44 protein-coding genes and 1 tRNA gene (1 of these 45 only partly in view) are annotated in these 49,500 nt (G+C 42.2%); 15 read left to right on the top strand and 30 right to left on the bottom strand.

Translation table 11 applies throughout. The features are described 5' to 3' along the window. The 4 genes from Q4549_RS02500 to Q4549_RS02515 form a co-directional block, all read right to left on the bottom strand. Positions 1-463: the 5' portion of an amino acid ABC transporter ATP-binding protein gene (locus Q4549_RS02500; protein ID WP_303509029.1), read on the bottom strand. 296 nt of this gene lie to the left of the window's left edge; only the first 463 of its 759 coding nucleotides appear in the window; the start codon lies at positions 461-463; its stop codon lies off the left edge, out of view. A 14-nt stretch (positions 464-477) separates the two neighbouring features. Continuing rightward, the gene (locus Q4549_RS02505; RefSeq protein WP_303552767.1) at positions 478-1,569 is read right to left on the bottom strand and encodes an amino acid ABC transporter permease; all 1,092 of its coding nucleotides are present in this window, start codon (positions 1,567-1,569) and stop codon (positions 478-480) included. A 1-nt stretch (position 1,570) separates the two neighbouring features. Then, positions 1,571-2,767 carry an amino acid ABC transporter permease gene (locus Q4549_RS02510; protein ID WP_303552766.1) on the bottom strand — a complete coding sequence of 399 codons (1,197 nt, stop codon included), beginning with the start codon at positions 2,765-2,767 and terminating at the stop codon, positions 1,571-1,573. 72 nt (positions 2,768-2,839) lie between these two features. Next, positions 2,840-3,865: an amino acid ABC transporter substrate-binding protein gene (locus tag Q4549_RS02515; RefSeq protein WP_137673207.1), complete on the bottom strand. Its 1,026-nt coding sequence runs from the start codon at positions 3,863-3,865 to the stop codon at positions 2,840-2,842. Positions 3,866-4,376: 511 nt separating this feature from the next. Here Q4549_RS02515 and cobB point away from each other — a divergent pair. Both cobB and Q4549_RS02525 read left to right on the top strand, forming a co-directional pair. Further along, entirely contained in the window at positions 4,377-5,102 is a 726-nt protein-coding gene (gene cobB, locus Q4549_RS02520; protein ID WP_303509039.1) for a Sir2 family NAD+-dependent deacetylase, read from the top strand. Further along, a complete protein-coding gene (locus tag Q4549_RS02525; protein WP_303552765.1) occupies positions 5,099-5,860 on the top strand; it encodes a glucosaminidase domain-containing protein in 762 nt (253 codons plus the stop codon). The genes cobB and Q4549_RS02525 overlap by 4 nt, the downstream gene beginning before the upstream one ends. 3 nt (positions 5,861-5,863) lie before the next feature. Here Q4549_RS02525 and ttcA read toward each other — a convergent pair whose 3' ends face one another. The 11 genes from ttcA to ccoN all read right to left on the bottom strand — a co-directional run bounded on the left by ttcA (position 5,864) and on the right by ccoN (position 15,686). After that, on the bottom strand, positions 5,864-6,760 hold the full coding sequence (ttcA, locus tag Q4549_RS02530) for a tRNA 2-thiocytidine(32) synthetase TtcA (protein ID WP_303552764.1): 897 nt from the start codon (positions 6,758-6,760) through the stop codon (positions 5,864-5,866). 80 nt (positions 6,761-6,840) lie between these two features. After that, positions 6,841-7,773 (bottom strand): universal stress protein UspE, encoded by a 933-nt coding sequence (uspE, locus tag Q4549_RS02535; protein ID WP_303552763.1) that lies wholly within the window; start codon positions 7,771-7,773, stop codon positions 6,841-6,843. Positions 7,774-7,908: 135 nt separating this feature from the next. Beyond that, positions 7,909-8,655 carry an FNR family transcription factor gene (locus tag Q4549_RS02540; protein WP_137673202.1) on the bottom strand — a complete coding sequence of 249 codons (747 nt, stop codon included), beginning with the start codon at positions 8,653-8,655 and terminating at the stop codon, positions 7,909-7,911. Between the two features lie 68 nt (positions 8,656-8,723). Beyond that, complete coding sequence (locus Q4549_RS02545) at positions 8,724-9,389, bottom strand: sulfite exporter TauE/SafE family protein (RefSeq protein WP_303552762.1); 666 nt, start codon at positions 9,387-9,389, stop codon at positions 8,724-8,726. Beyond that, positions 9,373-9,552, bottom strand: coding sequence for a cbb3-type cytochrome oxidase assembly protein CcoS (gene ccoS / locus Q4549_RS02550; RefSeq protein WP_303509054.1), 180 nt, complete (start codon positions 9,550-9,552; stop codon positions 9,373-9,375). Before ccoS ends, Q4549_RS02545 begins: the two co-directional genes overlap by 17 nt. Then, positions 9,549-11,936, bottom strand: coding sequence for a heavy metal translocating P-type ATPase (locus Q4549_RS02555; RefSeq protein WP_303552761.1), 2,388 nt, complete (start codon positions 11,934-11,936; stop codon positions 9,549-9,551). The genes ccoS and Q4549_RS02555 overlap by 4 nt, the downstream gene beginning before the upstream one ends. Continuing rightward, positions 11,926-12,408: a FixH family protein gene (locus Q4549_RS02560; RefSeq protein WP_303509058.1), complete on the bottom strand. Its 483-nt coding sequence runs from the start codon at positions 12,406-12,408 to the stop codon at positions 11,926-11,928. Before Q4549_RS02560 ends, Q4549_RS02555 begins: the two co-directional genes overlap by 11 nt. Before the next feature lie 82 nt (positions 12,409-12,490). Beyond that, positions 12,491-13,459, bottom strand: a complete 969-nt coding sequence (ccoP, locus tag Q4549_RS02565) for a cytochrome-c oxidase, cbb3-type subunit III (RefSeq protein WP_303552760.1) — start codon at positions 13,457-13,459, stop codon at positions 12,491-12,493. Beyond that, positions 13,456-13,638, bottom strand: coding sequence for a cbb3-type cytochrome c oxidase subunit 3 (locus Q4549_RS02570; RefSeq protein WP_137673196.1), 183 nt, complete (start codon positions 13,636-13,638; stop codon positions 13,456-13,458). Before Q4549_RS02570 ends, ccoP begins: the two co-directional genes overlap by 4 nt. Positions 13,639-13,648: 10 nt before the next feature. Continuing rightward, on the bottom strand, positions 13,649-14,251 hold the full coding sequence (ccoO, locus tag Q4549_RS02575) for a cytochrome-c oxidase, cbb3-type subunit II (protein WP_137673195.1): 603 nt from the start codon (positions 14,249-14,251) through the stop codon (positions 13,649-13,651). Position 14,252: 1 nt separating this feature from the next. Further along, positions 14,253-15,686 (bottom strand): cytochrome-c oxidase, cbb3-type subunit I, encoded by a 1,434-nt coding sequence (ccoN, locus tag Q4549_RS02580; protein WP_303552759.1) that lies wholly within the window; start codon positions 15,684-15,686, stop codon positions 14,253-14,255. A 494-nt stretch (positions 15,687-16,180) separates the two neighbouring features. On the opposite strand from ccoN, the gene Q4549_RS02585 reads away from it, so the two are divergent. From Q4549_RS02585 to Q4549_RS02600, 4 genes are read left to right on the top strand one after another with little or no spacing between them, the layout of a single operon-like run. Next, positions 16,181-17,212, top strand: coding sequence for an HD-GYP domain-containing protein (locus Q4549_RS02585; RefSeq protein ID WP_303552758.1), 1,032 nt, complete (start codon positions 16,181-16,183; stop codon positions 17,210-17,212). 46 nt (positions 17,213-17,258) lie between these two features. Next, positions 17,259-18,848, top strand: a complete 1,590-nt coding sequence (locus tag Q4549_RS02590; RefSeq protein ID WP_303552757.1) for a response regulator — start codon at positions 17,259-17,261, stop codon at positions 18,846-18,848. Positions 18,849-18,875: 27 nt separating this feature from the next. Then, positions 18,876-19,427, top strand: a complete 552-nt coding sequence (locus Q4549_RS02595; RefSeq protein WP_303509069.1) for a YSC84-related protein — start codon at positions 18,876-18,878, stop codon at positions 19,425-19,427. Positions 19,428-19,486: 59 nt separating this feature from the next. After that, positions 19,487-21,091, top strand: coding sequence for a VCBS repeat-containing protein (locus tag Q4549_RS02600; RefSeq protein WP_303552756.1), 1,605 nt, complete (start codon positions 19,487-19,489; stop codon positions 21,089-21,091). Between the two features lie 44 nt (positions 21,092-21,135). On the opposite strand, the gene Q4549_RS02605 is transcribed toward Q4549_RS02600, so the two are convergent. Further along, positions 21,136-21,492 (bottom strand): YibL family ribosome-associated protein, encoded by a 357-nt coding sequence (locus Q4549_RS02605; protein ID WP_303509075.1) that lies wholly within the window; start codon positions 21,490-21,492, stop codon positions 21,136-21,138. 212 nt (positions 21,493-21,704) lie between these two features. Between Q4549_RS02605 and Q4549_RS02610 the strand changes: the two genes are divergently transcribed. Beyond that, complete coding sequence (locus tag Q4549_RS02610) at positions 21,705-22,994, top strand: site-specific integrase (protein WP_303552755.1); 1,290 nt, start codon at positions 21,705-21,707, stop codon at positions 22,992-22,994. A gap of 187 nt (positions 22,995-23,181) precedes the next feature. Here Q4549_RS02610 and Q4549_RS02615 read toward each other — a convergent pair whose 3' ends face one another. From Q4549_RS02615 to Q4549_RS02645, 7 genes are all read right to left on the bottom strand, one after another. Next, complete coding sequence (locus Q4549_RS02615) at positions 23,182-23,688, bottom strand: hypothetical protein (protein WP_303552754.1); 507 nt, start codon at positions 23,686-23,688, stop codon at positions 23,182-23,184. 808 nt (positions 23,689-24,496) lie between these two features. After that, positions 24,497-25,291, bottom strand: a complete 795-nt coding sequence (locus Q4549_RS02620) for a PEP-CTERM sorting domain-containing protein (RefSeq protein ID WP_303552753.1) — start codon at positions 25,289-25,291, stop codon at positions 24,497-24,499. Positions 25,292-25,835: 544 nt separating this feature from the next. Then, complete coding sequence (locus Q4549_RS02625) at positions 25,836-26,894, bottom strand: DUF4062 domain-containing protein (protein WP_303552752.1); 1,059 nt, start codon at positions 26,892-26,894, stop codon at positions 25,836-25,838. A 458-nt stretch (positions 26,895-27,352) separates the two neighbouring features. Next, positions 27,353-28,516, bottom strand: a complete 1,164-nt coding sequence (locus Q4549_RS02630) for an alpha-D-ribose 1-methylphosphonate 5-triphosphate diphosphatase (protein ID WP_303552751.1) — start codon at positions 28,514-28,516, stop codon at positions 27,353-27,355. A 75-nt stretch (positions 28,517-28,591) separates the two neighbouring features. Then, positions 28,592-29,440, bottom strand: a complete 849-nt coding sequence (gene phnE / locus Q4549_RS02635; protein WP_303552750.1) for a phosphonate ABC transporter, permease protein PhnE — start codon at positions 29,438-29,440, stop codon at positions 28,592-28,594. Next, entirely contained in the window at positions 29,433-30,230 is a 798-nt protein-coding gene (locus Q4549_RS02640; protein WP_303552749.1) for a phosphonate ABC transporter ATP-binding protein, read from the bottom strand. The genes phnE and Q4549_RS02640 overlap by 8 nt, the downstream gene beginning before the upstream one ends. Positions 30,231-30,235: 5 nt before the next feature. Beyond that, positions 30,236-31,123, bottom strand: coding sequence for a PhnD/SsuA/transferrin family substrate-binding protein (locus tag Q4549_RS02645; protein WP_303552748.1), 888 nt, complete (start codon positions 31,121-31,123; stop codon positions 30,236-30,238). Positions 31,124-31,623: 500 nt separating this feature from the next. On the opposite strand from Q4549_RS02645, the gene Q4549_RS02650 reads away from it, so the two are divergent. Then, positions 31,624-32,457: a hypothetical protein gene (locus Q4549_RS02650; RefSeq protein ID WP_303552747.1), complete on the top strand. Its 834-nt coding sequence runs from the start codon at positions 31,624-31,626 to the stop codon at positions 32,455-32,457. Between the two features lie 65 nt (positions 32,458-32,522). Here the strand turns inward: Q4549_RS02650 and Q4549_RS02655 are convergent, their stop codons facing one another. Next, positions 32,523-35,219, bottom strand: a complete 2,697-nt coding sequence (locus Q4549_RS02655) for a hypothetical protein (RefSeq protein ID WP_303552746.1) — start codon at positions 35,217-35,219, stop codon at positions 32,523-32,525. Positions 35,220-35,422: 203 nt separating this feature from the next. Next, positions 35,423-36,454: an AraC family transcriptional regulator gene (locus Q4549_RS02660; protein ID WP_303552745.1), complete on the bottom strand. Its 1,032-nt coding sequence runs from the start codon at positions 36,452-36,454 to the stop codon at positions 35,423-35,425. Between the two features lie 185 nt (positions 36,455-36,639). Here Q4549_RS02660 and Q4549_RS02665 point away from each other — a divergent pair, with 185 nt between their 5' ends. Both Q4549_RS02665 and Q4549_RS02670 read left to right on the top strand, forming a co-directional pair. After that, positions 36,640-36,975, top strand: a complete 336-nt coding sequence (locus Q4549_RS02665; protein ID WP_303552744.1) for a DUF805 domain-containing protein — start codon at positions 36,640-36,642, stop codon at positions 36,973-36,975. Continuing rightward, the gene (locus Q4549_RS02670; RefSeq protein ID WP_303552743.1) at positions 36,975-37,457 is read left to right on the top strand and encodes a hypothetical protein; all 483 of its coding nucleotides are present in this window, start codon (positions 36,975-36,977) and stop codon (positions 37,455-37,457) included. Before Q4549_RS02665 ends, Q4549_RS02670 begins: the two co-directional genes overlap by 1 nt. Positions 37,458-37,781: 324 nt before the next feature. On the opposite strand, the gene Q4549_RS02675 is transcribed toward Q4549_RS02670, so the two are convergent. Further along, positions 37,782-39,428: a methyl-accepting chemotaxis protein gene (locus Q4549_RS02675; RefSeq protein ID WP_303552742.1), complete on the bottom strand. Its 1,647-nt coding sequence runs from the start codon at positions 39,426-39,428 to the stop codon at positions 37,782-37,784. A gap of 250 nt (positions 39,429-39,678) precedes the next feature. Here Q4549_RS02675 and Q4549_RS02680 point away from each other — a divergent pair, with 250 nt between their 5' ends. Further along, on the top strand, positions 39,679-40,014 hold the full coding sequence (locus tag Q4549_RS02680) for a PBPRA1643 family SWIM/SEC-C metal-binding motif protein (protein WP_201798728.1): 336 nt from the start codon (positions 39,679-39,681) through the stop codon (positions 40,012-40,014). 31 nt (positions 40,015-40,045) lie between these two features. Here Q4549_RS02680 and Q4549_RS02685 read toward each other — a convergent pair whose 3' ends face one another. Both Q4549_RS02685 and Q4549_RS02690 read right to left on the bottom strand, forming a co-directional pair. Continuing rightward, a complete protein-coding gene (locus Q4549_RS02685; RefSeq protein ID WP_303509142.1) occupies positions 40,046-40,576 on the bottom strand; it encodes a YaeQ family protein in 531 nt (176 codons plus the stop codon). Positions 40,577-40,693: 117 nt separating this feature from the next. Next, on the bottom strand, positions 40,694-42,232 hold the full coding sequence (locus Q4549_RS02690) for a DUF3369 domain-containing protein (RefSeq protein ID WP_303552741.1): 1,539 nt from the start codon (positions 42,230-42,232) through the stop codon (positions 40,694-40,696). A 242-nt stretch (positions 42,233-42,474) separates the two neighbouring features. On the opposite strand from Q4549_RS02690, the gene Q4549_RS02695 reads away from it, so the two are divergent. Then, positions 42,475-43,629 (top strand): diguanylate cyclase, encoded by a 1,155-nt coding sequence (locus tag Q4549_RS02695; protein WP_303552740.1) that lies wholly within the window; start codon positions 42,475-42,477, stop codon positions 43,627-43,629. A 38-nt stretch (positions 43,630-43,667) separates the two neighbouring features. On the opposite strand, the gene Q4549_RS02700 is transcribed toward Q4549_RS02695, so the two are convergent. Further along, positions 43,668-44,858, bottom strand: coding sequence for an amino acid aminotransferase (locus Q4549_RS02700; RefSeq protein WP_303509116.1), 1,191 nt, complete (start codon positions 44,856-44,858; stop codon positions 43,668-43,670). 215 nt (positions 44,859-45,073) lie between these two features. Between Q4549_RS02700 and Q4549_RS02705 the strand changes: the two genes are divergently transcribed. Together Q4549_RS02705 and tpiA are read left to right on the top strand one after the other, a co-directional pair. Beyond that, positions 45,074-45,850, top strand: coding sequence for a YdcF family protein (locus tag Q4549_RS02705; RefSeq protein WP_137673147.1), 777 nt, complete (start codon positions 45,074-45,076; stop codon positions 45,848-45,850). Between the two features lie 115 nt (positions 45,851-45,965). Then, positions 45,966-46,718 carry a triose-phosphate isomerase gene (gene tpiA, locus Q4549_RS02710; protein WP_137673146.1) on the top strand — a complete coding sequence of 251 codons (753 nt, stop codon included), beginning with the start codon at positions 45,966-45,968 and terminating at the stop codon, positions 46,716-46,718. Between the two features lie 58 nt (positions 46,719-46,776). Here tpiA and uvrB read toward each other — a convergent pair whose 3' ends face one another. Beyond that, positions 46,777-48,768 (bottom strand): excinuclease ABC subunit UvrB, encoded by a 1,992-nt coding sequence (uvrB, locus tag Q4549_RS02715; RefSeq protein ID WP_137673145.1) that lies wholly within the window; start codon positions 48,766-48,768, stop codon positions 46,777-46,779. Positions 48,769-49,425: 657 nt separating this feature from the next. Between uvrB and Q4549_RS02720 the strand changes: the two genes are divergently transcribed. Beyond that, a tRNA-Asn gene (locus Q4549_RS02720) sits at positions 49,426-49,498 on the top strand. Positions 49,499-49,500 lie beyond the last annotated feature (2 nt).

Consider the following 49,500-nt stretch of genomic DNA (forward strand, 5'->3'; position numbering starts at 1 on the left):
CACGCTGCTGTTGACCACCAGAGAGTTGACCGGGGTACTTGTCAGCTTGCTCTGGAATTTTAACTCGCTCCAAGTATTTCATGGCAGTTGCTTCGGCCTCTGCTTTGGGGATTTTTTTAACCCAAATTGGCGCTAAACAACAGTTTTGCAATACCGTGAGATGTGGAAATAAGTTGAAGTGTTGAAAACACATACCTACGTCGCTACGCACTAACTCGATACTTTTTAAATCACTTTGTAATTCAGTACCGTTTACAATTATGTCGCCTTTTTGATGTTCTTCCAGGCGGTTAATACAACGTATCATTGTTGACTTGCCAGAGCCCGATGGGCCACAAATGACAATCTTTTCGCCTTTGGCTACCGTTAAGTCTAAGTCTTTAAGTACGTGAAACTCGCCGTACCATTTGTTCATTCCCTTAAGTTGAATTACCACCTCAGGGCTTGCTTGATTAGAAGTCATTTAAAATTTCCTTATTAATGTCCTGTGTGTAGTTTCTTCTCGAGATGGATCGAATAGCGAGACATGCTGAAACAGAACACCCAAAAAACAAAAGCGATAAATACATACATTTCGGTAGAAAACCCAAGCCAAGCCGGGTCAGCTAGAGCTGATTGACCGATAGCCAATAAATCGAATAACCCAATTACCAGTACTAAACTAGTATCCTTAAACAAGGCTATAAAGGTATTAACGATAGACGGAATAGTAATTTTTAATGCTTGTGGCAGAATAATTAAACCCATAGATTGCCAGTAACTCAAGCTAAGCGCTTCACCTGCCTCGTACTGGCCTTTAGGAATTGCTTGTAAACCACCACGAATTACCTCTGCCATATAAGCTGATTGGAACATAATAATGCCAATCATCGCTCGAGCTAGTTTGTTGAAATCGACTTCTGCGCCAACAAACAGCGGCAACATAACCGATGCCATAAACAATACGGTAATAAGAGGCACTGCACGCCAAAACTCAATGTAGATAGTACAAAAGCTTCGTACTATTGGCATATGAGAACGTCGACCCAAAGCCAATAAAATACCGATTGGAAGAGCTGCAACAATACCCACGATAGCCAATACTAGCGTTAGCATTAAGCCACCCCATTGATGTGTTTCTACCTTAGGTAAACCGAAGGAGTCACCTAACAATAAGAAAAACACAATAATTGGGTATATAAACAAGCTGAATAATGCAATTTTAGGTTTGTGAGGGGTTTTCTCGTAAACCAAGGCTGCAATTAGAATCAAGAAGGTAACAAATACCAAATCAACTCTCCAGCGCTCAGCAGAAGGATAGAATCCGTAGATTAACTGAGAAAAGCGGTCTGCGACAAATACCCAACATGCACCGTCGCTGGTACAAGCTTCGCGACTATCACCAATCCAGTCAGCTTGTAAAAACGCCCATTGAATAGCCGAGGCTAAAGGTGGAATTATCAAATATAAGATAAAAAGAGTGAACAAACTGTTTAGCCAAGAAGAAAATAAATTCTTCTTCAGCCAACCTACAAAGCCAACGCTTAGGTTAGGTGGTGCTAAATCAGGTCTAAATTGATGTACTGACATATTAACGCTCCACCAAAGCCATTTTCTTGTTGTAGATATTCATCAAGATTGAAGTAGCAATACTAATGGTGAGATAAACCGCCATGGTTAGCGCAATAACTTCAATCGCTTGACCTGTTTGATTTAAGGTTGTTCCCATAAATACTGATACTAAATCCGGATAACCAATTGCTGTAGCTAACGATGAGTTTTTAGTTAAGTTTAGATATTGGCTGGTGAGCGGAGGAATAATTACCCGCATTGCCTGAGGAATGATCACCAGCTTTAAGGCTTGCGTTCTGGTTAAGCCTAAAGACTCAGCTGCCTCACTCTGACCTTTACTTACAGCCAAAATACCAGAGCGAACAATCTCTGCTATAAATGCAGCGGTGTAAAAAGTAAGCGCGACTAATAAAGCGGCTAACTCTGGAATAATTACCATGCCGCCACGGAAGTTAAAGCCCTTTAATGCTGGGTACTCTAAGCCAATTGGCGAGCCCATTAAAAAGAATACAACCGTAGGCACCAGGATAATCATTGCTGCAGAAACAGAAAAAATAGGGAAGGGTTGACCAGTAAGCATTTGACGCTTTTTAGCCCACTTGGCTAAAACAAAAGAGCCAATAATTGCCAAAATAAAACTAATGACAACGATATTAGCGCCAGACTCCATAATGGGCCCTGGCATGTAAAGGCCACGCACATTCAAAAACACCGCTTCACCAATGCTAAGACTTTGCTTAGGACTAGGCAGTGCTCTAAGTACCGCAAAGTACCAAAAGAATATTTGTAGAAGTAAAGGAATGTTACGCAAAGTTTCAATGTAAACGGTGGCAACTTTAGAAACCAACCAGTTTTGTGACAGGCGTGCTATGCCCATAATGAAACCAAGAATAGTGGCAAATATAATACCCAATACAGATATTAGAATTGTGTTTAACAAGCCAACTAAAAAAGTGCGCCCAAACGTGTGACTTTCGTCATATTCGACCAATGACTGAATAATACCGAAACCTGCAGTTTGGTTCATAAAACCAAAGCCGGTCGTAATACCACGTTGTTCTAAGTTATAAAGAGCGTTACTGATGATGTAGAAAAAGAAACCGATAACACCAATAACAACGAGAATTTGGAAAACTAGCGCTCTTACGTTGGGATCAAACCAGATCTTACGAAGACTATTTGCTGAGTTATCCTTTGAGGAAGGATGGGCAGCCATATATTGTAACCTAGTAGTGTAGGATAAAAACGGAAGAGAGCAGGGCAAGCCCTGCTCTTTTAAGAGTAGAAATTAGCGAATAGGCGGAGCGTATTGGAAGCCACCGTCTTTCCATAGTGCGTTAACACCACGAGCGATACCAAGCGGAGAGCTAGTACCTACGTTTTTCTCGAACGACTCGCCGTAGCTACCAACTTGCTTAACAATGTTGTAGCCCCATTTGTCGTCTAAGCCTAAACCTTTACCTTTAGGGCCTTCTAAACCTAAGATACGGCGTACGTTAGGGTTAGTAGATTTAAGCATGTCGTCTGCGTTTGCAGAGCTTAAGCCATATTCTTCAGCATTGATCATGGCGAATAGAGACCACTTAACAATGTTTAGCCATTGGTCATCGCCTTGACGAACAACTGGACCTAAAGGCTCTTTAGAAATAATTTCAGGCAATACCATTGCGCTGTCTGGCTTAGCCAGTTTGATACGTAGTGCATAAAGCTGCGATTGGTCTGAGGTTAAAACATCACAACGACCAGCTTCGAAACCTTTCACTGTTTGGTCTGAGGTATCAAATACTACAGGCGTGTATTTCATACCATGCTCACGGAAGTAATCCGCTAAGTTTAGCTCGGTAGTAGTACCAGATTGGATACATACTGCAGCGCCATCTAATTCTTTAGCTGAAGACACACCTAGCTCTTTGCTTACCATAAAGCCTTGGCCGTCATAATAGTTAACACCAGCAAAATTCAAACCTAGTGAACTGTCGCGGGTTAGCGTCCAAGTAGTGTTACGAGAAAGAATATCGATTTCACCAGACTGAAGTGCAGTGAAACGCTCTTTTGCAGTAAGGGGAGTATATTTAACTTTAGAAGCATCGCCAAGAACGGCGGCGGCTACTGCACGACAAACGTCTACATCTAGACCTTGCCAATTTCCGTCAGCATCTGGGTTTGAGAAACCAGGTAAGCCGGTACTAACGCCACATTGTAAGAAACCTTTACTTTTAACGTTGTCTAACGTGCCATCAGCAGCGCTAGCATTTGCTGCGAAAGCTAAGGCTACAGCAGCTACCGCAGCTTTAATATGCGTGTTTTTTAACATGTTTTCTTCCCTGTACAGTTTGTCTTTATATTGTGGGTTGAACGGCTCTATATTCAATCACGAGCCAAAACCAGAGCCAATAACAACATAAACATTCAAATATTGGGTGTCAACATTATTGTAACACCGCAATCACAACAGAATGCCGAATAACTGACCACTGGCGCAAAACTATTCAATATAATTGAATATAGTATCAAGCAGCAGTATCCGTAGGCTTTTTATCGTTTTCTTGCGCTAGATCAAGATTAGCACAGCTACAGATAATTCCCTGATTTAGTTAGCTTAAAAGTAGCAAAAGCGAGATATGTCGCAAAAGTTTAATTTAGATTAACTATGCGGTCAGACAAACTAGATATTTGTGGCTCTGTCGAGAATCATTCTAGATAAAATGTTAACAGTTAGTAACTTTTAAGCCATGTTTGTCACATTACAACTTAAGTAGAATGGGGACTTATGCTGACTTAATATATATTTATAGAGCTTTCTATTCGATTTTGAACAAAAGAAGATGAATATGAAAAAAAATGTGATTGTTTTGACCGGAGCAGGGGTTTCTGCTGAATCAGGAATTCAAACTTTCCGTGATTCAGATGGTTTGTGGGAAAAGCATCGCGTAGAAGATGTCGCTACTCCTGAGGCTTATCAACGAGCTCCTGATTTTGTCGACCAATTCTATAATCTGCGTCGCCAACAGCTTCAAAGTAGTAAGGTACAGCCAAACGCAGCCCACTTCGCGCTTGCCGAGCTAGAGCAGCAAGATGATATAGAGCTACTAGTTATCACCCAAAATATTGATGACTTGCACGAACGTGCTGGCAGTAAGAATGTGTTGCATATGCATGGTGAGCTATTAAAGGCACGCTGCCCAATGTCTAATCAAACCACCAATTGGAAAGGCGACTTAGGTGCTGAGGTATTGTGTACATGTTGTCAGTTTCCTACTCGACTAAGACCGCATGTTGTGTGGTTTGGCGAAATGCCTATTGGCCTAGACAAGATTTACCATCGACTTAATCACTGTGATATATTTATTGCCATTGGTACCTCGGGACATGTGTTTCCGGCGGGCGGTTTTGTTCATGAAGCTGCAAGCCATGATGCAAGAACCATTGAACTCAATCTTGAGCCCTCTGAAATGCAAAGCGAATTCGCAGAGCGTCATTACGGCCCAGCGAGTGAGTTAGTTCCTAACTTCTTGCAAGAATTAACCACAGAAATAAGAGCAACTACTTGAATAAATTTTTACTTATAGGCTTGTTATCAAGCCTTATCATCGCTTGCGATCACACACCAAAAAAGACTTCACCCATCATTAGTTACGCACCGCTACCTGCTTTTGAAGAATTTACCGACGTTAATCAAAAGAAGCAGCAATTTACTCAATACATTTTGCCACTGATAAAAGCAAGTAATCAGCAAATACTTGAGCAACGTAATCAACTGGTTTCCTTCAATAGCAAGATAGCGAATAGCAAATTAAGCAAGAAACAACACAAGATTTTAGTTGAGTTAGCTGAAGATTACCGGGTCGATACCACCCTTAGTGATAAGCAAATCATCACTGAGCTACTAACCAAAATAGACGTTGTGCCTCCTGCCTTAGTGTTAGCTCAAGCTGCTAACGAGTCAGCATGGGGAACGTCAAGGTTTGCCAAAGAAGGAAATAATTTGTTTGGTCAATGGTGTTACCAGAAAGGTTGTGGCTTAGTACCATTAAGCCGTGTTGACGGTGCCAACCATGAGGTACGTAAATTTGATAGTGTGTATCAGTCGGTAAATGCCTATATGAACAACCTCAACAGTCATCCTGCCTACCAAGCGTTAAGAGAACATCGCCAAATCGCTAGAACACGCGGCGAGATAGACGCAATCGAGCTAGCAAGTTTTCTTACTAGCTATTCTGAACGGGGTGAAGCCTACGTACACGAGCTCCAACAGATGATGAGAAGCAATAGGTCTTTGTGGCCTTCTCAATTATCAGTGAGTTCTTAAGAACTAAAGCTCTACTATTTGAACTACCCCAGTCGTCTCTTTCATTGTCTGCTGGGGTTCTAGCTCAGGTGCATCGAAACCAATATCACCGCCGTCAATTATGCCGCTATCTCTGTTAATAGATTTAAAGTCAAACTGTTGGTGATCGAGTAAATGAGATGGCACGACGTTTTGCACCGATCTAAACATTGATTCTACTCTTCCTGGAAAACGCTTTTCCCAATCATTCAACATTTGTTTAATTGCCTGACGCTGCAGGTTTTCTTGAGAGCCGCAGAGGTTACACGGAATAATTGGGAACTCTTTCACTTCAGCGTATTTTTCCATATCGGCTTCTTTACAGTAGGCCATTGGGCGAATCACGACATGTTTCCCATCGTCACTGACTAACTTAGGTGGCATGGTTTTTAGCTTGCCGCCATGAAACATGTTTAAGAACAAGGTTTCTAATATATCGTCTCTATGATGGCCTAGTGCAATTTTGGTGGCACCTAGTTCGGTAGCGGTACGATACAAAATGCCGCGGCGTAAACGAGAACATAAAGAACAGGTTGTTTTACCTTCAGGGATTTTGTCTTTTACAATTGAATAAGTATCTTCTTGCACAATTTTGTATTCAATACCTAAGTTATCTAGGTATTCAGGCAAAATATGCTCTGGGAAGCCAGGTTGTTTTTGGTCAAGGTTAACGGCAATAACGTCAAAGCTTATTGGTGCATGCGCTTTTAGATGCAGCAAAATATCTAACATTGCGTAACTGTCTTTACCGCCAGACAAACACACCATTACTTTATCGCCTTCTTCAATCATATTGTAGTCAGCTATCGCTTGGCCTACATGTCGACGAATTCGCTTATGAAGTTTGTTTTGGTTGTATTGTTGTTTAGCTGTAACTGACATTTTGAGTTCCCAATAAAAAAGCGGGGCTATTATATAACCCCGCCTTGCTTAAGCAATCTTTTCCCTTAGCTTAAACGGATCTATTTTTGGAAAGGACTAACAAAGTTTTGTGGTTTCAATGCCAGTAAATCGCAGTCTAATTGGTCAATAACGTGCTCAGCGGTATTACCTATTAATGCTGCGCTAAAACCGCTTCGACCAGACGTACCCAAAATAACTATATCTGCACCAATCTCATTGGCCACTTCGGGAATCACATCATCGGGTAAGCCTTCTTCGAGGTGGCTAGTGACTTCTTGCTCGAACTGTTCAGCAACAAATTTATTCAGGGCCTCTTTATGGTATTCCATAACATTTTTGTTGTACTTGAGAGGGTCGAAATCAGGCAGCTCTATGGCAATGTTTACCGGGGCAGCGGGATAGGCTGTAACAATATCGGGAGTGGCAGATAGCAACCGGCATAAATCCTTAGCTTCTTGAGCAATTCGCACATTGAGTTTGTGGTGCTCTTCGTCCTCTGCACCTGCGTGAATCGCTGCAACAATCTTACCAGCTGTTGGCCAATCATGGTCTTTAACCATTAGCACTGGTGTTGGACATTTACGTAAAATATGCCAATCGTTGGGGGTAAAGATTATTGATTGCAGTGTAGGGTGAGGGTGGGTGGCTTTAACCACGAGATCGTGACCAAAATCGAGAACTTCCTCTATAACACTTTCATAGAGTCGGTTATTCCACACTACCTTGGTTTCTATCTCTAGGCCTGCGGTATCTGTTGCCGCGATAACTTCGTTCAACCAGACTTTACGTTCGTCTATTACGCCAGAGCGCATGGCTTCTCGCTCTTCGCCAGATAACATTGACGTCATCTCGTAAGAGAAGTCATAAATGGTGAGTAGAGCTTTGATTTTTGCTTGGTCTTCTTTCTGTGCTAAAAACACAGCCCGAGACAAAGCCGCCTGAGTGTCGTGCAGGGGGTCAATGACCACTAAAATATTGCGATACTTAATCATAAAGCAGCTCCTAGAATGATCTGGAATAGCTACTTAACTTTAGCTCAATTTGGAAGGAATAAATCTGACTTAGTTAACACTGACCCAAGTTTTTTATCATAGCTTGATGTAAATCAGGTCAGTGTTATTAATCACTTAGGTAGCTTTGGCGCCTGCTAATTGACGAAGGGATTCGCGGTCGGTAATTGAAATATATTTACCTTTAACCGCAATCATATCGGCTTTTTGGAAACGGCCTAACAAACGTGAAATAGTTTCCACTGTTAAACCTAAGTAATTACCGATATCACCACGAGTCATGGTAAGGCGAAACTCTCTAGGAGAGAAACCACGCTCAGAGAAGCGCTGCGATAAACCATAAATAAATGCGGCTAAACGCTCTTCAGCATTTTTCTTACTGAGTAACAAAATCATCTCTTGATCAGCGACAATCTCGTTGCTCATTAAACGCATCATTTGGCGACGAAGTTTAGGCATACTTGCCGACAAGTCATCCATCGTATCAAAAGGGATTTCACATACCATCGACGTTTCAAGGGCTTGTGCAAAACTAGGGTGTACCTGGTTATTGATAGCGTCGAAGCCCACTAAATCGCCAGCTAAATGAAAGCCAGTGATTTGCTCATCACCTTGCTCGGTAATGGTGTATGACTTAATGGTGCCTGAACGTATCGCGTATAAGCTTTTAAGTTTATCGCCAGCAGCAAAAATTTCTTCGCCTTTTTGAATAGGCTTTTTACGCTCAATAATACTGTCTAAACGATCTAGCTCAGTTTCATTTAAGGAAAATGGGATACACAATTGTGCAATGCTGCAATCTTGACAATGGATTTCACATCCACCAGTTTGGATTCTTTGACTAGCTTTTGGGTTAATGCTCATACTCAAACTATGCTATAGGAGTTCGAGGCAATTCTACTCTTTATAGAGGTATTTTTCTAGCGCTATTGCTACAACAATGTAACAACCTGATAGATCCCTAGAGCAAAAACACTAAGTCCAGAAACAATCTGTAGCTTACGGTTGTTTAACAAGTGGCTAAGTTTTTGACCAAGCATCACCGAGAGCAACATAACGCTAAAAGTTCCCAGTCCAAAGCTAAACATCACCGCGGCACCGCTTTGCCAGCTAGCTTGGCTAGCACTTAAGGTTAAAGTGGAGTACACCAACCCGCAGGGTAACCACCCCCATAACAAACCTAAAGGAACGCAAGCCAAGGGATGGTTTACGCTGAGAAATTTACTCGCGGAGGGTTGAATTCTGTTCCATAACACTTTGCCAGCAGCCTCTAACGGGGTGAGTACAGACCACCACCGGGTGAGGTGAATACCTAACAAAATTAACATTAACGCAGCAAGCCACTGGAGGCCAACCAACAAATGTAGTGATTGGTGTATTTGCCCAATAGCCTGTATTGAACCAGACACTATCGCACCCGCGATCGCGTAACTCACTATTCGCCCAAGATTGAAGCCAACGCTGACCAAAAATTTTGAGGACGAATTTTCAACTCTGCTACCAAGAACACAGGCAATACCGCCGCACATAGCAATACAATGCGTGGCACCTAATAAACCGGTAATAAAAGCGGCAGCGTAATCAGTTTGGAGTATCATCTTTAGCCGATTTAGTGTCTTGGCCTTTTTCGTCAAACAAAATGTTTACGCCTTGGCGATCTAGGTCTTCAAACTGTTCACTTTTGACCGCCCAGAAAAAAATACCAATTCCAATACACACAAAAACAAGGGCAATAGGAATTAACACAAAAATTATGCTCATCGCTTATTCAACCTTAGTGAGTTAGTTAACACCGCTAGCGAAGACAAAGACATGCCAATTGCTGCCATATAAGGTGTCACAATACCCGACACCGCCAAGGGCAATATCAGGGCATTATAACCTAAAGCCCATGCCAAGTTCTGAGCGATAATTTTTTTGGTCTTTTTAGCCAAATCTATAGCATTTAACAAAGTACTTAGCTTACTGCCGAGAAGGACTGCATCGGCACTAGATTTTGCAATGTCGGTACCTAAACCCATAGCGATAGATAAAGGTGCAGACGCGAGCACAGGCCCGTCATTTACGCCGTCGCCAAGCATTAGCAAATGTGGAGTGCTGGTGACTTTATGTTTTACCACTTCGAGTTTTTGCTGAGGTAACGCGCCACTAGAAACGTCGGTGATACTCAGTTGATTGGCAACAAATTCCACTTGTGCAGACTCATCACCAGTAAGCATCGACAAACTAATGTCTCTTTGTTTTAAGCCTTTAGCGAATTCTATCGCATCACTTTTTAATAAGTCTGACAGATAAATCCTAGCCACTAACTGTGCGTTTACCAGTAACACTAATTCAAGCATACCTATGCGAGGTTGAGCAATTTGTTGGCAAAACTTAGCCTTTCCTAAAGTGAGCGAATGATTGTCTACCAAACCACTTAAGCCTAAACCGGTATGGTGCTCAATATTTGTTGCTTGTAACTTCTGAAAAGATTTAAACGCTAATGCTATGGGGTGAGAACTTTGACGCTCTAAGGCACCAACATATTCAAGAACTGTCTCCTTATCGTAGCCCTTGTAACACTCTAGTTCTTGGATCTGCAATCGACCTTCGGTGAGCGTACCGGTTTTGTCTGACACAACGGCTTGTAACTTAGCCAAGCTTTCTAGCACGTGGCCACGTTTTACTAATAGGCCGTTTTTAGACAAATTATGAGTAGCAGCCGTTAGTGCTGCCGGGGTTGCCAACGATAGTGCGCAAGGGCAAGTAGCAACCAAAACCGCTAAGGTAATCCAAAAAGCGTCTTCCGGTGAATGAAAATGCCAATATGTGTAGGTGAGGGCAGCAATAACCAATAGGCCAAACACAAAATAGCGAGCCACACCGTCTGCTATAGTGGCTATCTTAGGCTTTTCACTTTGCGCTTGTTCTTGCAGGCGCATAATGTTGGCGATAAAGGTGTTTTGTGAAACGGCTTCAACGGCTAAATGTACAGTCTGTTCGTGGTTAATGGTGCCAGCAAACACGCGATCGCCTATCGACTTAACAATGGGTAAGCTTTCTCCCGTTAAAGAGGATTCATCAAACTCGCTTTCACCAAAGCTAATCTGGCCATCAGCGGGCACGGTTTCCCCAGGTAAAATAACGATAAGATCACCGGATTTAAGCTGGCTGGCCGCTACCCGCTGTTGTTTGCCGTTGTCATCGAGTTTTAATGCCAGTTTGGGAATAAGCTTAAGCATGTTTGAACTGGTTTCACTGGCTTTTCGCCGAGCCCGTAACTCCAGCAATCTTCCTAATAACAATAAGAAGGTAAACATTGAAACCGATTCAAAATAGACTTCACCCGTACCTCTTACAGTTGCATATAACGACGCGCTATACGCCCCTAGTAGTGCAATAGATACGGGGACATCCATGTTTAGGGTTTTAGCTTTTATGCTTCGATACGCACCAAAGTAGAAAGGCTGCGCAGAAAAAAGTAGAACGGGCGTGGCCATAATTAGGCTCACCCAACGAAAGTAATCTCGGTAAATCACTTCCATTTCGTCAAACAGATCACCATAGAGAGCAATCGCAAACATCATTACTTGCATGGTGGCTAAGCCAGCGACACCAAGCTTTAACAAGTGGCTTCGATACAGCTTGCGATCTAACTCTTCTTGTTTGTCTGTTTGAAAAGGCGTGGCGTTGTAACCTAGGGTTTGAACGGTTTGCAGGAGCTGACTAAGCTTTACCTGTTTATCGTCCCATAATAAGGTGGCACGTTGAGTAGTGGAATTAACATGAATTTTCTGAACACCTTTAACATGCGAAAGCTGCTTTTCAATCAGCCATGCACATGCAGCACAAGCAATGCCTTCTATAGACAGCAGTACTTCTTTATAGGCGTCTGACTGAGCGACAAAGTCTAATTGAACACTCTCATCATCGTATTCCAACATTTTAGTTAACGCATCAGGGACCAAACCTTGAGCGCTGGGAGCGGCGGCGGTGCGATGCTTGTAATAGTCTTCTAAGCCACTGTCGATAATGGTTTGGGCTACGGCGGCACAACCTTGGCAACACATGGGTTCCATTTTACCTAGAATAGGAACAGATAAGCTCAGACCTGCCGGAACAACTTCTTTGCAATGAAAGCAAAGGTGTTTGTTACTTCCCATCAATCTCTTCTATGTTGTACAGCGGCAGTTGTAGCTCTTCTTGTAAACGCCAGCTGTCATCCATTGGACTGATGCGGATAAACCAGCGACCATTTTCATTTAAATCTTCACCAAACCTATATCGACCGGTGGCATCAGCGGTAACTACGTAACTGCGGTCGTTTCTCGCTAAGGTTTTATGGGCCAGTTCAACTTTAAGAGGTTGGTTTTTCAGTTCATCAGGTAAGGTCATATCTAACAATAAGCCGTTGTCTGTAGGTGACAACGCGGCTTTAACGCCTAACTGCTCTGCTTGTTGTATTAGTGACAAATCGGCATTAATCGCCTTGCCTTTCTTATAATAAGACTCTACGACCATGTCATTGTCGGTGGTAGCGGCTATGTAAAATGTGGTTAAGCTAGCAACGACTGCAGCCATAGGTAACGCGATTAAAAACCACGGCCAAAATTGTTTGTACCAAGCTTGTTGCATGAGCTCTTACTTCCAAAAAGAGGGGGCTTAAATATAACAAAAAAAAGCGACGCATAGGCGTCGCTTTTTATAAATTTTTAGTCTATTCGCTCTTAGAAAGCTGATACACATAGGCGGAAATAAGCTGAATCTTATCTTCTCCTAGAATATCCTTCCAAGCTGGCATTACGCCATTACGACCGTAACGAAGGGTATCTTCTACCGCTCTACGCGAACCACCGTATAACCAAATACCATTGGTTAAGTTGGGTGCACCTACTGCTTCGCTACCGGTGCCGTCTGCGCCATGACAGGCTGCACATACGGCAAACTGATTTTTACCTGCAGCTGCATCAATGTCGTTAACTTTACGGCCTGAAAGACTCAGTACGTAAGCAGTAACTTCTTTGATTCCGTCGTCACCAAGTACTGCTTCCCATGCTGGCATTTGGCCTTGGCGACCATGCATTAAGCTTGCTTTAATCGCTTCGCCGCTGCCGCCGTATAACCAATCCCCGTCGGTCAGGTTAGGGAAGCCTTTACCACCACGAGCAGTTGAGCCATGACATTGAGAACAGTTTTGTAAAAACAAACGTTGGCCGATTTTAATTGCATCAGGATCAACCGAGAGCTCTTCAACGCTGCGATATTCACCTGTGCTGTCGTAGGCTATTTTAGTGAACACCTCACCAAATCTATTATCTGCTGCTTTACGTTCACGATCATATTGGCTAGCTAAAGCGGGATCTTTCGCGGCGATTCGCTCAAGACCTTCAGCAACACTTTTAATGTCTTGTTCCGCACTCTTCCAACCAAGGAAACCTTGCCAGTTGCCTAAACCTGGGTATGCGGCTAAGTAAATCAACGAGAAGACAATAGTGATAATAAACATATAAGACCACCACTTAGGAAGAGGGTTATTTAACTCCTCAATCCCGTCAAACTCGTGGCCCATCGATTCACCTTCTTTAACACCGGTGTTGTTTTTGTTACAAGCTCTCAGCAATAAGTAACAGCCTAAGATGCTTCCTAACGTTATTACGGTAACCCACACGCTCCAAAATGTGCTCATTTTTTCTGTGCTCCTTCAAATTCCTTTGTAGAGCTAGCTTTAGGCTCATCGGCAAAAACCAAATTCGCAGCTTCGCTAAAATCCTTTTTGCGTTTCTTGCTGTAGGCCCAGGCAAATATGCCAATAAAAATCGCCATTAAGAATGCAGTGTAGAGGCCGCTAAATGTACCAAAGTCCATAACTAACTCCTTATTTCAATGCTGTACCTAACACTTGTAAGTAGGCGATGAGTGCTTCCATTTCTGTTTTCCCTTCAACCGCTGCTGCTGCGCCTTCAACGTCAGCATCGGTATATGGAACACCAAAGTGGTTTTTAAACAACGCCAATTTCTTACCGGTTAACGAGCCGTCTACCAAGTTTTCCTCTAACCAAGGGAAACCAGGCATATTAGACTCAGGTACCACATCACGTGGATTAATCAGGTGAACACGATGCCACTCATCTGAATAACGTTGGCCTACACGAGCTAGATCAGGTCCAGTACGTTTAGAACCCCACAAGAAAGGATGTTCCCAAACGCTTTCACCGGCTACCGAGTAATGCCCGTAGCGCTCTGTTTCTGCGCGGAATGGACGAATCATTTGGCTATGACAGTTACTACAACCTTCGCGGATATAGATATCTCGGCCTTCCATTTCTAATGCAGTGTAAGGAACTAAGCCGTCAACAGGTTCTGTTGTTTCTGGCTGGAAGATTAGCGGGGTGATTTGTGCTAAACCACCAAAGCTAATCGCGATAACAATTAAGATGGCAAGTAGGCCAACATTCTTTTCGATTAACTCGTGCTTCATGTTATGCCTCCTGAGCCTGTTCAATTGGTTCTAATGAGCCTTTCTCAGCAGTAATTGTTTTAAAGGCGTTATAGGCCATTACAAACATACCGGTTAAGAAGAACAAACCACCAACAAAACGAACGAAGTAGAATGGGTAAGAAGCCTGTAGTGACTCAACAAACGAGTAGGTTAAGGTACCGTCTTCGTTTACTGCGCGCCACATCAAACCTTGCATCACACCAGAAATCCACATTGCAACGATATATAGCACAACGCCAATAGTTGCTAACCAGAAGTGGGTGTTAATAAGCTTGGTGCTGTACATACGGCCTTGGCCGAACAACACAGGAATTAAGTGGTAAATACTACCAATAGACACCATTGCTACCCAACCAAGGGCACCAGAGTGAACGTGACCAACAGTCCAATCAGTGTAGTGTGATAAAGCATTTACGGTTTTAATTGCCATCATTGGGCCTTCGAAGGTAGACATACCGTAGAAAGACAATGAAACAATAAGGAATCGTAGAATAGGGTCGTAGCGTAGTTTATGCCACGCGCCAGACAAGGTCATAATACCGTTAATCATGCCGCCCCAAGAAGGTGCGAATAAAATTAACGACATCACCATACCTAAAGACTGCGCCCAATCAGGTAACGCGGTGTAGTGTAAATGGTGAGGACCAGCCCAAATGTAAATAGATACAAGGGCCCAAAAGTGAACAATCGACAAACGGTAACTGTAAACCGGACGACCTGCTTGCTTAGGAACGAAGTAGTACATCATCCCCAAGAAACCAGCTGTTAATAAGAATCCTACCGCGTTATGCCCGTACCACCACTGCACCATAGCGTCTACAGCGCCAGCATAAATCGAGTACGATTTAGTCATGGTAAGTGGAATAGCAGCATTGTTTACAATGTGTAAAACAGCAACGGTGATGATAAAGGCACCAAAGAACCAGTTCGCCACGTAAATATGAGACGTTTTTCGCTTCACAATGGTACCGAAAAAGACAATACCATAGGCAACCCAAACAACCGCAATGGCAATGCCAATTGGCCACTCAAGTTCAGCGTATTCTTTTGAGGTGGTAAAACCCATAGGCAAAGTAATTGCCGCAGATACAATAATTAAGTTCCAGCCCCAAAACACAAAGGAAGCGAGGGGGCCGCCAAATAGTCTTGTTTGACAGGTACGTTGTACCACGTAAAAAGAACATGCCATTAATGCACTGGTACCAAATGCAAAAATAACGGCGTTAGTGTGAAGGGGACGTAACCGGCTATAGGTTAGCCAAGGAGTATCGAAGTTAAGTGCAGGCCAGATCAATTGCGCAGCAATTAATACCCCAACACCCATGCCAACAATACCCCAAACAATGGTCATTACAGTGAACTGGCGTACAACCGTATAGTTGTAATCAGTTTCTGTGCTAGCTGCTTGGTTCATAAATACATGCTTCCGTTGCTATTATTATTTGTTTAAGCGAGTTAAATGCAGGTGCATCAACAACATGAAACGAATTGTTAGTCTACGTTACGTTTAGCGCTGTGTGGGCGAGTATAGCTGTAGGCTAACGGCGCGATCATACTTGATCGATTAGGCAAATAACAGATTGAAAAACTAGTTATTTGCATATCTCCGCTATATTTTTAACAATTTGTTTCCAAACGGCAAACCGCATTGATCAAGATCAATTATGGGGCATTAATTTACATTCGTATAACTTATTTTGCGACCTCGATATAACACATTTATCTAGCCCAAGCCTTAAGTCCGCTGCACTAAAGGTATTCTTTCAAGATTTTCAATATATCCTCAGTAAATGTTGAGGTTCTGTAAATCACTTAATTTGCAATTTAGTGTTATTAAAGTGTTGATTTTATGTCTATAGTTACTTTTATCTAAGAGGAAAATTGGCAGATTCGTAAACAAGGATTTTTATGGAAAACAGAGCCACCGTTCTCATCGTTGATGATACCCCTGAGAACATTGACGTATTAGCTGGCATTCTGCGTGAAGACTATAAGATACAAGTCGCACGAAATGGCGATATGGCATTAAAGATTGTATCTAAAGCTAACAAGCCTGATTTAATCTTGCTCGACATCATGATGCCAGGCATAGATGGTTTTGAAGTTTGCCGCCGCTTAAAAGACGATTTAACAACTCGTCATATTCCAGTGGTATTTGTTACCGCTAAAATTAGCCCCGCCGATGAACTACATGGCTTAGAGTTAGGCGCTGTAGATTACATCACTAAACCTGTTAGTCCTCCGGTTGTTAAAGTAAGGGTAAAAACTCACTTAGCCTTATTTAACCAAAATAGAGAGCTAGACCGAAAAGTAAAAGAACAAACCGATGTAATTAACACCACCCGATTGCAAATCATCCAACGTTTAGGGCGAGCAGCTGAATATAAAGACAATGAAACCGGCCTACATGTGATTCGAATGAGTCATTACTCCAAAATATTAGGTATCGCGGCTGGCATGAGCGAACCTGATGCTGACGTACTCATGAACGCAGCGCCCATGCACGACATTGGTAAAATTGGTATTCCCGATAGCGTATTACAAAAACCCGGAAAATTAGATGCTGACGAATGGGATATCATGCAAAGTCACGCGGTAATTGGCGGTGAAATCCTTGGTGAAGGCGACAGCTCAGAGTTACTCGATTTAGCCAAAACAGTGGCGTTAACTCATCACGAAAAATGGGATGGTAGCGGATATCCAAATGGTTTGGCTGGAGAAGACATTCCTATTGTAGGCCGAATTGTAGCTATCGCAGACGTGTTTGACGCACTGACTTCTCAGCGACCTTACAAACAAGCCTGGCCAGTAGAAAAGGCGGTTGACCTATTAAAAAGCGAAGCCGGTACGCATTTTGACCCAACACTCGTTCCTTTGTTTATTGCAGCCTTACCAGAGATTCTGGAAATAAAAGCTAAGTTTGAAGAAAAACTAGATTAAGTTGTGGGATTGGCGCTAAAAAAGCAAAGGCAAGGAATGCATTCGAATGAATCTTAGTAAGCTTACCGTTCTTGTTGTCGACGACATGGCGCCAATGAGAAAAATTACCCAAGAACAATTAAGACGCTTTGGTGTTGGTAACATTGTTCAAGCCGAAAATGGTGCGCAGGCACTTAGCGTACTAAAAAAACGCCATGTAGACCTTATATTGTCTGATTGGAACATGCCGGTGATGAGCGGCATAGAGTTTTTGAAAGAGGTACGAAACTCAGAAACCTGGCGTCACATTCCTTTTATTATGATTACTGCAGAAGCAGAGCGCGACAGAGTCTCTGAGGCAATATCTGGCGGCGTTACCGATCTCATTATCAAGCCATTTACTACCTCTACTTTGCAGGGCAGAGTGAAACAAGCAGCACAGGGTGATGTAAGAAATAGAGCTCAATATTTCTCTACAGAAGAAATAGAAGAAATAATAAGCGATGAGCTTGAAGATGAAGACGCTTATCAACCTCCACCAGTTAAATCCCAACAGCACTCGATTTTAGTGGTAGACGACACGCCAGAAAACTTAACCTTGCTTGGCGGACTATTACGTAGCGATTACCGTGTATTGCTTACCAAAGAAGGGCAAAAAGCACTCGACATATGCCATTCAGACACGCCTCCAGATTTAGTGCTTTTAGACGTAATGATGCCAGGAATGGATGGTTATGAAGTATTACAAAAACTGCGAGAACACCCTAGTTCTCAGCACATTCCGGTCATATTTGTTACTGCGTTAACCGAAGTACGCGATCAAACCAAGGGTTTATCTATCGGAGCAGTAGATTACATCACTAAACCCATACAGCCTGATTTACTTAAACTTAGGGTTAGAAATTTATTGCGCTATGTTGATTTACACAAACATTTGCAATCCGATTTAGACAACCTACTAGAGAAAGAGATCTTAAAGAACAGCGTCGACCAGTTGCTTAGGCATGACTTAAAAGGCCCAATAGCAGGGATTGTGGCCTTAGCAGAGGAGATAAAAGAAGACAGAACCCTTTCTAGCTCTGCATCAGAGCACGCAAGTGTGATAGATGAGTTGTCGATGCAGTTACTTAACATGATTAACTTATCTACAGAGCTATACAAAATAGAGCAAGGGCGCTTCAAATTACAAGCTAAGCCTTTTTCAATTCATCTTATGCTCAAAAAAATGCTCTCTGTTGTAAAAAATACCTTCAACACTAAACAGCTCACTATGTACTTAGAACCTGAAGAAGAAGATCCAGGTAATGAAGCATTGGTTTATGGCGATGAATCTTTAAGCTACTCGTTATTTTTTAACTTGCTAAAAAACGCCTGTGAAGCCGCACCAGATAGAACCCGAGTATCAGTTCGTATTAGCACTTCAGCAGATAAAATCGCAGTGACTACCGAAAATATCGGTGCCGTTCCACAGAGTATACGAGAGAACTTTTGGGAAAAGTATGTCACGTCTGGTAAGCAATCGGGCACCGGGCTTGGCACTTACTCAGTGAGCTTACTAACGCACGCCCAAAATGGTGAAGTAAATATGAAAGTCAGTGACGCAGAAAATACGACTACTATTACTGTATCACTGCTACTGGCCGAAACTAAAAACTAAGCCTATTTGCCGTTAAAGGATAACCGAATGAAAAATTTAGTTAGTTACCTATGCGCTTCTCTATTACTTGTGAGTAACTTTGCGTTAGCCGACGTTGCCGAAGACCGCGCTGAGTACGATAAATCAGCGAACGAAACCATTGCAAAATTTAAACAAGAAAAACCCGACATCTCCTCAAAAATGTCTGCGGGGGTGGGTTATGCGGTATTTAGTAACGTTGGAGTAAACCTGTTTGTTATTTCAGCCGGCGGCGGCACTGGTATAGCGGTAGACAATGCATCAGGCAAAAAGACTTACATGAAAATGGGTGAAGCGGGGGTAGGGTTTGGCTTGGGAGTGAAAGACTTCCGCGCATTGATGATCTTTAAAACCAGAGAGTCATTCGACAAATTCGTAGAAAGTGGCTGGTTGTTTGGTGCTCAGGCTGATGCAGCAGCAACCGCGGGCGATAAAGGCGGCTCAGCAGAAGTAGAAGGAGCCATTGGTGACGTGCAAATTTACCAACTAACAGAAGCAGGCTTATCATTGGAAGCAACCATTAAGGGAACCAAGTTCTGGCAAGATGGTGATCTTAACTAGTTAGTTTTCACTTTATTGAAGCCAGCTAAAAGCTGGGTTTTTATTTGTAAGGGCTCTTTATGCTAACGCTTAAATCACTTTCAAAAAGATGCTTTACCTCAGCACTTTTATTAGCTTGCTGGCTCCCTCAAACCGGTTATTCCTTAGCCTTTAAACAAGTAGCGACGAATGCAGACAGTATTATCTCTTCGTGGCATGAGCAGGAATTAAAGCGGCAAGGTGGAAAATTCGGCTCTCATGGATGGTGGCCCTGGGGAGTAGGTGGCTTTGATTATGATAACGACGGCGATATAGATATCTATTTGTCTCACCACGGCCAGCCCGGTGGGAAATTGTTAGTTAATCAACTTATCCCTAAAGGCACATTAGAATTTATAGCTCTAGATAATCAGTTACCTGGAGCAGATGACAGGCCTTGGTTTTTTGACTTTGATGGTGACGGTTGGTTAGACATTGCTGCATTTTCTGATGAAAAAAATAATCCTTATGTCATAAATAAAGCAACCGAGTTAACGACCGGTTCTGAAAAACAAACATTCTCTCCAGTATCTTATGCAAAAACGGTAAGTGACTTAAATGGCGATGGTTATCTAGACCTAGATGCCGGCAGTAAAGGGGCCTTTTTCTATCACGCCGCCAAGCAACAGTTTATTCGCGATAAAACCTTTCGCTCTAACGCCAATCATTTACTGCCGGAAAAGTTCCAACACATAGAGGAAGAGTTTAGAGCGAACAATAAAGCCAATCGTTTTTTCCGCACTAAAGTGTCCCAACATTTTTTGAATAGGTCGCCGCTGCCTGCGCCCATGTTGGCGCCACTAGATTTAAACAATGATTCACTCGCCGACATCATTGTTGCCGGGCACGGCGGATATGGTGGCGAACACCTTGGATGGTATTTCTTGGCCAATCAACAAAATGGTTTCCAGTTAGCTAACGACATTCTCAAGTTGCCCGTTAAAGCGACGCCCATTTTTGTTGGCGACTTAAATGGTGACCAACGCCAGGACATTATTACCACTGGTAAAGGCGAAGGTGATATTTACCTTGCCAGCAAGTACGGGTTTGCACAGCAAAAATCTGCTCTGCGAGAAATGTTAAATGCAGGTGCACCTTATCTAGTGAGAATATTTGCAGTCGATTTTGATAACGACCGAGATTTAGATCTAGTGGTGTCTAATCCACGTAAAAAATACGGTAAGGTTTTGGAGAATAACGGTAAAGGGCAATTTAAAGAAGTGTTGTCATTTAAGGGCTGGGATTCAAACCCCATATTTATTGCAGATATAAACAACGACTTACGCCAAGATTTAATAATAGGCGGTGCGAGTAACAAACAATTGCAGGTTTTTCTGAACACGGGGGAAGCACAGCAAAATACCGTGTACTTATACCCAAGATACAAAAGCCCAAACCCTTATGCGGTAGACGCTATATTAACGCTCTTTAATGGAGACGAGGTTATAGATCAGCAGCGTGCCAGGTGGGATGGTTTACCAACTGTGTTTTCCCTCGGAGCGTTAACTAAAGCAAGCGTTGAAGTTACGTTTAGCGACGGGAGCACGCAGCGCTATCAAGATATAGTTGCTAATCAAAGTTACAGTTTAATGGTAGATGGGGAGAAGTACTTAGGCTTTGTGCCAGCCCATTTAATCGCGGATTAATGCGGTAAAGAGTAGGGCAAAGCAGTGAGGCTTTGCCCTAATAACTAGAATTCTTTTGAAGCGTAACCTGTCACTTCTTTTATGCCCATCTCTCTGCCTAGCGCTGTCATAGGGTGTACAACGACTAAACCTTTAACTGATTTTTTTAGCTTACCCATGTCTGCTTGTTCTTGCTTAGTGAGAACGCGGCTAAAGGGGAGGGACTTTACATCACCGCCTTGCTGGCTTAACTGTTTAGTTTGCTGAGCTTTAACGCTTTTAAGCTTTTTAGTCAGTATCTCAACCGTTTTATTAAATTGGCTAATCATTGCTGTATCACCACGATCGTGGGCTGCATTTAGTTTTCTTTTGGCAGTTTCCAGCTTATTGTGAACCGTTTGAAGTTCGTTTTTCAAATTCATCAGTCGTCCTATTGCTCCAAGTGGAACAAGCGTAAATAAAGTGCCTAATTAGGCTAATCGGCGATTATACCAGTTATTATAGATGGGGATGACTTAAGTTTGCTTTATATTTCTATGCTTAATTTGTTGTCTAATTGCCGATAATGCTATTTATCGGCAATTGCTTTTTAGGCTATAATAATTCAATAAATCAACGTGTTATAGAACTTTGAATGTTTGAACTACCGCCAGCGATCCCTTTATTTGATTCCTTACAATACCTTGAAGATGGTAACAGTACTGTTAACCAACATTTAGCTAGCATTACCATCAACCAAGTACCTGACGCCGGTTATGTGTATGAGTTTGCTGTTGAATGGTTGTTAGAACAACGGTTTAGCGAAAATAACTACAAAACCTACCGAAGTGAGTTAACCACGTTTTTGCATTGGGCGTACTGTGTAGAACAAATATCAGTAGGTGATATTACTCGCCGAGTTCTAAGCCGTTACCTAGACTACTGCGCCAATCCTCCAACACCTTTAATTGCCTACAGAAACGTCGCACAATTTATTACTCATAAACAATTAGAAGAACGTATTCCTAATGTGCTTTGGCGGCCATTTTTGGGTAAAAAACGCGATGGTGTTGAGCAAGCATATCAAATCAGTGACAAAGCACTTAAGACCAAATTGGCCATCTTATCGTCCTTTTTTTCTTACTTAATTAATGAAGAATACACCGAACGAAACCCAGCAATGATGCTAATGAAAAGTGGCCGCTTTAAAGCCGGCAGCCAGCACACCGTGAGTGGCGAAGATTATGAGGATATAAAAGCGTTTAGTGATCTGCAGTGGTCGTATGTTATGGCTGCAGCCCAACAACTAGCAAATGACGAACCTAGCGAAAACGAGCGAATTTTGTTTTTGGTTAGCCTTATGTATGGCTGTTATTTGCGTATATCTGAAGTCGCTGCACGACCAGGCTTTTCGCCAATAATGGGACAGTTTAAACGAGATGCTAAAACCTCTGTTTGGGGTTTTCACATACCGCGCAGTAAAGGCGGTAAAAAACGGAGTGTGGCTGTTTCTAAAGAATTATTGTCAGCCTTACAACGTTACCGTAAATATTTAGGTTTAACGCCACTGCCAACACCTAACGAAAACACGCCATTATTTATTCGACACCGAGCAGCAGGCCGAGGCCGCGACACGGGCTTACTCAATGCCAACCTTGGTATAAGACAACTAAGGGAACAAATCTACATAGTAATTGAACAAGCCGCTCAGCACGCAGAGACCGACGGCTTTGATCAAGACGCAAACGAAATGCGTCAGTTAACGCCACACAGCATAAGGCACACCGGAATATCTCATGACATCAATTTAGTTGGTCGGCCATTATCTCATGTGCAAGCAGATGCAGGACACGACAGTATCGATACCACATCTCAATATTTGCATACCTCTAGAGTTGAACGGCACCAATCAGCCGAGAACAAACCTTTAGACCACCTAAGTTAAGGTTTTATTTAAACCGGTGATTACAGGCAAACTTCCCTGGATTGCTAAAAACACACCTATAAGGCGCATAATGTATATTATGTTAAATACTATATATAACTGATTATGTAGCTTATTTAAAATCGCCTCCCCAATATGAGATTCTAGCAACACTGGCAACTAGCCTTAAGGCTCGATACTGTCGTAATTATTTTTTGAATGGTCTTATTGTCGTAACAAAAATTAAAGTAACTGAAAAACACATGGAAAGAATAACAATAAAGCTAATTGGAGCTAGGTAAATTTTCTTTACTTCCTCTTCGTTCAAATACTTTTCACTTCGTAAAATCACGTTTGTTATAAACATACCGTTGGTATCGAAGATTCCTGGAATAAACTCTACGCAAGCATTAGCTCCAACATTAGCTTTAAAATTTGATAGATGACGATCGATAACAGAGTTAATCTTAAAATCATGCCTCACTTTATTAACCGACAAAATCAAGTGCCAAGATGAACTTCCTCTAGCGATACTTTGTTTCTCTCGGTCATGATAATAATCCTTTAGAATTCCACAAACAGTTTCTCTTTGTTGCAAGCTTTCTTCTGTTCGAAATAAACCGCTTGTGGAAGGCCCCATCAAGGTCACTAGTAGAATGATCCCGAAATAAAATGCTGTTCTTTTAAATCCCTTAGGTGGGAACCCAAAATGCATTAGACGAATCCCCTATAGCCTAAACCACTTAGTAGAAGGTAAAGCGGCCTAGTTTTCAGCGAATTTGACACTTTTAACTCTCCACAAAATGCAAAAGATACAAAAATCTTTTAGTAGAAATAAAACTAGTAACAAGGGTATATCTCTGCTGACCTCCCAATCATAAGCCATGGAGGATAGGTTCAAATATAGGGAGTTCGCTAAATAAACGCAGCCAATAGTTTGAAAAACAGCAGGTTGGAAAATATGTTTGCTATAACCGATACAGAGCAAAGAAAGTGCTGTAAAAAACACAATAGGAAACGCTAATGAATCAATAATCGGAAGAGGTGAAGTATTGAATAATTGCTCTCCACAAGCATCGACAAAGTAATCGTTAACGACCTGACTTATCAATATAAGCCAAAAAAACACCTTAGCGGCGGATATCATGAGACCTCTAACTAACTGTTTCAATAGATAATTTTGATGATAACATTGTTTATTAACTACGGGTATATAGTATTTTGACCATTTTGGTTTTATCGACGGAGGATTTTTCACGGACTGCTCTACACGCTTAACGGCCAATGCTTAAAGCCTGAACAACTGCATGCAATTTGCGCTGCATTTGATTTGCAACAATATGAGCGAATTCAACTTTGGTTGAATGGTCTGTAGTAGCTCAGACTTGAACTCTCAGTAGCCTTCTGCTTAACGCATTACTGGTTACTGAGTAGTTTTTGAGCTTGCATGAAAATAGCCGCCTACACAGAGCGGCTATCTTTGAACTTGCTCAGTAAAAATAGCTAACCCAGTTTACGTTTGTTCATACAGTTTTCTGTGTCGACATTACGCGCCTTACCAGCAAACCAAATAAACTCACCATCAATAAACCTAGCGAGCTAGGTTCTGGCACTTCAACTATTGTTGGTTGCCTTACAAGTAATGAACCTAGCATAGAGCTAGAATTAGATTTCCCTCGAACTCGATTATCATTATTTAAGCCTGCATCTACTCCAGAGCGGCTATCAAAATATCCTAAGGGTGTCCTGGCCTGCATATAATCTTTATATCCTGTGTGGATATTTTTTGTGGCTAGGGATCTATAAAAGCCGTCGGCGGCAGCGGCTTCTCCTATGCAGCTAAGTCGCAGCTCATCAGAACATTCCCTGTCTTTGCCAAACAAAAATTGTGACACGTCATAGTTGTCCCAGGTGCTGTTATTTAGCTTGAGGTCTACGCGGCTTAAGCCGAAGCTAGTATCCATGCCAATCCCACCAAAGTAATTGATAAACCAACTCGCTCCAATAAAGTTATCGTTAGAAAAACCTAGATAAACGCCGCCCCATAGCGAGTTAAGCAAGGTGGCAGTTTCATTACGTGTGGCATAACGCCAATCATTGGCTTGCCATTGGTTGCCAAAGCGATCTGTCCATCCGCCGTCGGCTTCAACGTATAGTCGAGAGTAACTTTGCGAGTAAGTAAGCGGCATCCATTCTAAACCTTGTAGGGCCACTTCTTTGCCATTTTCCAAGGTGTAATCCCCACTTATAAACGTGGCGTTAGCGGTAAACGAGCTAACAATTACTACGAATGCAGACAGTGTTTTAGTAGCTTTCATGTTAATCCCTTTTAATAAGGTAACTTGCTGAAATATCCAAATTGACAGAATTGTCATTTTTATGCTGAATGCAAGTCATTAGCCAGTATTTAAGGACTTGAAAGCGCATTGATTTAAAACTGTAATAAAACAATTTGTAAGTAAAACCGACAGTAATAAACGTATTTAAGCGCCCTTCTCTATCGACATTTCGTTCCAAAGGACAGGAATAGACTAAGCAAAATCTTGGTATAACCGCAGAGAGAAATTGGCAGAAATATGAAGTTATTTGGTTTAAATGAGGGAAGATTCTAGATTTTTGATGGACTGCTCTGCACAACAACCGGCCAATGTTTAAAGCCTGAACAACTACAAGCGATATGCACTGCATTCGATTTGCACAATATGAGGGTGTTTAGCTTTGGTTGAATAATCATAGAACAGCGATTGTCCCCGACTGGGTTGTCGAGGAACAATCTAATTCTAAGGTTGTTTCATATAAGTAACGCTAGTCTACTCGTGCCGGTAATATCGGGATATCGGCATTTAAGCTTTATTGCAATTGCTAGAATGGTATTTCATCATATTCTCTAAGAATTTTAAGCTTGGATGCTTTGCTTAGTTTAAGGTAGTGCTCATAGCTCAACTCGAACTTGTCTTTTAATCTAACTTCCCTTGAATTCAACGAACCATCGAGGTAGCAAACAACAGTTGCAACTCCTCTTACGCCCCGGTCAAACATTAACGCTTTGATTTTTCGATTCCGGGCATCTAAAAAACGTTCAATTGTAAACCCATCTATCTGTACGGCAAATTCCCACCAATTCGGGGGCGACTCTATTGCCAAGCTGTCAGCTAGCGAATTATCTATAAAGTTACTACTACCCGCAGCGGAGCTAAGAAACTCAAAGAACTTAGTTGCTTCACTTTCTGAATCTATAATAGAAATTGAATCGTTTGCACCAACTGAATCAACTTGTCGATAAATACCTTTAATTAATTCTTCGATTTTTTTAGAAGCAATTGACAAATTTGACACGGATTCGTTTGTTGTTTTTAGTTGATTTGATACATTTCTTTGAGACAGAAAATCGAAGAACATGCCCGACCATTGCTTTCTAAGGCTGTCGTGAAGGTCTCTCGCAAACTTAAATCCAAAAAAGCCGTTGTTTTTTGACGGGCTTCGAACAGTATCTATGAAATCAAATATATTTTCAGCGTACTCTTGCTTCTCCATAGAAGGGTATTCAATATTTTTTGAATGTCTTTTACCTTTGTTCTTCTGATAAACATGATGGTCAGCAAGTACATCCTCTTTAACAAAGGAAAATATAGGAATGTCCTTTTCTTTAGCTGCAACATATTCAGCATTTGTAATGGACTTGGATTGTTCTATTTTGTACCTTCCACCGAAACGGCCTCCGATAATCAATATGAATAACTGGCAGTTTGATATTTCATTTATGCAGCTTTCATGAGTATGTAAATCAGGGTGATAAAAAACATCACCTCTATCACTCATTACAACTTCAAATCCAAAGCCTTCACAGAATGAAGTTAGACTATCTCTAACTTCAGCTAAGTCAAAGCAAGTGGAACTTATAAATACTCTAGGTGCTGCCAATTGAATCTCTCTATATCTAAATAGCCATTGATAGTATAAATATTATCATTTTTCGTCATTGACATCAGCTATTTAAAGCAAATATAGGAGACTAAGCGCAATAGCGTTGAGAGCTAAAGGCTATCACCAAAAAAGTACAAATTAGGCGAATCAGGGTGAGAACATGAACGGTTTTTGCTCGCAATCAGATTGAGTAGCATTCTGAGTTAGTTTGCTAAGCGCACAAGTTTATAAATTGTAATTAATCCAAACACACATTGGTTACATTTTAAGAAATCACGCTCTGTCCCACCAACTTGGTTTACTTAAACAACTTAAACGCTTTCGAGTGGCTGGTTTTCCGCTTGGTGCCGCGTTTCTTTTTCGTAGTTCTGGTCTTAGCTTTTGCCTTAACAATGCCGTCACCTTTTGGATATTTGTAACCTGGTTTAAGCTTGCCTTTGTTCACTTATCAAAGATTAAGCCAAGCGGCTTTTTGCAAACACTTGTTGTCCCTTTACCCAAGTCGATGAGATAGATAGCGGTGAGCCGTCTATTTCATCTAGTAGTATAAAGTCGGCATCATAACCTACCTCAATCTTGCCTTTACTATTGCCTAAACGGCCTGCTTTAGCGGGGTTTTCACTAACAAACTTCCAAGCATCAAATAGCGACAAGTTATTGGTGTTTACTGCGGTAAACGGAGCGCTGAACAAACTTGGGTAGTGATAGTCGCTACACAAAATATCTACCACGCCATGTTCTATGGCTTCTTTCACACTTATCGCGCCTATGTGTGAACCGCCTCTAACTAGATTAGGCGAGCCCATTAATACTGCAGCGCCGCCCTTTTGGCATTGGCGTGCAGCGGCTTCCGACATGGGAAATTCGGCAATAGATACACCTAATGAGATAGAACGCGCCACTTCTTCTAGGGTTTCATCGTCGTGAGAGGCTAATGAAATGCCTTGTTGTGCTGCAATTTTGGCTAAGGCTGTGGCTTGTTGTTCACCCAACTCTCTGTGCTGCTGTAGGTTGAGAAGAAACTGGTTAATGTCTTCTACCGACATTGATACTCGCCTGCGCATACCCGCTAAATAACGTTGTATTTTTCGTTCGTTATTGAGTGGTGGTAGGTGATCGTTTAGCGACAGTAAATGTATTCTTCCGCTTAGGATCCAATCTACCAACTCTTCGTGTTTTTCAACATTCACTTTTTCATGGCGAATATGGATGCGGGCTTGGCAACTAAAACGAGGCATGAGTTTTTCCAAGGCTAATAGCAACTCGCGAACGGTATCGCGGCTGCGTGGCCCTGGCTCAAAACCATCGGTAATGCTGTAGTAAAAAGTGGTAATGCCGCTGGCTACTAAGCTCGCGTCGTTCGCCGCTAAAGCTAGCTCCAAAGGAAAATGGGTGCCTGCACGCGGTGCGATATGTCGCTCAAAAGCATCGCCATGCAAATCGATAATACCCGGTAAAATGTATTGGCCTTGGGCATCAATGTGCTGGGCATTTGAGTGGCAAATCCCCTCACCTATCTCTGCTATTTTTCCGTTTTCGATCAGTAAACTGGTGGGTTGGCTCCAACCTTGTTCACTGAGTATTTTAATATTTTCTATAACTACTGTTTGCTTATTCATTGCTCTTACTATCTCTTATATCTATATCAAGCTTGCTGGAGATTTAGGCCAACAAACTTAGTTTGTTCAGGGTGGCTATTTGCTTTGGCGTAATAGACGGTTGCGGGTAGAAGATGAAAACTGTTCTACGGCAAATACCAAGATGAAAATCATTAGCACAATCATGGCGGCTTGATCGTAACGGAACATTTCCATTGATACCGCTAACTCAGCGCCAATACCGCCAGCGCCCACTAAACCAAGAACCACCGATGAACGTACCGCTTTTTCTAGAGAAAATAGACTGATGTTAATAAAGCTCGGCATTGCGCCGGGCATTAATACCACCGCTATTCTGTCCATGGGGCTTGCGCCAATAGAGGCCAGCGCTTCTGATGGGCCAGGGTCTACTTCTTCCATTGATTCGGCAAAAAAGCGGGCACAAAAACCAATGGTATCGACGATGATGGTTAAGGTTCCTGCAAACGGCCCTAAACCCACTGAGGCAACAAAAAATAGCGCCCAAGCTAAGTCGGGAACAGTTCTAAAAAAACTCACTACCGAGCGAGTAATGTGGCGAACCACCGGATTTGGCGAGGTATTGCGCGCAGCCAATATGGCAATGGGAATGCTTAACGCAATACCTATCACAGTGCCCACCAGTGCCATTTGAAAGGTCACCAATATGGCATTGGCCATGGGCCAAACACGATCGGTGGCTGGCGGTACCATTTCACCAGCAATGGTGGCCATATTTGGAAAGCCCGATAACAACTCAGACAGTGACAGCCCAGCGTTGGCAGTAGACCATAAGAAAAACAGCAAGAATAAGGCAACTAATACCTGACTTAATATACTCGGTCGCTCGAAGCGAAGCGGCGCGCCGAAGTTAGTTCTGGTTTCATCGTTGCTTCTTGTAAATCCCTTATTGCTTAACTTATCCATAAAAGGCTCGCAAACTTTGCAGACTTTGAGTATTGGTTGCGCTGTCTAAAGACAGTTTTCGCGCTTGCAAACCTAATACGCGGTCGGCGTATTTCAGTGCATGTTCAATATTGTGTGAGACAAAAAACAGGGTTAGCCCCTTGTCTTTCACTAGTCGCTCAAACAACTCCATAATTTCTTGCCCGGACTGCGGATCAAGGCTGGCGGTGGGCTCATCGGCAAACAAAATCGTTGGCTGTTGCATTAAGGCACGCGCGACTGCGACCCGTTGTGATTGCCCACCAGAGAGTTGGTCGCACCGTTTTCCGGCAAGGTGAACCAAACCCACTTGCGCAAGACAATCCATGGCGCGGTCTCGAACCTCTTGCTTGGCTAAGCTGTGTAGCCAGTTTCTTGGCCCTTGGCTATAGGCCAAGTTGCCGTGAATAACATTGGTTAAGGCGGATAATCGCGGCACTAAGCAGTGTTTTTGAAATACAAAACCCACTTTGTTTCTCACTTTACTGAGGTTTCGCCCAGACTTTTTATCAATGGTTTCGCCATCAAACACAATTGAGCCGCTATCTGGTTCAATCAGTCTTAAACAGCAGCGAAGCAAAGTACTTTTGCCCGCGCCATTTGAGCCAATCAGTGCCACAGATTGAGAGGCACTTATTGAAAAGCTCACATCAGAAAAAATCGGCGTATTGCTATTATCGAAGCTTTTTGAAAGTCCACTCACTTGGAGCAGGCTTGAAGCGGCCGACACACCAGCACTTGCTAACGAACTCGGCTCAGCATAATTACTCATAGTGATTACTCGCCAATGAAGTCTGAGTATTCCGGGTAACCAGCGGTTGCGTACATAGCGCGTACATAGTTGTAGTCACTGTCTTTGATGCCAGTAAGGAAGCGCATGCCAGCGTACTTTTGGTTGTCTTCGCCTTTAAGAATCGCAGCGACTAGCTCATCAGAGTGGTTAATAAAGGCTTGTTGCATGTTTTGAAACATTTTGTCGTTGATATGGCTGCCCGCCATTAACACGTCGTTTGGCAGATCGGGACCTCGAGCAACCACGCGGAATTCACCCGGCTGTAAACCGCCCTTTTCAATCTCTTTATTACGCAATGAGATAAATTTTAAGTGGTTAATGCCAATCGCAGACACATCGCCTTTCTTGAGCGATTCCCAAAGAACCGGAACCTTGGTATTAACCATGTCTACGTCTTTAGCAGGGTTTAAGCCTGCGTCAGCTAGCGCTTGAATTGGCCCAAGGTGCTTAGAGGTAGAACCAACAGAACCTAAACCAATTTTTGTACCTTTAAGTGAAGCGGCATCGGTATATGGGCTGTCTGCCATAGTGATGATTACTGCGAAGTAATCTGGGCGAGAGAAGCCAGCTACAATTTTTGCCTTTGAGCGTTTCTGCATTACTACGTATTCAGCTGGTCCAGTGAGTACAAAGTCCACTTTGTTAAAGCGCAAAGCTTCCACTGCTGCAGTACGATTAGTCACGGGCAAGAACTCAATGTCGTAGCCCGTTGCTTTAGACAAAGTATCTTTAAACGCACCAAATTCACGTTGTAACTCTTCCAAACCGACAAGATCTGTAACGGCCAGCTTAACTGTTTCTGCATTTACTTGAGATGCAAATGAAAGAACTAAAGCGGCTGCCATGCCTGTTTTCTTAATCCAATTTAACATTTTGATTCACCGAAATTTTTGATTGTTGTTGAAGAAGTGAATTCAATAGTTACGAGGAAGTATTATGGTTTGGTGATGGAAAAGTGATGGATTTATGACCAGCTTATTGAGTGTCTAGACAAGTAATTAGCTAAACAATTGTTAAGGTAGACTAATACCTAGGTTATTTAGCGAATGGTCAGCATAAATCTTTGAATAAAAAAACCTACTTTAAATTAAGCGCACTTAAGTGACCGAACTTTTATTATTGTAATTAGCCACTTATCAAAGGCGTTTCTCTGCAAGTTTCGACCGTATTTTGTTGCCTGAATCTTAAATAGCAACACCGCAAACGCCAATCAAACATGATTAAATACACATCTTATTGATGTAAAAAATAATCGCCGTAGGTACAAATTTAAACGGTGTGAGATGGGCTAAAATTCTATTAGGCCTAGTTTTACTGAATACCCTGTTCAGCAGCCTCTTACATTTTATCAATTCTTCTAGAGGACATTGTTATGAAAGAGCTCATCGTTTTAGCCGTACACGGAATGGGACAACGAAAACCTAACTTTGCAGATGGATTAGAAGACAAACTCACCGAGTACCTTGGCTCAGAAGTAATGAACAAGGTGTCTTTTCAGCGAGTGAAATACTACTCAGCCTTACAAGCTCCGCAAGACCAACTGATTAGCGACATTTGGGATAAGTACCACAATCGATTTAGTACCATTTCAAACCATGGTAGGCGCTTTTTTATGAACTCGTTTTCTGACGCCACCAGTTTAGAAGTAGCCGGTCGAAGGCAAACCAACGATTACATGAAGATTATAAAAGCTGTTCAAGGCGCAATGTTTACCGGCATGGATGAGTGTGGTTTTAACTTAAACGTGCCAGTGGTAATTATTTGCCACAGCTTAGGGGCTCAGGTCATTTCCAATTACTTTTGGGATGCGTTAAATAGAAGCAACGCTAAAGTTTGGGATAAAAATCACAATGACTTTTTAACTAATATTGATGACGGCAAGATTGCTTATCTAAAAGGTAGCAGAGTAAAACTGCTGTTTACTACTGGCTGTAATGTCCCTTTGTTTTTGGGTGGTTTAACCCAGCGACAGTGTTTTGATAAACCTAATCCCCAGTTTAGCTGGCTTAATTACTTTGATGCCGATGATTGGTTAGGTTGGCCCTTGAATGACTTAGGCCCTAGTTACCAGTTTGTGGTAGATAAGTGTGTACAGGTTGGCGGTATTATTAGTGGTAATACGCCTTGGAGCCATACTCAATACTGGACAGACGATAAGGTTTACCATCCTTTCGGCGACCACATAAGTGGCTATTTAGGGATGTAGTAAAGGAGTTTGCGGGAACTAAGTTGTTAAGCCGTGCAACATTGCAAAGTTGCACGGCTATAGCACTACAATACTTCTGTTTTACCGCTGCGGTCGTAAGAAATAACGGGTGTTAGCAGCGGCTCATCTCTGCCTAGGTATTTGGCAAGAATAATCAGCAATACCATTGTGGTTTTAGGAAGGGCTTCGGTAAATAAGCCACTAAACCAACCTCTTACCCTTATAAACGATTGCATGGTGTCTATTAGATCTTCATTGGCTTGGTTAACGATGTTTATATAGGCTGTTGGATCCTTAGAGTTTACCGATTCGATTTGCTGAGTGAGCTTGCCGTAAATAGCTACAAACCGCGACAAGCGCTGTGCATTGCTTAACATGTTTTGTACTTTCTTTTGTAGAAGACTATACGATGTATGAGCGCCCGAAGGTGCCGAGCTTGTAACTTCGGTATCTAAAAATGCTTCTAGCTGGCGCTTATTGATCTCACCAGCTTTGCTGGCAGTTTCGATTTGGCCTTTTTCGGTGCTAGATAATGTCATGTTGTATAGTAGTTCGATTGCACTGGCTTCTATTTCACCTGCGTCTGCGTTGGCTAACGCACCAATATCTTTAGTACTTAAGCTTAAATGGCATTCGATGATTGAGCGTGATAACTGCTTACTTTCGCAAAGTACTTTGAAACGGTCTAAGGCTAAAAGGTAGCTTTTATTGTCAATTAAGGGCCACGGTTCTTGAGTTAAGGGGGCTAAAAATTGTTGCATTTCTGCTGGGGTCATTACGCCTTTGTCTTCAAAGCTTAATCCAATACCTATATTGGGGCTGCCGCCAAACTTAAGCGCTGCTAATACATCAAAAGCACTAACAAATTCTGCGCTTCTGCTTTCTTTAAGTGTTTTAGATGTGTGCCTAACAACGCTTTTTGCATTAAGCGCTAACAGTTGACCGGTGTGATCAACCTTAGCCTGAGCAATTTTTTCTATGAAACTTTGCTCAGAGAAGCTAAAGCTGTCGCCTAGGTTAAGCTTAAGCCCAATCTCTTTAGACACTTTGCTGCTTTTAACCAGCCAACCAGATAATTGGCTTAAGTTGCCTTTGTTTTGCATAGCATGTAGTGCATCTAAATTAAGTTGTTTGCCTAATAGCACATCTTGATACAAGCTCTGCGACGCAGCACTACTCGTGTTTAGTAAATTAAAACTGAGCATAGCTTGATTATTAGTTTGTTTACTATGCGAGCCATACACCGATAAACCAAGCTGCAGATCGGCGGCTTTTTTGATTGCTTTGCTAAATGTTGTTCGCGCTTGGTTATATTGCTCTAACCAAGCAGTAACACAACTTGTTAGCGCTTCTACCAATTGCTGATTATTCAGCTGACCTTTTAGTTTGGTTCTAGCGTCTTTAAGCTGCTTTAGCGGAGTAAGCAAAGGCTTTACTTGATCTTGCGCGAGTTCTGCGATGGATGAGATTTCGTCCAATACTCTCTCTTTAGCCTTGTTACAGCTTTTTCCCACTAAATCTTTTAGTTTTAACCGCTCTAACATGGCCGGGGTTAAAAAGGTGTGTTCTTCCAAATATTGGGTTATTTGCTCGGATACGTCATCTGGATGGCTCATCCAATCTAGGTGTTTTACACTTAACGCTAAAGACAACTTCTGTTTAACGGCTGCGCCTACTTCAGCAGATAAGCCATCACTATTACCATCTGCCACCAAGAATGCGATATCTTGCCAATTCTCACTGGTGATCTCTTGTGCCAAGTGCTCATCAAACTGTGCTAATAGCCATGTACCGGGCTCTTTATAAGCTTCTAATAAGTCTTGAAGCTTTTTAGCGGCCCCATCTAATGGCTCCAACGGTGTTGCTAAATAGGCCTCTGCAACTTTATCTAAGCCCTCTAGGTTTATCATGGCGTCCAGGCTTATGCCTTTGTCGCGTATATGGTTGCTTAGTTGGTGAACGTCAATTTGGAGCCCTACATCCGCAGGTTTTATTACTATTTTAAAGTCACCAGTGAAGGCATAGCTGGCTTTTAACGCTACGCCTGCGCTGGTATTCACTTTGATGTCGAGTACTTTATTGCTGCTAGATACACTCCAAACATGGCCCAATGTAGCGGTAGTAGAACTTGAAACCGCTCTAGTTTGATGAATGATGACACCCTGCATAGCGTGTTTGGGATACTGAGCGTTGATAACATTGGCTAGTTTTTCTATTGAGAGCAGCGGCATTTTTTGCTTAACCAATTGGCCTAAAAAGCTGATTAGCTTTTGGTCATGTGCGACAGCGCAAACCACTTTAACCCGCCATTTTAGGTTAGCCCGACTATCGTTTGCCAAATTGAGCAGTTTAATCGGTAGGTTAACACTTACGCCGTTTGCCAGTTGTAGCTCTTGGTCTATGGCTACTAAGGCCATGTTAGCTTGCTGAAACTCAGAGTATTGTTCACTGTCTGTCGGTAAAACAAGATCAATGATTAAGTGACCACCAATGCGCCCGGTAACCGATAATCCAGTGCCTAGCGGCACCTTCCATTCTTCTGTGGCGAGTTTAAGAGAGGGGTCCGCAGTAACTTGATCAACAAACGAAAATAAACTTCGAAGCTCGGCCGCATCAATACCCACTTTGCTAAGGAGTTTTTTAGCGCCATTATCTAATGCATCCCATGCTTTAGCAGTACCCTGTTCTATTACAATGCCTTCAATCTGATCAACTTTCTTAACCAGTTTACTTAAGGCTTGATTAAGGTCTAAAAGTGCCATTGTTGAATCCCTTCGATAACGTGGCTAAGTGGAAAAACCGTAATAATTAGAAACAATAATAATCATAGCTCAGTTAAAGACTAGAGATTTTGAATTTATGAAAATTCATTAGTAACCAAGGCTTTGACCTATAAAACCACGAAAGGTGTTAGAGAGTCTTTGTTTGTAGGCAACATATTTGCTTTTGACATTACTGGCGAAGGCTATGCATTGTTTTGCTTTCTATACTCGCTGGGAGTGCAACCGGATATGCGAGAAAATTCCCGGTTAAAATTAGATTTTGTCTGAAAACCAGAGCTCATAAATACCTGAGTAACAGTATGGTCGGTACTTAACAAGTTGTGTTGCGCGTGCTGTATACGGTATTCGTTAACTAACTTAGAGATGTTTTTCTTGTGAATCAGGTTTACCGCAATTGATATCTTTTTTGCTGGGATAATGAGTTTTCTAGATAATTTAGACAAGGTTAAATCTGGGTCCAAGTATAATTTTTTTTCATCCAACAATTGTTCTAATTGATTAACGATATCCTGCGCTTGTTCCGCTAACATTTCTTGATTTGCGTTTTCTTCTCTAGACTCTGGAGCCCCACTTCCTGCGTGTTTTTCTTGGTTTGGCGTGCTTACACCAATAACGACCACCGCAAAAGACAGCACCGGTAGTAAGAAAAGGTGACCAATAGTCACTATGAGCAAAGAAAAGCTGCCGTGATTAAACATGAAATCTAAAGATACTATCGAGTCTATTGCCGCTGATGCTAAGAGCATCCAACCCGCCAGGTGTTCTGCTCTTTTAACCCCTTCCCAACGGCTTAAGGAAATGTTGATTAACAAGGTGTTTTGGCTAGCATGGCGTAACAGTGCTATGCCATAAACCACATATATAGAGGTAATAAGCGCATCTAAAGGCGGAGTCCATAAAGTTTGGCTTAGTACCGCTAATAGCACTAGGGCTGGGCCTAGAATATGGCGCAGCCTTAGAAATGGCGTTGCTCTGCTGCTCTTTGTAAAACAATACCAAGCTATAACCGGTATTAAGGATGCTAAAACCGGTTGCATATATTGCAGTAAGGGCCAATTTACGGTCCACCGCAGCCCAACTACTGCGGTGGTTATTGCACACACTCCCAAAAACAAGCAGCTAGTTTTGGCTAGGTCTGGTGAGCGGATATACAAAATTATCGCCATTAAACTAAGCAATAAAGACACGACAAAAGGCACCGGAATAGCCAGCATAATGAGTTATTAACCTTTACTAAATTTATAAATCCTTGCTTATAACAATATCTGCACCTGCATTGATTACCTAGCCCTTAACCAACAAAAACAGGTTTTAGCACGTCCTAAAACCTGTTTGAGGACGTTTTTGATAACGACATAGCCACACTAAGGCTTATTCATTTAGCAATAGGAATAAGTGTATGAATTTTTATATTTTAGCTTGGCAGCGTTACTTTGATTTTTCTGGATACTCAACCAAACAAGAGTTTTGGATGTTTATGTTGATTCACTGCCTTATCTGTTTAGCGCTTATTGTATTGGCCATTGCCGTGCCAAATGCAGAATGGCTAGACACTGCTTATAACCTTGTTAGTTTTATTCCGATGGTTGCGGCTATTGTTCGCCGCTTACATGATACGGGTAAACCTGGTTGGTGGAGCTGGATATTTGTACTGCCCATTGCAGGGCCTTTTATACTCGTTTACCTGCTGTGTTTGTCTAGCGTCATTCAACCACAAGCGATGAGGTACGTATAATGAGAAACATACTTTTCACGTTAGCATTGATAGCTGCTGTGTTTACTGGGCAAGCAGCCACAATTGATTTAAACCCACCCAAAGTGTTGGGTGTTTTAAAGGTGAAACACACGACTGAAGGCAATTTGCTTTGGTTACAAGGGCGCGTAGGCGAAGGACAATATTCAACTATTGATGATGCAGGCAAACAATGCTCAATTGATGTGCCGATTGCCATTGGACACTTAACCAAAACACATATTGGCATTGTTAAGCAACCAGGATTAGAGATAGCAATCACAAATCCTGAGTTAAATCATCAGCTGCTTAGCGGTAAACCAGTAGCAAGTGACAATTGGATATTTAGACCCGCTGACGATTCGTTGCCAGCAGACGGTTACCTAGTGAGTGGCATAAACCCTGAAGAAAGCTTTGTTTTAAACTCGCGCAGGCGATGGATATCTTGGCTGTTGAATGACCAACCAAACTTGGTTTGCCAATAAATCTGTTCCAAGCAGGTTGCTAGTTGATTAAACAATCTTTGTCAAACTGTTAAATGTAACAGTAACCAAATCAGCCAGTAAGTGCTTTAATTTACTTAACTAATCAGTACTCGCGTTCTGTTAAGTTGCTAGGGACTCGGTAGTTTATCTACTGGCCCCCCTAACCTACATGCTAGTTGAACAATTTTGCCTTTTGTTGCCACTAAATGATTTAGTGGCTTTTTTTTGGCTTGTGAAATGCTGAGCAACTTTACACCTTCTGTTGGTTAGCCCTGCTTGCGGCACGGCTAACCAACATATGTTGAGTAAAGATCTCTCTTATAGCTACAATTTAAACGAGCCAACTAACTGATCAAGCTGATTAGACAGGCGCTGTAAGTGACTGCTGGTGTCGTTTAGCTGCTCTGCTACATCGGCTGTTTCTACTGTAAGCTGATTAATATCTTCAACATTACGATTGATTTCGCCCACCACGCTCGATTGCTCTTCTGTTGCAGTGGCCACTTGGATGTTTTGATCATTAATATGTTCTATATGCTCACTGATCTGAACCAAGGAGTTGTTGGCATTTTCAGCTTGCTCTACCACTAGCAAACTCTGTTCGCGCCCTTGAGACATTGCATTTACAGCTCGAGATGATTCGCCTTGTAGTCGGTTAATCATGTTTTGAATTTCTTCTGTAGAGCCGGCAGATCGGCTTGCTAGGTTTCTTACTTCGTCGGCAACAACTGCAAAACCGCGGCCTTGTTCGCCAGCTCGTGCCGCTTCAATGGCCGCATTAAGTGCGAGTAAGTTAGTCTGGTCGGAAATACTACGAATGGTGTCTAAAATAGAGCTAATTTCTCCAACTTGGTTAGCTAACGATTCTACTACTTCAGTAGCCTGGCCTAACTCATCGGTGAGTACCGAAATCTGCTCACGCACATTGGCTACTGTTTCACCGCCATGCTTAGATTGATGGGTGGCTTCTTTGGCCACTTCAGCAGCCTGTGAGGCGTTTCCAGCAATTTCTCCTACCGTTGCCCCTAATTCATGAATAGCGGTGGCTACCTGTACGGTTCTATCTCGAGAAGTCGTACAGTTTGTTTGAGTTGATTGCGCTCGCTGCTGAACTTCTACTGCTGTATTAGCAAGTTCATTAGAACTGGAAGCGACTTCCTTTATTGCGTGATGGATTTTTGAAATAAAGCTATTAAAACTAGTGCCAATGGCATTAATTTCATCATTTCCAGATAGCTCTATGCGAGTGTCTAGTGCCATGTTGTCGGCAGCCGAAGCAATGGTGCTTTGTAGATAGCCTACTCGGCGTTTCAAACTAAGAACAATATAGGAAGATACAACAAACGAAATAATTAAGCCTAAGCCAATGATTATACTCATTAAAAACTGACCACTAGCGTAGCTACTTAAGCTTTGCTCGTGTTGCTCTTTAGCTTGCTCTAGCAAAGAGTCCATAATTGCCGACGTCTCTTTACGCATTGTTCCGTAGGTTTTAGCATAACGGTTCTGGTATATGTCTTTCGCCGTGTCCAAGTCCTTTTTTTCAAATGCGACTAACATGGGCTCTAGCTCATTTTTAACCATATTCTCGAATTGACGGAGCAGTTGCTCTACTTCCTTACGCCGTTGCGGATTAACTTGAGCGTCTACCGCATTTTGAAATGCCTCTCGCATTTCTATAATGTCTTCTTGGCGGGTTTCTCTTACCCTTGTTGTTACACCTTTTTTATCTCGTAAAGAGGTTTCCTGTAACAACATCATATCTATACCCACACGCATTCTCGGTATTCTTGACGCCACCTCTCCCATCGACCGCATCGGCGCAGAGGTATTGAGATACAACTGTTCCGCCTTTTGTTGAATCTTGGACATACTGTTTAAACTTGTCATCCCCACTACTAGAAGTGCTATACAAGGTAACAGCACGGCAAATATGAGCCGGGTTTGTAATGTAAAACGATTGGCAAACATATATCTTCCTTCTTCAAAAATGCTCAAGCAACAAAACGAAGCGTTAAAACCATGATAAAGCTAATGTTATTAAGCATAGTAGGAAGACAATTATTGGTCACTTTTTAGCGAGAGTTTGAACGCAAATCTGCAAGCATTTTACTGATGTACATCAGTCTTTACCGACTAAATCCTTATGTGCAATTATTTACCGTTTATTTGCCAATGCATATGCTGTATAAGCCTGCTGCTAATTACTTTTTTGGGGAAATTGATGTCTAAGTTTTTTTATAAGGGCCGAATCGAGAAAAAGCCGAAGTATGAAAGTTTTGGTTTTACGACCAAGCGAGCTGCAAAGTTGGGCACAAGTGAAAACCCATTGAACTTGACTGTTCAAACCGAAGAGAGAAAAGTGGCTGTTGTGGCACTCGCCGACGAGCACCAACTTGCGGTTGAGGTTATCGTTGACGCGTCATCAGAAGAAAATACTCAAGCCTTAGACGTTTTGCTCAACAAGCCAACCACTACTACTTTTGCAACGACGCCTAAACGTAATGATCCTTGTCACTGCGGCAGCGGTAAAAAATACAAGAAATGTTGTGGATAAAAAAAGGAAGCCGAAGCTTCCTTTTTTAAACTTACTTTAAACTGCGCCAGTGAATTTCTATTTCATTGTCGTCTGAGGTTACGTAAGCTGATTCTTCGGTAATGGTTACCGATAGATCCATGGTACGTTTAACAAAAGAGGCTAAAGTGCTTATCTCTTGCCAGTCAAACTGCCAAACCTGAATACTTAATTGATTAACTTTATTTTCTGTTTGCTGCCACCAAGTATCTGACTTAGCGTTAAAGGTATATACCTTAGCTAACTCCGCTGAACGAGAAGCCTTTTTCATGCGCTCTGGTGTGGGTTCGCCTACATCTACCCATACTTTGGTGTCGTTTTCTAAAGACTTTAACCAAATATCTGGTTCTTCTATTTCACTAAGCCCTTTAGTAAATTCTAAACCTTGTTCTGCGCTATGACAAAAAGCCATGGTGCGCGCCATCATTCGTTCTAACGTTTCGGAGGGGTGTTGGGCAATGGTTAAGTTAAGTGTGTCGTAATAATTTCGATTCAAATCTGACAGTGAAATTCGTAACTTATAGATAGTTGGTTTTAGCGCCACAATTGTGCCCATAGTCATAAAAAAGCTTAGCCTGATTGGCTAAGCAAGTAATCAATGGAGCATGCGCTAAATTAAGCAAAAACTCAATCAGAAAGGTTAACTAGCAGTAACTTAGCCCTAATCTGGGTAAGTATTTCTTATTTCGAGAAATTCGTCGAAATCTTCGACCAAAATATCAACCAGTTTGGGATCGAAGTGTTTGCCTTTTTGTTCAGCAATAAAGGTTTTAATTTCTTCATTACTCCACGGTTCTTTGTAAGAACGTTTAGACCCTAGCGCATCGAATACGTCGGTTATCGCCATAATTCGACCAACTAATGGAATATCTTCACCGGCCAACTGACGAGGGTATCCTGTTCCATCCCATTTTTCGTGGTGGCATAGAGAGATCTCTGCGCCTAGTCGAGCAATAATTTTGTTCGAATCTGCTAATAGGTCGTAACCAATTTGAGCATGGGTTTGCATGATTTTCCATTCTTCGGCATCTAATTTACCGGGTTTATGCAATATAGACTCAGGTATGGCAATTTTGCCTAGGTCGTGTAACGGAGCGGCGTGTTTAAACACTTCAACAAACTCTGCATCGAAGCCCAACTTTTGCGCCATCAACTCACAGATTAACGATACGCGTTTAACGTGTGACCCAGTTTCTTTACTACGTTGCTCAATGGCGTCGCCAATAATAAAGATAAGCTCTTTTTGGGTATCTTGAATTTCTTCTTTAATGGTGAGATTTTCAAAGGTTAACGCAATATTGGTAGCAAATACTTCCAACAAACCTTTTTCAATGTCGTCTAATGGCTTCTCATGTTGAACATACAACAAGCTCACACTGCGACTATCGGTTGGATAAAAACCTACGTAGCAGTCTTCAGTTACTAAGGTTTTTTTCTCATCGAGCGCACGCTTAAGCAAACTTTTTACGTTGTCTGGAATTTTGCTCTGGTCAAAATCGTATTCATTGTGTTCGTTGGTAACAAAGTCACCGGTAGCAGCTAACACGTTAAAAGACTGGTGCCGTAAAACGTCTTCGGTAAGAGTCGTAATGTACATTGCTGAGCTTTCTAGCTGGAAAAGCTCAACCAATTGTTTGAGTACAGCTGAACCAAAGTGGTATAGCGTTTTACTTTTCAATACCAAAGAAGTTGATTCGATAACTTGTAATAAACCGGTGCGATGACGCTCAATAAACAGTATGTCTCGATAAGAGCGGATCGCTGAATAGGTGATTGTTTTTAGTTTGGTGGCGGTGAGTTCGGTTTTACTTTTGTAATCATTAATATCGTAATCTTTAATTACCGACTCTTCAGGCGCTTGGCCTGGTTGGCCGGTTCGCAAAATCAAACGAGTAGCATGGTTTTGATGAGTTTCTCGGATCCAACGTACTAACTCTAAGCCAGCATGGTCGGTTTCCATTACTACATCCACCAAGGCAATGGCGATGTCGTCGTTTTCTTGGAAGATTTTTTGCGCTTCTTCCGCACTATAGGCAGAAAGAAACTCCAATTTGTAACCATCTATTTCAACGTCAGATAAAACTAAGCGAGTAACGGAGTGAATTTCGGCTTCGTCGTCAATGACAAGTAATTTCCAGGTTGCTTTGGTAACTTCTTCAGCTGGTTCGTCGATATCATCGATGAAAAGAAAGTCACTCATGCGTCGCTCCATATTCTGTAGATACAGTAAAATTAGAACAGCAAATGCATAATATCAAAGAGTATTAGGGTGTTGCAGGCAAAAACTTAGAGGCTAAGCGTATTATCCATACGTTATTGATTCAAAATCTATTAATAGTTCGATAAAATCCACTCAAACTCAATTACTTGAAAACTATGGAAAGCCGCCTAACTAGCTACAACGTGTTTCCTTCTCTAGTCATACTGTCTGTGGCTGCTGGAATGTTGATTTGGCACTCTGCTTTGTCTAGCAATACAAGAGACATTATTTACTGGATGCCCTACGGCTTAGCTGCCATTACCGCTATGTTGGCTTTGCAGTTTAATCGTCGGCAGCTTATTGCGGTTGTCATGGTTAACTCGTTTAGTTACTGGATTATTTCCAATTATCTTCAGCAGCCTTTAGACGTGCCCGAAGCGAAAACAGCTTTTACGCTAATCTGTTTATTCATCCCATTAAACTTGGTGTTAAACCAGTTTATTAGAGAAAACGGCAGCAAAACGCGCAGAGCTTGGTTAAGTTACAGCTTTATACTGTTACAAGTGGCTGCTATCTCGCTAAGCATTAATTACTTCGCCGCTGATATGCTTGGGATTATCGATGAGTGGTTTCCTCCTCGCCCCTTAGATGGCTTAGTGATCAGTTTACACGCCCTTGGCTTAGCCACATTGTGTTTGGTATTGGCCTTTATTCGCTTTTTAAACCAGCCCACCAGTTTGTCTATTGGTTTGTTTTTTAGTTTTGTCGCCAGTGTCTTTCCTTTGGCGTTCCTCGACAGAGAAGCGATTTCGTCAGTGTTCTTTGCAGCGTCGATGCTAATTATGTTGTATAGCGGGTTCAGTGCTTCACACGAATTAGCCTACCGAGACGAGTTAACCGGTTTACTTGGCAGACGCATGTTGTTTGAGAAGCTGGCTGGTATGTCTAAAAATTATAGTTTAGCGATGGTAGATATTGATCACTTCAAAAAGTTTAACGATACCTACGGCCATGATGTTGGCGACGACGTGCTGGCAATGGTGGCGTCTAAACTCGACCAAATAGAAGGCGGCGGCCAAGTGTTTCGTTATGGCGGTGAAGAGTTCACAGTATTATTCAAAGGTAAAAAGCTCGACCACGCACTTGCCTTTTTAGATGATATTAGAGAAATAATCTCGGAAACGCCCTTTGCTATTCGTGATAAAACCAATCGCGATAAAGGCGACAAAGCCGCTCGAGACGAAGAGGCTAAACCCAAAAATACTGTACAGATTACCGTAAGCATCGGTGTAGCAGAAAAAGCTAGCCATCACGCCAACGCTGAAGAAGTGATTAAAGAGGCTGACAACGCTTTATACAAAGCGAAGAACAAAGGTAGAAATATAGTGGTGGGGTGAAAGTTTGGTTAAGCGCCTTAGCGCTTAACCAAAAAGCTTTAAACTACTGCAGCAATTGCCGCACAAAGCGCTTCCATATTGTTTTTAGTCATACCCGCTACGCTGATACGACCAGAACCTACGATGTAAACACCGTGCTCTTCTTTTAAGGTTTGTACTTGTTCTTTGCTTAAACCAGAGAACGAGAACATACCGTTTTGACGTTGGATGAAGCTATAGTCACCCGTTGCGCCTTTGGCAGCCAAAGTTGCCACGAACAAATCACGCATCTCTTTAATTCGCTCACGCATGTCAGCAACTTCAGCATTCCATTGCGCTTTAAGTTCTGGGTTTTGCAAAATGGTCGTAACCACTGCCGCGCCATGTGATGGCGGGTTTGAGTAGTTCGCTCGAATCCCAGCTTTAACTTGGCTAAATGCTACTGCGCCTTGCTCTTTGTCGCTAGCGACTAAGGTAAAGGCTCCAACACGTTCGTTGTATAAACCAAAGTTTTTAGAAAATGAACTTGCTACTAGCAGTTCTTTTATCTCTTTGGCAAAAATACGCAGGCCAGCAGCGTCTTCTTCAACACCCTTAGCAAAACCTTGGTATGCAAAGTCGAACAAAGGTAGCATTTTTTTGCTAGCGGCTAAGCTAGCAAGTTGTTGCCACTGCTCGGTTGTTGGGTCAATCCCTGTAGGGTTATGACAACAGCCGTGGAACAACACTAGGTCACCTTCGGCAACGTGTTCTAGCGAGCTTAGCATTGCGTCAAAGTCTAAATCTTTAGTTTCAGCATTGTAGTAATCGTATGCTTTAACTTCTAAGCCTAAGGCTTTAAAGATATTGCCGTGGTTTGCCCAAGTTGGATTACTCACCCATACAGTACGAACACCCAAATGGTTGTAGGCAAACTCAGCTGCATTGTGCAGTGCGCCGGTTCCACCTGGTGATTGAGCGGTAAATCCACGCTGACTGGTTACAATTTCGCTGTTTTCGCCAAACAACAACTTTTGAACTTCGGTGCCATAAGCTGGATTACCTTCAATACTGAGGTAAGACTTAGTGGCTTCGTTTTCTAAAAGTTGTTTTTCTGCAATCTTAACGGTGGCTAAAACTGGGGTTTGACCCGCTTCGTTTTTGTAGATACCAACACCAAGATTGATCTTGTTGGGACGTGGATCAGCTTTAAAAGCTTCGGTTAATCCTAGAATAGGATCTGCCGGGGCGGCGGTTACGCGCTCAAACATATTTTCCTCACTGCTAATTACATACCTGTATTGAGCGAAGATTACCCTAACTAGCCAAACCTGTCTTTAGCGACAGAAAAAAATATCGGGATAATTTTGATTTAACGCACTTTTTTGGTTTAAGCATCTATTTTTGTCAATTTTGAGTAATCGTATTTCCACCATTAGCCACAATCAATTAAGATGCCTACAACGCATTTGAGAGAAACCACTATATGGACTTAAGTTTAGGTTTTATCGTTAAAAAATGGCTGGGATCGCTGTTGATGCCACTCAACATTTCGTTGTTTTTTTTGTTGCTTTCTTTTTATTTTGGCTTAACCAAACGGCCTTATCGTGCAGCAGCGACGTTACTTCCCGCTTTGCTTATATTGATAGTGACGAGTAACCCGTGGTGGGTTAATGAACAATTGTTGGAAAAAGAGCGCGCGGTGCTGCCCCCTAGTCAATTAGTTGATAGCTTTGATTTTGTTGTGGTACTAGGCGGAGGGCATATAAGTGACCCGCTGCTATCGCCCACTGAACAGCTCAGCCGTTCTTCATTTGCTCGCATTATCAAAGGCATTGAGCTGAGTTTAGTTAATCCTCAAAGTCGCTTAATTGTGTCAGGTTATGGTGGCAGCGATCCTAACAGTAATGCTGAGCTAATGGAGAAGGTTGCGCAGCAAGCCAACATTCCACCTGCAAACATCATCACTATTCCTAAAGCGAGAGATACTGAACAAGAAGCCGCGGTTATTGCGACTTATATAGGGCAACGCCCCACTGCTTTGGTGACTAGCGCTACCCACATGCAACGAGCGCTAAAACACTTTAATAAGTATTCGAGCAATATTAGCCCGGTTCCGACAGACTATTTGGGTAAAGAAATTCAAGGAGAACAACAACTTTACGAATTTTTGCCCGACGCACGATTTATCCATCGCTACGATGCCTTATGGCATGAAAAACTGGGTATTTGGTGGCAACAAATTCGTGCTTATTTTTCGTAATCGTTTGTTTTAGATCAGCTATTTTCAGAATTAGACAGATAATTTCGCGTAAACACTACGTTTTTGTAATTTATTCACTATAATCGAGCCAATTTATTTAAAGGAGAGAAGCACAATGAGAACACCTCTAGTAATGGGTAACTGGAAACTAAACGGTACTAAAGATTCTGTTACCGCATTAGTAAATGGCTTAATTGCACCTGCTAAAGCAGCAACAAATGTACAAGCTGCAATTTGCCCACCTGTTGTTTTCTTAGGTCAAGTTGAAGCGTTAGTAGGCGATGCTCCAATCGCTTACGGTGCACAAGATGCTAGCGTAAACACTTCTGGTGCATTTACTGGCGAAAACTCTCCAGTTATGTTGAAAGAGTTTGGCTGTACTTACAGCTTAGTAGGCCACAGTGAGCGTCGTCAGTACCACAACGAAACAGACGCTGTAGTTGCCGCTAAATTTAAAGCTATTCAAGAAAACCAACTAGTACCTGTACTATGTATCGGCGAAACTCTTGAAGAAAACGAAGCAGGCAAAACTCAAGCGGTAGTTGAAACTCAACTTAAAGCTGTTATCGACCTTTGTGGTGTTGAGTCTCTAGAAAACGCCGTTATCGCATACGAACCTGTATGGGCAATTGGTACTGGTAAATCTGCTACTTCTGAGCAAGCTCAAGCTATTCACGCTCACATCCGTAGCTGGTTAGCAGCCCAAAGCGCAACAGTAGCTGAGAAAGTTCAAATCCTTTACGGTGGTAGCGTTAAAGCGGCTACAGCTAAAGAACTTTTCTCTCAAGCAGACATTGATGGCGCGCTAGTTGGCGGTGCTTCTCTAATGGCTGAAGAGTTTGGTGCAATTATTACTGCAGCAAACTAAGATCGTTTTAGCTAAAAAAGCCGCTGTTATCAGCGGCTTTTTTTTGTCTTAGTTTTAGTTAACTCATTTTTACTAATTGTTCCTGCATTTCGGTTATCTCATCACGCACCGCCGCAGCTTGCTCAAATTCCAGCTCTTTAGCATGGTGGATCATTTGCTTCTCTAATTGAGCAATATTTTTAAGCATTACCTCTGGGGTAAGTGCTGCGTATTTAGCTTTAGGTTCAGCAGCTTGTAAAACCTTACTCTTACCAAAGTTACTAATATCCACTACTTTTTTGTTTAGCTTCTTCGGTACAATGCCGTTGTCTACGTTGTATTGATGTTGAATTTCGCGACGGCGCTTGGTTTCGCTGATTGCTTTCCCCATGGAGCCAGTGACTTTATCACCGTAAAGAATCGCTTTACCTTGCGGATGACGTGCAGCACGGCCAATCGTTTGAATCAATGAACGTTCAGAGCGTAAGAACCCTTCTTTATCAGCATCTAGAATGGCAACCAAAGATACTTCTGGCATGTCCAAACCTTCTCGCAATAAGTTAATACCGACCAACACGTCAAACACCCCCATTCGTAAATCTCGAATGATCTCTACCCGCTCTACAGTATCGATATCAGAATGCAGATAACGTACCTTTACTTGGTGTTCAGTTAGGTACTCACTTAAATCTTCCGCCATGCGTTTGGTTAACGTTGTTACCAGAACTCGTTCGTCTATCGCAGTTCTAATGCGAATTTCAGACAACAAATCATCAACTTGGGTATTAACGGGTCTTACTTCTATCTCAGGATCAAGCAATCCAGTCGGCCTAACCACTTGCTCCACAAATTCTTGATTGGTTTTCTCTAATTCGTAATTGCTCGGTGTCGCCGATACAAAAATAGTTTGTGGGGCAATTTGTTCAAACTCTTCAAACTTTAGGGGCCTATTATCCAAGGCAGAAGGCAAACGGAAACCATAGTTCACTAAGTTCTCTTTACGAGACCGGTCCCCTTTGTACATTGCGCCAATTTGCGGAACAGTAACGTGAGACTCATCGATGATTAACATGCCATCAGCAGGCAAGTAATCAAGTAAGGTTGGTGGTGGCTCGCCAGGCGCGCGCGACGATAGATATCGAGAGTAGTTTTCGATACCTGAGCAATAACCCAGCTCGTTCATCATTTCTATATCAAACAATGTACGTTGCGAGATCCGCTGCTCTTCTATAAGTTTATTGGCATCAAGTAGCTGTTTTTTGCGCTCATTTAGCTCTTCTTTAATAAACGAAATGGCGTTTAGAATGGTTTCTCTAGGGGTAACGTAGTGAGTTTTAGGAAATATAGTCACCCGCACCATCACTTCTTCTTCGGCCCCGGTTAGCGGGTCAAAGCTGCTTAAGCGCTCTACTTCGCCGTCGAACAATTCTATGCGTACAGCGTTTTTATCGGATTCTGCTGGAAAGACATCAATCACATCGCCCCTAACCCGAAAAGTAGAACGCTGAAAAGCAGCATCATTTCTAGAATATTGTAATTCAGCCAAGCGCCGCAAAATAGCACGTTGATCGATCATGTCCCCAACGCTTAAATGAAGCATCATCTGCAAATACGACTGTGGGTCACCTAAGCCGTAGATTGCTGACACAGACGCCACTAAGACTACGTCGCGTCTCTCTAGTAGTGCTTTGGTGGCAGATAAGCGCATTTGCTCAATATGTGAGTTTACCGACGCATCTTTTTCAATAAATGTATCGGTAGTAGGAACGTACGCTTCTGGTTGGTAATAGTCATAATAAGAAACGAAAAACTCAACTGCATTATTAGGAAAGAACTCTTTCATCTCGCCATATAGTTGCGCAGCCAAGGTTTTATTAGGCGCCAATATAATCGTGGGGCGGTTTTGGGTGGCAATCACATTTGCCACAGTAAAGGTTTTACCCGAGCCCGTAACCCCTAATAATGTTTGGTGAGCGAGGCCATCTTCTAGACCTTCATTTAAACTACTGATTGCCTTAGGCTGATCCCCTGCGGGTGTGTAATCAGACACTAAGTCGAAAGGTTTTTTCATTATCTCACTACCGATGAACTGTTCTGAGGCTAAGTTTGTCTATTCTACGCAAAACTACTTAGATTTTACTAACCGTATTACCTTTTCAGGTAATTTAAGCTAACTCCAGCAGAGAATATTGCATTATGCTTTTACTCAGTATATTCAGCTAAATTGTGCACAGTAAGATGACTGTAATGAAAAGTAATGCACATCAAATATTTTGTAAAAGCAACAACTTTATATAGCGGTTAAATTTTGAGCTTTTGTACCAATAAATCACTAAGCTATTGATATTTATATCGAATAAGTAAAAACAGATATAGATCAAATTTGCTTCAACTGACCGTAACTGCTGGGCTAGCGCTGATAGTAACTATTTCATGCACACAGTTATCCACAAAATCAGTGGATAACTATCTGTAGATAGCACTAACAAAGGCTTTTCGGCTTTGTGTATAAAACCTGTTCAACAACGCCTGGCTATAAGGAAATGGTTTTTTATGAGATTTAATTATCTGCGCATTATTTATACCAGCTGAGCAACTTTCGATCTGTTGCTTGCAACAACTGGATGTAAGTTGAGCAAACAAACAGAAAATGTCATTTTTGACGTAGAATTAGTTGACACTTATAGGGGCAATTATTACTATGCGCCCCGCACTTAAGCAAAGCGATTCCCCAATAGCTCAGTTGGTAGAGCGGTGGACTGTTAATCCATGTGTCGTTGGTTCAAGCCCAACTTGGGGAGCC

The sequence above is a fragment of the Agarivorans sp. 2_MG-2023 genome, from assembly GCF_030548085.1.
Classification (GTDB): Bacteria; Pseudomonadota; Gammaproteobacteria; order Enterobacterales; family Celerinatantimonadaceae; genus Agarivorans.

What these genes read in the sequence shown, in the direction of transcription:
- Q4549_RS02605 (WP_303509075.1), bottom strand. Translation starts at nt 21,492, where the DNA reads ATGAATTTGAAAAACGAACTTCAAACGGTTCACAATAAGCTGGAAACT.
- ccoS (WP_303509054.1), bottom strand. Translation starts at nt 9,552, where the DNA reads ATGAGCATAATTTTTGTGTTAATTCCTATTGCCCTTGTTTTTGTGTGT.
- Q4549_RS02585 (WP_303552758.1), top strand. Translation starts at nt 16,181, where the DNA reads ATGGAAAACAGAGCCACCGTTCTCATCGTTGATGATACCCCTGAGAAC.
- Q4549_RS02630 (WP_303552751.1), bottom strand. Translation starts at nt 28,516, where the DNA reads ATGAATAAGCAAACAGTAGTTATAGAAAATATTAAAATACTCAGTGAA.
- Q4549_RS02505 (WP_303552767.1), bottom strand. Translation starts at nt 1,569, where the DNA reads ATGTCAGTACATCAATTTAGACCTGATTTAGCACCACCTAACCTAAGC.
- Q4549_RS02655 (WP_303552746.1), bottom strand. Translation starts at nt 35,219, where the DNA reads ATGGCACTTTTAGACCTTAATCAAGCCTTAAGTAAACTGGTTAAGAAA.
- Q4549_RS02545 (WP_303552762.1), bottom strand. Translation starts at nt 9,389, where the DNA reads ATGATACTCCAAACTGATTACGCTGCCGCTTTTATTACCGGTTTATTA.
- Q4549_RS02645 (WP_303552748.1), bottom strand. Translation starts at nt 31,123, where the DNA reads ATGTTAAATTGGATTAAGAAAACAGGCATGGCAGCCGCTTTAGTTCTT.
- Q4549_RS02690 (WP_303552741.1), bottom strand. Translation starts at nt 42,232, where the DNA reads ATGAGTGACTTTCTTTTCATCGATGATATCGACGAACCAGCTGAAGAA.
- Q4549_RS02515 (WP_137673207.1), bottom strand. Translation starts at nt 3,865, where the DNA reads ATGTTAAAAAACACGCATATTAAAGCTGCGGTAGCTGCTGTAGCCTTA.
- Q4549_RS02615 (WP_303552754.1), bottom strand. Translation starts at nt 23,688, where the DNA reads ATGCATTTTGGGTTCCCACCTAAGGGATTTAAAAGAACAGCATTTTAT.
- ccoP (WP_303552760.1), bottom strand. Translation starts at nt 13,459, where the DNA reads ATGAGCACATTTTGGAGCGTGTGGGTTACCGTAATAACGTTAGGAAGC.
- Q4549_RS02540 (WP_137673202.1), bottom strand. Translation starts at nt 8,655, where the DNA reads ATGAGCATTAACCCAAAAGCTAGTCAAAGAATCCAAACTGGTGGATGT.
- Q4549_RS02560 (WP_303509058.1), bottom strand. Translation starts at nt 12,408, where the DNA reads ATGCAACAAGCTTGGTACAAACAATTTTGGCCGTGGTTTTTAATCGCG.
- phnE (WP_303552750.1), bottom strand. Translation starts at nt 29,440, where the DNA reads ATGGATAAGTTAAGCAATAAGGGATTTACAAGAAGCAACGATGAAACC.
- uvrB (WP_137673145.1), bottom strand. Translation starts at nt 48,768, where the DNA reads ATGAAAAAACCTTTCGACTTAGTGTCTGATTACACACCCGCAGGGGAT.
- cobB (WP_303509039.1), top strand. Translation starts at nt 4,377, where the DNA reads ATGAATATGAAAAAAAATGTGATTGTTTTGACCGGAGCAGGGGTTTCT.
- Q4549_RS02595 (WP_303509069.1), top strand. Translation starts at nt 18,876, where the DNA reads ATGAAAAATTTAGTTAGTTACCTATGCGCTTCTCTATTACTTGTGAGT.
- Q4549_RS02660 (WP_303552745.1), bottom strand. Translation starts at nt 36,454, where the DNA reads ATGCTGGCTATTCCGGTGCCTTTTGTCGTGTCTTTATTGCTTAGTTTA.
- Q4549_RS02640 (WP_303552749.1), bottom strand. Translation starts at nt 30,230, where the DNA reads ATGAGTAATTATGCTGAGCCGAGTTCGTTAGCAAGTGCTGGTGTGTCG.
- Q4549_RS02670 (WP_303552743.1), top strand. Translation starts at nt 36,975, where the DNA reads ATGAGAAACATACTTTTCACGTTAGCATTGATAGCTGCTGTGTTTACT.
- Q4549_RS02620 (WP_303552753.1), bottom strand. Translation starts at nt 25,291, where the DNA reads ATGAAAGCTACTAAAACACTGTCTGCATTCGTAGTAATTGTTAGCTCG.
- Q4549_RS02705 (WP_137673147.1), top strand. Translation starts at nt 45,074, where the DNA reads ATGGACTTAAGTTTAGGTTTTATCGTTAAAAAATGGCTGGGATCGCTG.
- ttcA (WP_303552764.1), bottom strand. Translation starts at nt 6,760, where the DNA reads ATGTCAGTTACAGCTAAACAACAATACAACCAAAACAAACTTCATAAG.
- Q4549_RS02665 (WP_303552744.1), top strand. Translation starts at nt 36,640, where the DNA reads ATGAATTTTTATATTTTAGCTTGGCAGCGTTACTTTGATTTTTCTGGA.
- Q4549_RS02675 (WP_303552742.1), bottom strand. Translation starts at nt 39,428, where the DNA reads ATGTTTGCCAATCGTTTTACATTACAAACCCGGCTCATATTTGCCGTG.
- Q4549_RS02610 (WP_303552755.1), top strand. Translation starts at nt 21,705, where the DNA reads ATGTTTGAACTACCGCCAGCGATCCCTTTATTTGATTCCTTACAATAC.
- Q4549_RS02695 (WP_303552740.1), top strand. Translation starts at nt 42,475, where the DNA reads ATGTTGATTTGGCACTCTGCTTTGTCTAGCAATACAAGAGACATTATT.
- Q4549_RS02510 (WP_303552766.1), bottom strand. Translation starts at nt 2,767, where the DNA reads ATGGCTGCCCATCCTTCCTCAAAGGATAACTCAGCAAATAGTCTTCGT.
- Q4549_RS02555 (WP_303552761.1), bottom strand. Translation starts at nt 11,936, where the DNA reads ATGGGAAGTAACAAACACCTTTGCTTTCATTGCAAAGAAGTTGTTCCG.
- ccoN (WP_303552759.1), bottom strand. Translation starts at nt 15,686, where the DNA reads ATGAACCAAGCAGCTAGCACAGAAACTGATTACAACTATACGGTTGTA.
- Q4549_RS02570 (WP_137673196.1), bottom strand. Translation starts at nt 13,638, where the DNA reads ATGGACTTTGGTACATTTAGCGGCCTCTACACTGCATTCTTAATGGCG.
- Q4549_RS02650 (WP_303552747.1), top strand. Translation starts at nt 31,624, where the DNA reads ATGAAAGAGCTCATCGTTTTAGCCGTACACGGAATGGGACAACGAAAA.
- uspE (WP_303552763.1), bottom strand. Translation starts at nt 7,773, where the DNA reads ATGATTAAGTATCGCAATATTTTAGTGGTCATTGACCCCCTGCACGAC.
- Q4549_RS02590 (WP_303552757.1), top strand. Translation starts at nt 17,259, where the DNA reads ATGAATCTTAGTAAGCTTACCGTTCTTGTTGTCGACGACATGGCGCCA.
- tpiA (WP_137673146.1), top strand. Translation starts at nt 45,966, where the DNA reads ATGAGAACACCTCTAGTAATGGGTAACTGGAAACTAAACGGTACTAAA.
- Q4549_RS02700 (WP_303509116.1), bottom strand. Translation starts at nt 44,858, where the DNA reads ATGTTTGAGCGCGTAACCGCCGCCCCGGCAGATCCTATTCTAGGATTA.
- Q4549_RS02600 (WP_303552756.1), top strand. Translation starts at nt 19,487, where the DNA reads ATGCTAACGCTTAAATCACTTTCAAAAAGATGCTTTACCTCAGCACTT.
- ccoO (WP_137673195.1), bottom strand. Translation starts at nt 14,251, where the DNA reads ATGAAGCACGAGTTAATCGAAAAGAATGTTGGCCTACTTGCCATCTTA.